Source organism: Sphaerospermopsis reniformis, from assembly GCF_005402885.1.
Lineage (GTDB): Bacteria > Cyanobacteriota > Cyanobacteriia > Cyanobacteriales > Nostocaceae > Sphaerospermopsis > Sphaerospermopsis kisseleviana.
Window position 1 is genome coordinate 1 of record NZ_BJCE01000002.1, and the last position, 57,671, is coordinate 57,671.

At 37.4% G+C, this 57,671-nt stretch carries 40 protein-coding genes (1 of these 40 running past the window's edge); 18 read left to right on the forward strand and 22 right to left on the reverse strand.

Annotation, left to right across the window (positions count from 1 at the left end):
* Nucleotides 1-785: 785 nt before the first annotated feature.
* From FFR48_RS00535 to ychF, 3 genes are all read left to right on the forward strand, one after another.
* On the forward strand, nt 786-1,103 hold the full coding sequence (locus tag FFR48_RS00535; protein ID WP_096571749.1) for a hypothetical protein: 318 nt from the start codon (nt 786-788) through the stop codon (nt 1,101-1,103).
* Between the two features lie 83 nt (nt 1,104-1,186).
* Nucleotides 1,187-1,387: a hypothetical protein gene (locus FFR48_RS29205; protein WP_137666009.1), complete on the forward strand. Its 201-nt coding sequence runs from the start codon at nt 1,187-1,189 to the stop codon at nt 1,385-1,387.
* A 39-nt stretch (nt 1,388-1,426) separates the two neighbouring features.
* Nucleotides 1,427-2,518 (forward strand): redox-regulated ATPase YchF, encoded by a 1,092-nt coding sequence (ychF, locus tag FFR48_RS00545; RefSeq protein ID WP_096571751.1) that lies wholly within the window; start codon nt 1,427-1,429, stop codon nt 2,516-2,518.
* Nucleotides 2,519-2,700: 182 nt separating this feature from the next.
* On the opposite strand, the gene FFR48_RS00550 is transcribed toward ychF, so the two are convergent.
* Genes FFR48_RS00550 through FFR48_RS00555 form a run of 3 tightly spaced genes read right to left on the reverse strand, consistent with a single transcriptional unit; the run spans nt 2,701 to nt 4,807 of the window.
* Nucleotides 2,701-3,876 carry a DNA double-strand break repair nuclease NurA gene (locus tag FFR48_RS00550; RefSeq protein WP_096571752.1) on the reverse strand — a complete coding sequence of 392 codons (1,176 nt, stop codon included), beginning with the start codon at nt 3,874-3,876 and terminating at the stop codon, nt 2,701-2,703.
* Nucleotides 3,864-3,992: a hypothetical protein gene (locus FFR48_RS29945; protein ID WP_268932383.1), complete on the reverse strand. Its 129-nt coding sequence runs from the start codon at nt 3,990-3,992 to the stop codon at nt 3,864-3,866. The genes FFR48_RS00550 and FFR48_RS29945 overlap by 13 nt, the downstream gene beginning before the upstream one ends.
* A gap of 32 nt (nt 3,993-4,024) precedes the next feature.
* Nucleotides 4,025-4,807: an HAD family hydrolase gene (locus tag FFR48_RS00555; protein ID WP_137666010.1), complete on the reverse strand. Its 783-nt coding sequence runs from the start codon at nt 4,805-4,807 to the stop codon at nt 4,025-4,027.
* 331 nt (nt 4,808-5,138) lie between these two features.
* Between FFR48_RS00555 and FFR48_RS00560 the strand changes: the two genes are divergently transcribed.
* The 3 genes from FFR48_RS00560 to FFR48_RS00570 all read left to right on the forward strand — a co-directional run bounded on the left by FFR48_RS00560 (nt 5,139) and on the right by FFR48_RS00570 (nt 8,431).
* Nucleotides 5,139-5,660, forward strand: a complete 522-nt coding sequence (locus FFR48_RS00560) for a Ycf51 family protein (protein WP_096571754.1) — start codon at nt 5,139-5,141, stop codon at nt 5,658-5,660.
* Nucleotides 5,661-5,889: 229 nt separating this feature from the next.
* Nucleotides 5,890-7,041 carry an iron-containing alcohol dehydrogenase family protein gene (locus FFR48_RS00565; RefSeq protein WP_190346726.1) on the forward strand — a complete coding sequence of 384 codons (1,152 nt, stop codon included), beginning with the start codon at nt 5,890-5,892 and terminating at the stop codon, nt 7,039-7,041.
* Nucleotides 7,042-7,225: 184 nt separating this feature from the next.
* Entirely contained in the window at nt 7,226-8,431 is a 1,206-nt protein-coding gene (locus FFR48_RS00570) for an aspartate aminotransferase (protein WP_137666011.1), read from the forward strand.
* A gap of 45 nt (nt 8,432-8,476) precedes the next feature.
* Here FFR48_RS00570 and FFR48_RS00575 read toward each other — a convergent pair whose 3' ends face one another.
* Both FFR48_RS00575 and FFR48_RS00580 read right to left on the reverse strand, forming a co-directional pair.
* A complete protein-coding gene (locus FFR48_RS00575; RefSeq protein ID WP_137666012.1) occupies nt 8,477-9,322 on the reverse strand; it encodes a Uma2 family endonuclease in 846 nt (281 codons plus the stop codon).
* Between the two features lie 606 nt (nt 9,323-9,928).
* Nucleotides 9,929-11,758, reverse strand: a complete 1,830-nt coding sequence (locus FFR48_RS00580) for a bifunctional serine/threonine-protein kinase/formylglycine-generating enzyme family protein (protein ID WP_137666013.1) — start codon at nt 11,756-11,758, stop codon at nt 9,929-9,931.
* A gap of 100 nt (nt 11,759-11,858) precedes the next feature.
* Between FFR48_RS00580 and FFR48_RS00585 the strand changes: the two genes are divergently transcribed.
* The 6 genes from FFR48_RS00585 to arsC all read left to right on the forward strand — a co-directional run bounded on the left by FFR48_RS00585 (nt 11,859) and on the right by arsC (nt 17,663).
* Nucleotides 11,859-12,182: an ArsR/SmtB family transcription factor gene (locus FFR48_RS00585; RefSeq protein ID WP_137666014.1), complete on the forward strand. Its 324-nt coding sequence runs from the start codon at nt 11,859-11,861 to the stop codon at nt 12,180-12,182.
* Between the two features lie 156 nt (nt 12,183-12,338).
* Nucleotides 12,339-13,397 (forward strand): PstS family phosphate ABC transporter substrate-binding protein, encoded by a 1,059-nt coding sequence (locus FFR48_RS00590; protein ID WP_137666015.1) that lies wholly within the window; start codon nt 12,339-12,341, stop codon nt 13,395-13,397.
* Between the two features lies 1 nt (nt 13,398).
* Entirely contained in the window at nt 13,399-14,415 is a 1,017-nt protein-coding gene (locus tag FFR48_RS00595; protein ID WP_137666016.1) for an ArsJ-associated glyceraldehyde-3-phosphate dehydrogenase, read from the forward strand.
* A 94-nt stretch (nt 14,416-14,509) separates the two neighbouring features.
* Entirely contained in the window at nt 14,510-15,772 is a 1,263-nt protein-coding gene (gene arsJ / locus FFR48_RS00600; protein ID WP_137666017.1) for an organoarsenical effux MFS transporter ArsJ, read from the forward strand.
* A 102-nt stretch (nt 15,773-15,874) separates the two neighbouring features.
* Nucleotides 15,875-17,035 carry an ACR3 family arsenite efflux transporter gene (gene arsB, locus FFR48_RS00605; RefSeq protein WP_137666018.1) on the forward strand — a complete coding sequence of 387 codons (1,161 nt, stop codon included), beginning with the start codon at nt 15,875-15,877 and terminating at the stop codon, nt 17,033-17,035.
* A gap of 232 nt (nt 17,036-17,267) precedes the next feature.
* Nucleotides 17,268-17,663, forward strand: coding sequence for an arsenate reductase, glutathione/glutaredoxin type (arsC, locus tag FFR48_RS00610; protein ID WP_236103952.1), 396 nt, complete (start codon nt 17,268-17,270; stop codon nt 17,661-17,663).
* 83 nt (nt 17,664-17,746) lie between these two features.
* On the opposite strand, the gene FFR48_RS00615 is transcribed toward arsC, so the two are convergent.
* Nucleotides 17,747-18,553 (reverse strand): Rpn family recombination-promoting nuclease/putative transposase, encoded by an 807-nt coding sequence (locus FFR48_RS00615; RefSeq protein WP_096572837.1) that lies wholly within the window; start codon nt 18,551-18,553, stop codon nt 17,747-17,749.
* 114 nt (nt 18,554-18,667) lie between these two features.
* Here FFR48_RS00615 and FFR48_RS29950 point away from each other — a divergent pair, with 114 nt between their 5' ends.
* Both FFR48_RS29950 and dnaK read left to right on the forward strand, forming a co-directional pair.
* The gene (locus FFR48_RS29950; RefSeq protein ID WP_265586209.1) at nt 18,668-18,802 is read left to right on the forward strand and encodes a hypothetical protein; all 135 of its coding nucleotides are present in this window, start codon (nt 18,668-18,670) and stop codon (nt 18,800-18,802) included.
* Between the two features lie 364 nt (nt 18,803-19,166).
* On the forward strand, nt 19,167-21,077 hold the full coding sequence (gene dnaK / locus FFR48_RS00620) for a molecular chaperone DnaK (protein ID WP_096571762.1): 1,911 nt from the start codon (nt 19,167-19,169) through the stop codon (nt 21,075-21,077).
* A gap of 113 nt (nt 21,078-21,190) precedes the next feature.
* Here dnaK and dusB read toward each other — a convergent pair whose 3' ends face one another.
* The 3 genes from dusB to rppA all read right to left on the reverse strand — a co-directional run bounded on the left by dusB (nt 21,191) and on the right by rppA (nt 23,762).
* On the reverse strand, nt 21,191-22,243 hold the full coding sequence (gene dusB / locus FFR48_RS00625; RefSeq protein ID WP_137666019.1) for a tRNA dihydrouridine synthase DusB: 1,053 nt from the start codon (nt 22,241-22,243) through the stop codon (nt 21,191-21,193).
* A gap of 118 nt (nt 22,244-22,361) precedes the next feature.
* Entirely contained in the window at nt 22,362-22,937 is a 576-nt protein-coding gene (locus FFR48_RS00630; RefSeq protein WP_137666020.1) for an Hpt domain-containing protein, read from the reverse strand.
* Between the two features lie 132 nt (nt 22,938-23,069).
* On the reverse strand, nt 23,070-23,762 hold the full coding sequence (rppA, locus tag FFR48_RS00635; RefSeq protein WP_096572838.1) for a two-component system response regulator RppA: 693 nt from the start codon (nt 23,760-23,762) through the stop codon (nt 23,070-23,072).
* A 51-nt stretch (nt 23,763-23,813) separates the two neighbouring features.
* On the opposite strand from rppA, the gene hisG reads away from it, so the two are divergent.
* Nucleotides 23,814-24,446, forward strand: coding sequence for an ATP phosphoribosyltransferase (gene hisG, locus FFR48_RS00640; RefSeq protein WP_096571765.1), 633 nt, complete (start codon nt 23,814-23,816; stop codon nt 24,444-24,446).
* A gap of 303 nt (nt 24,447-24,749) precedes the next feature.
* Here hisG and FFR48_RS00645 read toward each other — a convergent pair whose 3' ends face one another.
* The gene (locus FFR48_RS00645; RefSeq protein ID WP_137666021.1) at nt 24,750-25,184 is read right to left on the reverse strand and encodes a Fur family transcriptional regulator; all 435 of its coding nucleotides are present in this window, start codon (nt 25,182-25,184) and stop codon (nt 24,750-24,752) included.
* A gap of 188 nt (nt 25,185-25,372) precedes the next feature.
* On the opposite strand from FFR48_RS00645, the gene FFR48_RS00650 reads away from it, so the two are divergent.
* The 3 genes from FFR48_RS00650 (at nt 25,373) to FFR48_RS00660 (ending at nt 29,314) form a co-directional block, all read left to right on the forward strand.
* Nucleotides 25,373-25,906, forward strand: a complete 534-nt coding sequence (locus FFR48_RS00650) for a peroxiredoxin (RefSeq protein WP_096571767.1) — start codon at nt 25,373-25,375, stop codon at nt 25,904-25,906.
* Between the two features lie 112 nt (nt 25,907-26,018).
* Complete coding sequence (gene gor / locus FFR48_RS00655) at nt 26,019-27,371, forward strand: glutathione-disulfide reductase (RefSeq protein WP_137666022.1); 1,353 nt, start codon at nt 26,019-26,021, stop codon at nt 27,369-27,371.
* Between the two features lie 62 nt (nt 27,372-27,433).
* A complete protein-coding gene (locus tag FFR48_RS00660) occupies nt 27,434-29,314 on the forward strand; it encodes an ABC transporter ATP-binding protein (RefSeq protein WP_137666023.1) in 1,881 nt (626 codons plus the stop codon).
* Nucleotides 29,315-29,397: 83 nt separating this feature from the next.
* Here the strand turns inward: FFR48_RS00660 and FFR48_RS00665 are convergent, their stop codons facing one another.
* The 12 genes from FFR48_RS00665 to FFR48_RS00720 form a co-directional block, all read right to left on the reverse strand.
* A complete protein-coding gene (locus FFR48_RS00665; protein WP_137666024.1) occupies nt 29,398-29,907 on the reverse strand; it encodes an ureidoglycolate lyase in 510 nt (169 codons plus the stop codon).
* A gap of 194 nt (nt 29,908-30,101) precedes the next feature.
* Nucleotides 30,102-31,766 carry a GUN4 domain-containing protein gene (locus tag FFR48_RS00670; RefSeq protein ID WP_137666025.1) on the reverse strand — a complete coding sequence of 555 codons (1,665 nt, stop codon included), beginning with the start codon at nt 31,764-31,766 and terminating at the stop codon, nt 30,102-30,104.
* Between the two features lie 115 nt (nt 31,767-31,881).
* A complete protein-coding gene (locus tag FFR48_RS00675; protein WP_137666026.1) occupies nt 31,882-33,681 on the reverse strand; it encodes an ABC transporter ATP-binding protein/permease in 1,800 nt (599 codons plus the stop codon).
* A gap of 24 nt (nt 33,682-33,705) precedes the next feature.
* Nucleotides 33,706-34,698: an MvdD family ATP-grasp ribosomal peptide maturase gene (locus FFR48_RS00680; protein WP_137666027.1), complete on the reverse strand. Its 993-nt coding sequence runs from the start codon at nt 34,696-34,698 to the stop codon at nt 33,706-33,708.
* A gap of 171 nt (nt 34,699-34,869) precedes the next feature.
* Complete coding sequence (locus FFR48_RS00685) at nt 34,870-35,847, reverse strand: MvdC family ATP-grasp ribosomal peptide maturase (protein WP_137666028.1); 978 nt, start codon at nt 35,845-35,847, stop codon at nt 34,870-34,872.
* A gap of 446 nt (nt 35,848-36,293) precedes the next feature.
* The gene (locus tag FFR48_RS00690; RefSeq protein WP_096571775.1) at nt 36,294-36,458 is read right to left on the reverse strand and encodes a microviridin/marinostatin family tricyclic proteinase inhibitor; all 165 of its coding nucleotides are present in this window, start codon (nt 36,456-36,458) and stop codon (nt 36,294-36,296) included.
* A 213-nt stretch (nt 36,459-36,671) separates the two neighbouring features.
* A complete protein-coding gene (locus FFR48_RS00695; RefSeq protein ID WP_137666029.1) occupies nt 36,672-39,035 on the reverse strand; it encodes an ABC transporter ATP-binding protein/permease in 2,364 nt (787 codons plus the stop codon).
* Nucleotides 39,036-39,335: 300 nt separating this feature from the next.
* Nucleotides 39,336-40,514: a hydroxymethylglutaryl-CoA lyase-like TIM-barrel protein gene (locus FFR48_RS00700; RefSeq protein ID WP_137666030.1), complete on the reverse strand. Its 1,179-nt coding sequence runs from the start codon at nt 40,512-40,514 to the stop codon at nt 39,336-39,338.
* Between the two features lie 66 nt (nt 40,515-40,580).
* Nucleotides 40,581-44,840 (reverse strand): non-ribosomal peptide synthetase, encoded by a 4,260-nt coding sequence (locus FFR48_RS00705; RefSeq protein ID WP_137666031.1) that lies wholly within the window; start codon nt 44,838-44,840, stop codon nt 40,581-40,583.
* A complete protein-coding gene (locus tag FFR48_RS00710) occupies nt 44,837-52,549 on the reverse strand; it encodes a non-ribosomal peptide synthetase (protein WP_137666032.1) in 7,713 nt (2,570 codons plus the stop codon). The genes FFR48_RS00705 and FFR48_RS00710 overlap by 4 nt, the downstream gene beginning before the upstream one ends.
* Nucleotides 52,550-52,647: 98 nt before the next feature.
* Nucleotides 52,648-55,914, reverse strand: a complete 3,267-nt coding sequence (locus FFR48_RS00715; protein WP_137666039.1) for a non-ribosomal peptide synthetase — start codon at nt 55,912-55,914, stop codon at nt 52,648-52,650.
* Nucleotides 55,915-56,042: 128 nt separating this feature from the next.
* Nucleotides 56,043-57,671, reverse strand: the final stretch of a protein-coding gene (locus FFR48_RS00720; RefSeq protein ID WP_137666033.1) for a non-ribosomal peptide synthetase. It continues 5,046 nt past the right edge of the window; 1,629 of the gene's 6,675 nt are visible here — the last part of the coding sequence; its start codon lies off the right edge, out of view; the stop codon is at nt 56,043-56,045.

A 57,671-nucleotide genomic window follows, 5' to 3' on the forward strand; every position in this document is an offset into this window, starting at 1 on the left:
CTACTGTTGTATATGCTATGTTTAAAAAATCACTTATTTCCTGGTAAGTTTTCCCATCATTCATCAACAATAATATTAGTATTTTCTCTCTTACATAAGGATTATCTTGCTCTTTTAGGTGTTTTAACAGCTTTTCTCTCTGTTCTTGAGACAGATGGTTTTTTGCTGGCATAATTCAGAAGCGATCGCTTAGTTACTTAATTCCCTATTATACAATCTAGCTGCACAACAGCTTAGTTTTGCTGACAACTCTGCTTGAGTAAGATTAGCAACTTTGCGAGCATCTATAAGCATCTTGCGAAACTGATTGTATTCGTCACTGAAAACTGATTTAGACACTTAATATTGATAATCTTGATTAAAGTCAGAACATATTGTTGAACTTTTTCCTATCTTAAAACCTAATCTGGGATAAACCCAAAACAGGTTTTTTGAAATAAGCGGAGAAATTTAAAATAGTAGTATCTTGTTGAATCGTTTTGCAATACAAAGTCTCCATTTTAGATATGATTCAGGTGCTTTAACGAAGCTCACCGTAGGTATCACTGTTTTTAGGGATAATGGAAGTGCGTTGGCGGTAGCTTACCGAAGGTATCGCTTTGTTTCTATTTTCAATTCACTAATATGGTATTTTGTCAAGATAATTTAGATGCGTTTCCCCTGATCCGGCAACTGAACTAAATACGGTACAGCAAATTACTCAGGAGCTTTTAAGAATTGATGAATTAATAAATAATTTAATGAGATAAAATGTAGAATATTCTTAGTTGAAAAAATCAAACAACATGAACTTTAAAGACATCAAATCTAGCAAACAAAAACTATTCACCATCATCAAATTTATCTCCATCCCCTTAATTACTGCGGGAATGGGATTAGAAATATGGAACATCGAAACAATCACAACTAGCCACCAATTACCAACTGTATTAAATCCCGTTTTAATCCTTGCTCACATTGCCCTAGCAGCGCATTTTATTGAAGGAATCATCGCCGCTATTTATGCACCTGCTAAAAATCACAACCCCATCAAATATGCAGTTTATACATTTTTTGTAGGAACAGTTGGGTTGTTAGAATTGTGGGAAAATCGTGATCCTTAAAATTTGAGTATAACCATTTGGGAAGATGCCAATAAATTAAGGTATCATCTAGCTTGGGAAAGTCGCATCATGCCAAAATGACCATGACTTATCCCTGTGCCATTTCCATACCCGAACCCCAACCCCTACCAAAACCCGAACCACCCCCGCAACCAAACATTCCTCCTGCGTTCCCAGAACTAGTACCAGAACCCGTTCCCGGACCTATTCCCCAAACCATACCCCAACCCATACCGCAAACAGTACCCAGACCCATTCCCCAAACCATCCCGAAACCTGTTTGAATTATCCTATAATTGCAGTTCAACATCTAAAAATCTAAAATGCTAAGAGCCGGAATAGTCGGACTTCCCAACGTCGGAAAATCAACCTTATTTAACGCTGTAGTCGCTAACGCTAAAGCTGAAGCTGCTAACTTTCCTTTTTGTACCATTGAACCGAATGTTGGCATTGTCTCAGTACCAGATGACCGGTTAAATGTTCTCGCCAAACTTGCCAATTCTGAACAAATTATACCTGCGCGTGTGGAATTTGTGGATATTGCTGGTTTGGTAAAAGGTGCAAGTCAAGGTGAAGGTTTGGGAAATCAATTTTTATCCCACATCCGCGAAGTTGATGCCATAGTTCATGTGGTGCGTTGTTTTGAAAATGATGATATCATTCATGTTGCCGGTTCTGTGGACCCAGTGCGAGATATTGAAACTATTAATTTAGAACTGGGTTTATCAGATTTAGCGCAAATTGAAAGACGCATTGAACGCACTCGTAAACAAGCACGCACCAGTAAAGATGCACAATTTGAAATTACTGTTTTGGAAAAATTAGCAGCAGCTTTAAATGAAGGTAAATCAGTCCGTCAAGTAAGTTTAAATGAAGAAGAATCCGCCATTATTAAAGGGTTAGGACTACTGACAAATAAACCCATTATTTACGCTGCTAATGTTTCTGAAGATGACTTAGCAACGGGTAATGAATTTGTAGAAAAAGTCCGAGAAGTTGCATCTACAGAAAATGCTCAAGTTGTCATAGTTTCTGCTCAAGTGGAAGCAGAATTAGTAGAATTACCAGAGGAAGATAAAGCCGATTTTCTCGAATCTTTAGGTGTAAAAGAAGGCGGTTTAAAATCTTTAATTCGTGCTACTTATACTCTGTTAGGTTTGCGGACATATTTCACTTCTGGTCCTAAAGAAACCCGCGCTTGGACTATTAATGCTGGAATGTCTGCACCTCAAGCAGCAGGTGTGATTCACTCTGATTTTGAACGGGGTTTTATTCGTGCAGAAACCGTTGCTTATGATGATTTAGTCACTCATGGTTCAATGAATGCTGCAAAGGAAAAAGGTTTAGTGAGAAGTGAAGGAAAGGAATATATTGTTAAAGAAGGGGATGTAATGTTATTCCGATTTAATGTGTAGATAAAGAGGTGATAGGTGATAGGTGATAGGTGATAGGCGATAGGTGATAGATGAAATTCAGATCCCTGACTTCTCAAAATAGAATAATAAGAGAAGTCGGGGATCTCAATCTTCAAAATTAATAGGACTTACGCATTATCAATTATCAATTATCAATTATCAATTATCAATTATCAATTATTTTACGCGATACTTCCCCGTTTTCTGGCTTCTTTGTAAGAAATACCAACATTTTTTATACCAGCTTTAATCATTTCCCTTTCTAAAAGCGCAAAGAAATGATTTTTATCGCCACCTCTGACTACAGCTTGATTATGCGCTTCCGCAATTGCTACAGGATAACCGTATCCTTTTTGTACTTGTGCTAACATTAAGCCTAATGCTTGATCTAACATTTGAGAACTATTTGCTACCCAAGCAGGAAACTCGATCCGGGAAATTTCCGTACCTACGTGAACATAACAAAAATAAATTGTTTGTTCTTCATAAAGTTGTAAAATCCTGTTATTACTGCGCCATAAGGGTCCCCTTTGTCCTGGTTTTAGCTGGGTTGTCCATAAAGTCGTATCTCTCAGGTTTTCAAATTTTCTACATGGTACATGATCTAGTTGATCTGGGCAATAACTGATACAGTCAGGGACGGGGTAGGGACAAGCTAACAACCGTAAAAAGTTTGTAGATTCAAGATTACGGGCGGCGCTAAGATAACCAATGATGGGAATTTCGGCTTTTTGTAATTGTTGCCAAGCTGCTAAAATCGGGGGTAAAATGCGATCGCGTGCATCCATCGGTAATTGATCTAAAAACCAGTATATTAACGAACCATCCACCATTGCTAAAGCTGGAACTTCGGTTTTTACACTACAAGCTAATTCAGATAATACCGTAATTTCCGAAGCTGTACGGCGGTTACTCATCCATTCTTCGGTTCTTAAACCCCATTGACGAGCGATATATAAATCTTCTGGCTTATAAAATACTTCCGGTAAACTATCGAGAAGTGGGTGTTTATTTTGACCGTAATGTAAAACGACTCTGCCAATATTTAATAAGTAACAATAAGCAATTTCATGATGGTTAGGGGCAATTTGTGAACCATCGGTAGCGATGACAGTATGAACTTTAGGAGGAACAGGAATATCAATACAAGTTTCTAAAGGTTCGATGGGTGTAGCATTAGCAAAAAGAATGCGATCGCGCCATTTTTCTTGACGTTCCATTAACTCTTGTTGACATTTACAAGCTTGTTTTAAGTGTTCCTTCGCTAACTCTAAACGGCGGTTACTTTCAGCAACTTCTGCGGAAAGATGCTGACTTAAACCTTGCATTTGTCCCGCTAATTTTGTTAAATCAAGCATAATTGGTGATTGGTGATTGGTGATTGGTGATTGGTGATTGGTGATTGGTGATTGGTAAGATTTATTTTTACTCCTGACTTCTGAACTACTATTATCTTCTTACTGTCACCTGTCACCTGTCACCTGATAATTAATATTTACCAATTATTTACCAATGAGAAAAATCTTGAGAAAAATCAGAAAGTGAAATTACCCGAATACGAGAATCATTTTGTCCTGCTTCCCGTTCTGGTTGAGTATTATAACCCCAATCTGCTAAAAATAGTTGCACATCCTTTAAATCAGATTGCTGTTTAACTAACTCTAAGGTTTTGAGTCTATCTTCCACAAACCATAAATTTTCATATTTAATTTTTTCCTGTGAAATTAATTCTCGTAAAGTCTCGTATTTTGGGCGTTTTACTTCCTTACCGAAAATCGCTGTATCTGGTAAATTAACCCCTTCTTGTTGTAACAACTGCTTAACAAAACGCCCTTCTTTTGTGGTGACAATAAATAATTGTACTCCACTTGCAAGAGTTAATTTTAATCTTTCTATCACCCCTGGATAGAACTTATGCAAACTTAACCAACCCTCTAGATCTGTTGCTATCCATTCATCCCGTAAACCATCTAGTTTTTTCATGATTTCTTTAGCTTCTAGATGATCTGCTGTTAAAATTGCTGGGGTAATTTTTAACCAATCTTGTAAAATTTCCTCATCAGTAAAACCATTAATTAAAGCTTTAATTAAAACAGGCATTTCCCAACCAGTTTCAATTACAGGACGTAAACGATAAAATCTTTGAGCTAAATTTTCTGATGATGTCTTCTTACTAGAAGACCAAATTTGACAATAAGTACGCCAAGCTACTTCAAAATATTCAATTAGTCCATCGCAAATCACTCCATCAAAGTCTAAGGCTAAAATTGCGGGATGTTTGACTGTCATGGTTTTAAGGATGAAAACTGCTGTTTTCAGCTTACCTGAATTGGCAATAATTTTTTGTATCAGTTATCAACAGGGAACAGCTATCCGTCAGCTTGTTACATGAAAACTTTGTACCTCCTGCTAACTAGACCTAATGCCCATTTAACCAATCTTAATTAATCAAACTGCATTTGTTTTTTCTTCCGTTTTACCATAAGCTTCGCCCCTACAACTTATGACAAATTAATACATTCTATTTTGGAGAGGTCTATTGACATACCCCCCACCTTAGAAGGGCAAGGCTTTCAACCCATTTTTTTAGTAAAATGGGTATATCCGTAATTAAAACCTTATGCCTACAACAGCTGATTTTCTCCAATACACCCAATGGTCAGGAATTGCTACCATAGCATTTGCAGTCCTGACAATTTTGGCTTTTATCCTCAAATGGGGTATACGCTTTCGGCTGGTGGGTACAACCGGCTTTATGATCGTGTTAACCGCAGGTTTATTTTCCCTGTCTTTAGTACCTCTGAGTCGGACAGTCATTCCCGGTGCTGTTAAATACACCCTAGTTTATGATAACGGTTCTAACCAGGCGGTAATTGCCACAACACCAGAAATTACCCCAGAAGAATTAGAAGCAACTTTACGCCAAGCTGCCAGTAATCTTTATTCCTATGGGCGCTTAGGTGCTGGCGGAAACAACCAACTGACAATTCGCGCCCGTACCATTATCCACCCAGAACCAGGAATATCTATACCAGTTTACTTGGGTAAGGTAGAACGAACTTTGGTAACTCGTGCAGATCCTGAAATGTCCGTAGAAGTTTACTTAGATAAATTTGCACAATTGCCAGAAGCTAAAGCTTAAAATGGTGATTGGTGATTGGTGATTAGGTGTGATCCTGACTGCACCCGCCTTTCACCAAACCAGAGATTTTTTTGTGACTTACAATACAATCAAGATTAATTTTATATTAAGATATTAAAACTTAGGAATTTTCCCTATTAGTAATAGCTTTCTATGGATGTCGCTACCAGAAACCTGAATCATTAGTCTGATTGTATGAAGAATATCAAGTTTTGACATATTATTTATGATACCTAATCAATCTTTTACTCCAGCCTTGTCTACTCAAACCGCTAGTACATTATTGACATTGACCATCGCTCCGGCTAAAGTCATTCGGGGTGGGGGTGTACTCCCTTCCGCAGTGGTGGAAATTACCCGTTTGGGAACTCGTCCTTTAATTGTCGCCGGAAATCGCACTCTCAGTATTTTTCAGGAAAGTTTACAACCGATTTTCCAAGCTGAAAATTTAGATACGGTTGCTAGTTCTTATGGTGCAGACTGCTGTGAAGCAACTTTAAAGGCTTTACGCAAAGCTGCAAAGGAACATAAAGCAGATATCATTATTGGTGTAGGTGGTGGTAAGGCTTTAGATACAGCTAAGTTAGTCGCCCATCAATTACAATTACCAATTGTCACAATTCCTACTTCGGCGGCTACCTGTGCAGCGTGGACGGCTTTATCTAATGTATATTCTGAATCAGGGGCGTTTTTGTATGATGTGGGTTTATGCCGTTGTCCTGATTTACTGATTTTGGATTATGATTTGATTCAAACTGCACCTCAAAGGACATTAGTTGCAGGTATTGGAGATGCGATCGCCAAATGGTATGAAGCATCGGTAAGTAGTGGACATTTACAAGACACTTTAATCATTGCCGCAGTCCAACAAGCAAGAGTTTTAAGAGATATTTTACTGCAAAAATCCGCAGCAGCTTTACAATCTCCTGGTAGTGAAGTATGGAGAGAAGTTGTAGATGCTACCGTATTATTAGCCGGTGTCATCGGTGGTTTAGGTGGCGCACAATGTCGTACAGTAGCTGCCCATGCAGTACATAATGGTTTAACTCATATCTGCGGACATGGTAGCATTCACGGCGAAAAAGTAGCTTATGGGATTTTAGTACAACTGCGATTAGAAGAAATGCTACAAAGTAATCAACTTGCAGATGCAGCAAGACAACAGTTATTAAAGTTTTATGCAGAGATTGGATTACCCAAAACATTAGCAGATTTGGGATTAGGAAATATTACCTTAACTGAATTGCAAACAGCCGCAGAAATTACTTTAGCACCAAATTCTGATATTCACAGATTACCTTTTCCCGTTGCTTTAGAACAGTTAATGGCCGCAATGGTTTCTACTACTGCACCAAATCAATTAAAAGTGAAAAATGGGTGATTGTTGACTGGTGACTGGTGACTGGTGACTGGGGGAAAAATTTTAGATTTTAGATTCTGGATAGTTAATGAAATATAATCGAAAATCCACAATCCTCTCATTGCATCACCAATCCCCAATCACCAATCCCCAATCACCAATCCCCAATCCCCAATCACCAATCACCTATTCCGAGGTTTTTAGAATGAGTTTAAGTTGGATTACTCCCGCAGAAAGAATACAGAAATTACCGCCTTATGTTTTTGCTAGATTGGATGAACTCAAAGCAAAAGCAAGAGAACAAGGTTTAGATTTGATTGATTTGGGAATGGGAAACCCTGATGGTGCAACACCTCAACCGGTGATAGAAGCAGCGATGCAAGCTTTACAAAATCCTGCTAATCATGGTTATCCACCCTTTGAAGGTACTGCTAATTTCCGCAAGGCAATTACTAAATGGTACAATCGCCGTTACAATGTGGTTTTAGATCCTGATAGTGAAGCTTTGCCTTTGTTGGGTTCTAAGGAAGGTTTAGGACATTTGGCGATCGCCTATATCAATCCTGGTGATATTGTCTTAGTACCATCCCCATCTTACCCCGTCCATTTTCGTGGTCCAATTATCGCTGGTGGTGTCATTCACAATATCACTTTAAAGGAAGAAAATAACTGGTTAATTGATTTAAGTTCTATTCCCGAAGAAGTAGCACAAAAAGCCAAAATTCTTTATTTCAATTATCCCAGTAATCCCACCGCAGCCACCGCACCCCGTGAATTTTTTGAAGAAATTGTTGCTTTTGCTAAAAAGTATGAAATTCTGTTAGTGCATGATTTATGTTATGCAGAATTAGCTTTTGATGGTTATCAACCTACAAGTTTATTAGAAATTCCTGGTGCAAAAGATATTGGTGTGGAATTTCACACCTTATCAAAAACTTATAACATGGCAGGTTGGCGGGTTGGTTTTGTAGTCGGAAATCGTCACATTATTCAAGGTTTAAGAACCTTAAAAACTAACTTAGATTATGGCATTTTTTCCGCATTACAAACAGCAGCAGAAACCGCTTTAGAATTACCAGATTCTTATTTACAAGAAGTGCAAACTCGTTACCGCACCCGTCGAGATTTCTTGATAGATGGTTTAGGAAAATTAGGTTGGAATATTCCTAAAAGTAAAGCTACCATGTATTTGTGGGTAAGATGTCCTGTCGGTATGGGTTCTACAGATTTTGCTTTAGATGTACTGCAAAAAACAGGTGTAGTAGTTACTCCTGGAAATGCTTTTGGTCCAGGTGGTGAAGGATATGTAAGAATTAGTTTAATTGCAGATTGCGATCGCTTGGGTGAAGCTTTACAAAGATTTAAACAAGCAGGAATTTGTTATCAACAAGAAGCAGTCGTTTCTGTATAATTAACGTAGGGGTAGCGCCCCCGTGTCTACCCCTTATCCTATCTTTTAAATATCATCAGGATTAACACCTAAAGACCTTAAATAAGCTGCTAACTTCTCCTTTTGTTGTCGTTCTTGTTGGGCAATTTCTTCTGCTTGTTGCTGTGCTAATTTTGCTTGTTGGGCAATTTCTTCAGCTTCTAAACGAGCTTGTTTTTCAACAATAGCTCTTTCATCACCAGTTAACAACAAATTCCCCCCATCATCCCACCAACGTACCCAAGGTACACCGTCATCTTCTATTAAACCTAATTCCACACCCATAGGAGGAATCGAAAAATGTCCTCTTTCATTAAGTTGGATCTTTTGATAACTTCCATCTACTAAACGATAAACTTCTAGTAACGCTTTTCTCGCTTCAAAAATTCCATAGAAAGGAATGCGAATTGCTTGTTCATAAACCCAAAATTTCCCAGCTTTTGCTGTTTTACTGGGAGGAGTTTTATCCCTTTCTTCTTCCCCGTTCCCAGAAACAAATTCAATAGCTATTAATGGTGCTACAAATTCTTTCCATAACACATAGGAGCGCCGATAGTCTCCATTCAGTTTTGGTGGTACATTAGGTACATAAAACCAATCTGGAGCTTCTGCACCTTTTTCTGGTGGATCTGTTAACCGCCAATAAATACCGCTATCCTGTCCAATACAATAGTTACCATCAGGATGTATTTTTTGTAAAATTGGTTCAATGGAACTCGTTAAAACAATACTTTGGGGATGTTCCTGGAAGTTTTTCACGAAAGTACCATCTGAATCAGGTAGTTGTGTATGATCTGGTAATGTAAATTTAGGTGTATGAATATCTTGATTTGTGGGAGTAGTGGGGTTAATCACTGCTTGAGTGCTTTCCATAGTAACTCCAGAATATACATTGAATTAATTTTAACATAAGAGTAGGATTTGATAATTGGTAAATGTAGATGATTTTTGTCTGAATCAGTATATCTAAGATTTGATGATTTACAGGATGGAAAACGCAGATGAACGCAGATGAACGCAGATAATTTGAATTTTCTGAATCAGGATATCCAGGATTTTAGGATTTACAGGATGGGGAGTTATTTGTTATCGTTCAGATTTTAATTGTCTGTATCAAGATTTTTGATGATTGATTATAAATGAATATAATTTCATTCAATGAATCTGAATCAGTGAATATCATTAAATATCAAATTTTCAGAATTTTAATAACTAATTTATTAAATAATTGAAGAAAATAGATATGACAAAAATCCAGTAAATCCTTAAATCCTGGACATCCTGATTATGACAAATACAGTAATAAAAAATAAGACAGAAATGCAACTGTTTACTCAATACTTGTCGGTTAAGCTCAAAACCATGAGATTGGGTAGGTTGGGTTGAGGAACGAAACCCAACATTTACAGGTGTTTGTTGGGTTTCACTTTGTTCAACCCAACCTACAAAAATCCTTAACCGAACAGTATTGACTGTTTACTAAGTCTTAGAAATCAAAACCACACGAAAACCCAAGTCGCTAAACCTAATATCACGGAAGTATCTCCAACGTTCACCAGAACGACAGTTTCTAGCAATCAATAACCAAGAACCTCCACGAACCAGTTTATTTTTTTGAACGTTATTAATCAAATAACTACCATCTATAGGCGCATTCTTATAGTTATCTTGATAATCATCTAAACACCACTCCCATACATTACCGTGCATATCATACAAACCAAAAGCATTAGGGTAAAAACTTCCTACATCTGTGGTTTGTGTACGATATAGACCTTTAGGAGCAGAACCATAAGAATAATTACCATCATAGTTTACCAAATCTGGGGTAATACTTTCACCAAAATAAAAAGGTGTAATCGTTCTGGCTCGACAAGCATACTCCCATTGTGCTTCACTAGGTAAAGTGTATTTTTTTCCTGTTTTTTTGCTTAACTTTTCACAAAAAGCAACCGCATCATCCCAGGTTACTCTTTCAACAGGACGGTTTTCACCTTTGAAGTAAGAAGGATTACTTCCCATAATCGCTTGATATTGTTTTTGTGTCACTTCATATTTACCCATGAAAAAACCAGGAACAGTCACTTGATGTTGAGGACTTTCATTGGAATCTCGTTTTGCTTCAGTTTCCGGTGAACCCATCATAAATGTTCCTCCTGGTATTTCCACCATTTCCAAAGTGACATTATTTCCCAAGTCTTCTGTAAAATATCTTGCAGATGATTTGCGTTTATTGATGATTTTTCCCGATGCGTCGGTGGTGACAACTTCAAAATTAAAAGTATTGAGAGAATTTGAATTTGATTCTTTACCTGGAGTTACAGCAAATAACTTTGATGATATAAACCCTAAAGTAGTGATACTACCAATAGCTAAACCTGTATTTTTGAGAAAATCACGACGGGTTGCAAGTGTCTCTGGAACTTCTAAATCTTTAAGAACTTCATCCGCAGCTTGATAACGTTCATTAACATCAAATTTCAACAACTTATCTAAAACTATCCCCAGTTCCTTACTCACAGAATTAGATGAAGATTTCCGCCAATCATTCACCCATGCAAAACCATTTTTTGCCCAAAGTTCAAAAGGTGAATTTCCTGTGAATAGATGAAAACAAGTTACACCTAAAGCAAATAAATCACTAGCTGGATAAGCTTTACCTTCCTTAATTTGTTCATAAGGACTATAACCGTAAGAACCTATGGTTGTTCCAATTTGCGTGTGAACTGTAGATGTTAATTCTTTAGATGCTCCAAAATCAATTAACACCAATTTACCATCACTTTCTCGGCGCATGATATTCTGAGGTTTAATATCTCGATGAATTACATCACGCTCATGAATAAATTTTAAAATCGGTAATAAATCTAGTAATAATTCTTGAATTTGAGTTTCGTTATATGTTCCTTTTTGGGTTAATTCATTGAATAAATTTTCACCTTTAATAAACTGCTGCACTAAATACAGAAAACCGTTATCTTCAAAATAAGCAAACAGCGCAGGTATTTGGGGATGTTCACCTAAATCTTGTAAGAGTTTAGCTTCTGCGTTGAATAATTCAACCGCTTTTTTTAATGCGTAACTTCCTGATTGTTTGGGTGCAAATTGCTTGATAACACAAGTTTCATTCAGTTTCTGAGTATCTTCCGCTAAATAATTTCTACCAAAACCACCTTCAGTAGATAGCACCCGCAAAACCCGAAAGCGATTGATTAATAATGGTATTAAGGGAGTTCTGCAAGTTTGACAGAATTTGTTATCATCAGGGTTGATAGGTTGGGTACACTCTGGATTTAAGCAGCAGATCATAAACTGTGGCAAAAGACTGTATAACTTTTATAATATAACTTGATTGGTTATACTGTGTCCTATCTTTATATAGGAATCCTCTTTAGTATTTGAGAAATTAATGATCACCCCCACAACTACAACTCCTAGCTTCATTATCGCCGGCTTTCATGCCCTATCTGAACCTATTAGAATTAAAGTAATAGAATTACTGCGTCAGCGTGAACTATGTGTCTGTGATCTATGCGACATTTTAGATATTAGTCAATCAAAACTATCCTTTCACCTGAAAAATCTCAAAGAAGCAAATCTCGTTAATGCCCGTCAAGAAGGACGCTGGATTTATTATAGTCTCAACTTACCTCAATTTCAGGTTTTAGAACAGTATTTAGCCGATATTCACCGTAATCCTGTACTTTCTCCCCGTCGTTCTTGTTGTGAGTAAGCAACACTGGCAAAACCTCTTTCTAGTCTTCAGTAGCCAATCCATCAATTTTTTTTGATTAATTTTTGTGTATTATGCTATTCTCTTACTTGACATATCAAATTTTTTTGAAATGATGAATACAAAGATATATTATCAAGCAGACAGGTAAAGTCAGTGAAAACAACGGCACAAAGATTAGTCCTAGCGGTGGGAATGTTAGCATTAGCCAGCAGTTGTACCAGTACACCTGACACTTCCAGCAATATTCAGCAGTCACCACAAACTGCAACAGCCGCTACTTCCGGGACTGTATCAATCATTAAAATTGACGGTTCAAGTACAGTATATCCCATTACCCAGGCGATCGGCAAAGAATTTACAGCCAACACCAAAAACAACACCCAAGTACAAGTAAACATTTCCGGTACTGGGGGAGGGTTTGAAAAATTCTGTGATGGTAAAACAGATATAAATAATGCCTCTCGACCAATTTCTCAAGCGGAGATGGCAATGTGTAATAAGAATGGTATCAAATACATAGAATTACCCATTGCTTTCGATGCCTTAACCATTGCCGTACATCCGCAAAATGACTGGGCAAAAGATATTACCGTAGCAGAATTAAAAAAAATGTGGGAAGCTGCGGCCGAAGGAAAAATTACCAAATGGAATCAAATACGTAGTTCTTGGCCAGATCGTCCTCTGAATTTATACGGTGCTGGTAAAAAATCTGGTACATTTGACTACTTTACAGAAGCAATAATTGGTAAAGAAAAAGCCAGCCGTAACGACTACACAGCCAGCGAAGACGACGATGTTTTAGTAGAAGGCATCAACAAAGATCCCAACGCCTTGGGTTATTTTGGCTACGCATACTATGAAAAAAACCAAGATAAATTAAAAGTGGTAGCTGTTAATAACGGTAAAGGGGCAATTTTACCATCACAAGAAACAGTAGAAAAATCTAAATATCAACCACTGTCTAGACCTTTATTTATATATGTAAATATTTGGTCTAATCAAAACCAGGGAGATATTTATAAATTTGTAGATTTCTATTTACAAAAAGCACCAACAATAGTTAATTCTGTAGGTTCTGTACCTTTATCAGAGGAAGCCTACAAAATTGATTATGTGCATTTACATAACGGTAAAGCCGGAACAGTATTTGCTGGAAAATCACAATTTGATTTAAGTATTGGGGAATTATTGCGTAAACAAAAGGAATTTTAAAATGACAATTCGTGTAGGAATTAATGGCTTTGGCCGCATGGGACGTTTAGCAGTTCGCGCTGCTTGGAGTTGTCCAGAAATAGAATTTGTACATATAAATGAACTTAAAGGTGGTGCAGTAACAGCAGCGCATTTACTCAAATTTGATTCTGTACATGGAAAGTGGGAAAAAGAAGTTGAAGCTGTAGAAAACAGAGTATTTATTGATAATAAACCCTTAACTTTTAGTGAATATTCCCAACCTGGTGAAGTTCCTTGGGAAGAATTTGGAGTTGATATTGTTTTAGAATGTTCAGGAAAGTTTAGAAGTCCAGAAACTCTTAACCCTTATTTCAAAAGAGGTGTGCAAAAAGTAATTGTTGCAGCACCTGTAAAAGCAGGGGCGTTAAATATTGTTATGGGGGTAAATGATCATTTATATCAACCTGACGAACATCATCTTTTAACCGCCGCTTCTTGTACTACCAACTGTTTAGCACCTGTCGTCAAAGTAATTCATGAAGGCTTAGGAATTAAGCATGGAATTATTACCACAATTCATGATAATACTAATACTCAAACTATTGTTGATGCACCTCATAAAGATTTGCGTCGGGCTAGGGCAACAAGTCTTTCATTAATTCCTACATCTACTGGTTCAGCTACAGCTATTGGTTTAATTTATCCAGAATTAAATGGTAAATTGAATGGTTTAGCTGTGCGTGTTCCTTTGTTGAATGCTTCCTTAACAGATTGTGTTTTTGAAGTTGTGAGACCCACAACAATAGCAGAAATTAATGGTTTATTGAAAGCAGCTTCCGAACAAGAACCATTAAAGGGAATTTTGGGTTATGAAGAACGTCCTTTAGTGTCAATTGACTATAAAGATGATCCTCGTTCTTCCATTATTGATGCCCTTTCTACGATGGTTGTTGATGAAACTCAGGTGAAAATTTTAGCTTGGTATGATAATGAATGGGGTTATGCTAACCGGATGGCGGAATTAGCTAAAAAAGTAGCTTTAAGTTTGCAGAAATAATGGTTTTTAAAGGGTGGGTTTCCTACCCTAAATATTTTTTCTCACGCAGAGACGCAGAGTCGCAGAGAGACAAAGAAAATTAGAGATTTTAATCATGGCTTCTACTACTGGTTCGGGTGCAAATTTAAGAAATTATGCTTTAGTTACCCTGGCTTATTGGGGGTTTACTGTTACTGATGGTGCTTTGCGGATGTTGGTTTTATTGTATTTCAATAAAATCGGTTATACACCTTTACAAATTGCGTTTTTATTTCTGTTTTATGAGGTTTTTGGAATTGTTACTAATTTTTTGGGCGGTTGGATAGGTTCGCAATTTGGATTGAAAGTTACTCTTTATAGTGGTATCGGTTTACAGGTTTTTTCTTTGGTAATGTTGTCTTTTTTAAATCCTGAGTGGGTGCAGTGGTTTGCAGTTTTTTATGTAATGGTAGCCCAGGCATTTTCAGGCATTGCTAAAGATTTAACTAAGATGAGTTCTAAAAGTGCTATTCGTTTGGTTGTTCCTCAAGATGCCCAGTCTTCTTTGTTTAAATGGGTGGCTGTTTTAACGGGTTCTAAAAATGCTTTAAAAGGCGTTGGTTTTTTTGTTGGTAGTGCTTTGTTATCTGTATTTGGTTTTGTCAATGCTTTGTTAATTATGGCAGGTGGACTATTTTTAATTATGTTCACTGGTTTATTATTACCCCAGGGTATGGGCAAAATTAAGAAGAAGGTTAAATTTAGTCAACTGTTTTCTAAAAGTCAGGAAATTAATATTTTATCTGCGGCTAGGTTCTTTCTATTTGGTTCGCGGGATGTGTGGTTTGTAGTGGGTTTACCTGTATTTTTACGTGAGGTTTTAGGTTGGTCTTTTTATCAAGTGGGTGGGTTTTTAGCTTGTTGGGTAATTGGCTATGGAATTGTGCAATTTTTAGCACCTAATTTATTACAAAAATTCGGTTCTGGTCGTCCACCGGAATCTCAAACTATCCAGTTTTGGACATTTACTTTAACTGCTGTTCCTTGTGCGATCGCTCTTGCTCTCCAAATCAATTTACCTGCTAATATAGTTATTATTAGTGGACTACTTTTATTTGGTGTGGTATTTGCCTTTAATTCCGCAGTTCATTCTTACCTGGTTTTGGCATTTACTGATGATGATAAAGTAGCCTTAAACGTTGGTTTCTATTATATGGCTAACTCCGGTGGTCGTCTTGCAGGTACAGTATTATCCGGTTTAGTTTATCAATTATTTGGTTTAGTTGGTTGTCTGTGGACATCAATGGTTTTTGTCTTAGCAGCAGCTTTAGTTTCTCTCAAGTTACCTAACCCCCAACCTAGTAAAAATATTGCTTGGAAAGGTGGAGATGGAGAATAGAAATTAAGTGACAGTTGACAGGTGACAGTTGACAGGTGACAGATGTTAATTTCCTTGAGTGTGTAATGTTGCTGTGAATTTATTAGAGTTTTGGAGGACTATATGAATCTACATCACGGAGACAATATAACTCCAATCAAGGCTAAAAGCAATCTCAGCTTTTTTGAAAAATACCTCACTGTTTGGGTGTTTATTTGTATCTTAGTAGGAATTGGTTTAGGTCGTTTATTTCCAGGTATTGCTGTCACACTTGACGCTATTAGTATTTATCAAGTTTCCATTCCTATTGCTATCTGTCTGTTTTTCATGATGTACCCGATCATGGTGAAAATAGACTTTACCCAAGCTGTAAATGCCCTGCGTGCGCCAAAACCTGTAATTCTCACTTTAGTCATGAATTGGTTAATTAAACCATTCACAATGGTAGTATTTTCTCAGTTCTTTTTAGGTTGGTTATTTAAACCATTAATTACAGGTACAGAAATAATTAGAGGTAGTGAAATTAGTTTAGCTAATTCCTACATAGCTGGTACGATTTTATTAGGAATTGCGCCTTGTACCGCAATGGTTTTAATGTGGGGATATCTTGCCTATGGAAATCAAGGTCATACATTAGTAATGGTAGCAGTTAATTCTTTAACTATGCTATTTTTGTATGCACCGTTGGGGCGATGGTTACTAGCAGCAAATGATTTAACAGTACCTTGGCAAACTATTGTTTTATCGGTGTTAATTTATGTTGGTTTGCCTTTAGCAGCAGGAATGTATAGCCGTTATTGGATTTTTAAATATAAAGGTAGACAATGGTTTGAAAGACAATTTTTAAAATATCTTTCTCCTGTGGCAATTTCAGCTTTGTTAATTACTTTAGTTTTGCTATTTGCTTTCAAAGGAGAATTAATTGTTAAAAATCCTTTGCATATTTTATTAATAGCTGTTCCTTTGTTTATCCAAACTAATTTCATTTTTTTAATTAGTTATGTAGCCGCATTAAAATTAAATATATCCTATGAAGATGCAGCCCCAGCAGCTTTAATTGGTGCTAGTAATCATTTTGAAGTTGCGATCGCCACAGCAGTCATGTTATTTGGTTTAAATTCTGGTGCAGCACTAGCAACGGTGGTAGGGGTTTTAATTGAAGTTCCGGTAATGTTGATGTTGGTGGAATTTTGTAAACGCACAGCAGCATGGTTTCCCAGAGAACCGGAAAAAGCGACATTACCAGATCCGCGTTGTATTAATGTTTTTAGTGCTAATAATTAGTTGATCAAGATTTAGGAGAAAACAGGAGCATACCAATGAAAGAAAAAATAAACTTAGCCACTCCAAAAACTCTCTAAAACTCTCTTCACTTTGTGTCCTTTGCGTTCTTTGCGGTTCGTTATATAATTTTGTGCATCTTCATACAGAATTGGTATTAGATGTTATCAAACATATCAGGTTTGATTTTTCCAGTCTGTGTCTTCTGTGTTGGTTGTTTATCAATTAAAAAACCATGAAAAAAGTAATGTTTGTGTGTAATAAAAATTCCCGTCGTTCCCAAATGGCGGAAGGTTTTGCTAAAACTTTGGGACAGGGAAAAATAGAAGTTTATAGTTCTGGTTTAGCAGCCAGTGAAGTAGATCCAATTACTGTACAAGTTATGTTAGAAGTGGGCATTGATATTAGTAGTCAAACTTCTAAACCTTTCACAAACTTTAACCCAGAAGATTTTGATACTGTGATTTCTTTATGTGGTTGTGGGGTAAATTTACCCCAGGAATGGTTATTAAGAGAAGTGTTTGCAGATTGGCAATTAGATGATCCTCAAGGTGAGAATATTGACACATTTCGGCGTATCAGAGATGAGGTAAAGGAAAGAGTTATTAAATTAATTGCCGATTTATCCTAGCATTCAGCTATCAGCAGTCAGCAATCAGCTAAAATTCCTCATCAATCCCAAATAATAGCTGATTACTGATGACTGATTACTTACTAATTTTGCATCCCTTCAGCAATTTTCTGCACAGTTTCAACTGTTAAATTCAAAGCCTGGGCAATTTGTTCCACAGTTAAATTTAAAGCTAATAATCTAGGAACAGCTTCTAATTTTGCTTCCAAGCTTCCTTCTTCACGTCCTTCTTCACGTCCTTCTTCACGTCCTTCTTGATAAACCTTTGTTTGTTTCAAATCACTTAGACTAAACATAGCTTCCATCTCCTTTCTACTCATTCTAGGAAACTTGTAAACCAAGATAGTTTCTACCAATTCTAATAACTGTCGTTGTTTGTCATGATTGATTTCCTGCTTGGTTCTGTTGATTAACTCTTTAGCTGTGGTAATTGTTTTGTTTTCATCTTCGATGATTAATTTTATCGTAGCAATACCAATGGGTAAAGATGCACTTTCACCCAGTTCATCTAGATAAATTCGGCTGACACGCTGACTGGTGAAAAATTCACTGTAATGTTGAGTATCTGCTGTATCTAAATTGCGACTGGGATAAATAACAACCCCCCTCCAAGGATTTTGAGGTTGATATTGACGTAGGTATAAAAAAACTTCCGAGAATAAACGGTAATAAATTCGCGCATCGTCTTGAAACTGCACTTCCACGAAATAAATCGGGTTTTGTACATCTTGTTTTGGTAGAAAAACCCCATCTATGCGAAAAGCGGTTTGTTTAATTTCCACAGATGAGAATTTATAGGCCGCTGCGGTTTGTGTTTTCTGACCAATTAATTCAAAAAATATACTCGGAAACTCTTGAAAAAGTCGGTAAAATATGCTGTCAGTTTTCACTATGGATAATTGAGATTTGGGAAATTGCCACTGGGAAAATTTTACTTTTGCTAAGTAACTCAACCTGAAAAAACGTAATATCCATATCCCCAACTTCTTTAAGAAATCAGGGATATGTCCACTTTATACACTTCTATTTTACTTTTAATTATGTTGACCTACTTGTTGCTGATTTACCATCATTATTTATTCTCTCCCCAATCACCAATCACCAATCACCAGTCACCAATCACCATTATCCCACTTTGACGGCAAATACGACTTAGAAATTACGGTTCACCCCAATTCCTGAACGTATTAATTCTCATACATTATTCAGAGTAACAGCAGTTCAATCCATGAACCAACTAAAAACAACCTTTAAAATAAACCGTCCCATCCAAGGTTCGGGAGGTTCGGGAAACCACCCTTCATGGACTGGCTACATAAGTTCAGTATATATATCAGCGTAATTTGTGGTTTTCACCCCAGACTAGCGCAACCATGCTGGACTGACTGCTTATTTTCAATCAGTTGGTTCAAAAGGTTCAAACATAAGGTTCAAATATAAGGTTCAAACATTTAGTCCTTTATAATCCCATTCATTTGTAGTTATACGGAAGCAGCACCCAAAATGGCAAAAGTAGTAGGAATTGACTTAGGTACAACTAACTCTTGCGTAGCAGTGATGGAAGGTGGTAAACCCACTGTAATTGCTAACGCTGAAGGTTTTAGAACCACACCATCTGTTGTGGCGTTTGCGAAAAATGGTGATAATTTAGTAGGTCAAATCGCTAAACGTCAAGCGGTGATGAACCCCGAAAATACTTTTTATTCTGTAAAACGTTTCATCGGTCGCCGTTTTGACGAAGTTACCAACGAAGCTACAGAAGTTTCTTATAAAGTTCTCAGCAGCAGTGGTAACGTTAAACTAGATTCTCCCGGTGCTGGTAAGCAATTTGCACCAGAAGAAATTTCCGCTAAAGTTCTCCGCAAACTGGTAGAAGACGCTAGTAAATATCTGGGTGAAACCGTTACCCAAGCAGTTATCACCGTTCCTGCTTATTTCAACGACTCCCAACGTCAAGCAACCAAAGACGCTGGTAAAATCGCTGGTATTGAAGTATTACGGATTATCAACGAACCTACCGCCGCTTCTCTAGCTTACGGTTTTGATAAAAAGAGCAACGAAACCATCCTGGTATTTGACTTAGGTGGTGGTACATTCGACGTATCTGTATTAGAAGTTGGTGATGGTGTATTTGAAGTATTAGCAACCTCTGGTGATACCCACTTGGGTGGTGACGACTTCGATAAAAAAATAGTTGACTTCTTAGCAGAACAATTCAAAAAAGCAGAAGGTATTGACCTCCGCAAAGATAAACAAGCTTTACAACGTCTGACTGAAGCTGCGGAAAAAGCCAAAATTGAACTATCCAGCGTTACCCAAGCGGAAATTAACCTTCCCTTCATTACCGCTACCCAGGATGGTCCAAAACACCTGGATACTACTTTAACTCGTGCAACTTTTGAAGAACTTTGTTCCGATTTAATTGACCGTTGTCGCATTCCTGTAGAAAATGCTCTCAGAGATGCTAAGTTAAACAAGAGCAATATTGATGAAGTTGTTTTAGTTGGTGGTTCTACTCGTATTCCCGCAGTTCAGGAAGTAGTAAAACGGGTGTTGGGTAAAGACCCTAACCAAAGCGTTAACCCTGATGAAGTGGTAGCTGTGGGTGCTGCTATTCAAGCGGGTGTGCTTGCTGGTGACGTTACAGGTATCTTGTTGTTAGACGTAACTCCTCTATCCTTGGGTGTGGAAACCTTGGGTGGAGTGATGACCAAGATTATTCCTCGTAACACAACTATTCCTACCAAAAAATCTGAGGTATTCTCCACTGCGGTTGATGGTCAAACCAACGTAGAAATTCATGTTCTGCAAGGTGAACGGGAGTTTGCTAACGATAACAAGAGTTTGGGAACTTTCCGCTTAGATGGTATTCCTCCTGCTCCCCGTGGTGTACCTCAAATTGAAGTTACCTTTGACATTGATGCTAACGGTATCCTCAACGTTACTGCAAAAGATAAGGGAACTGGTAAGGAACAATCTATCAGCATTACTGGTGCTTCCACCTTGGATAAAAATGATGTGGAACGCATGGTACAGGAAGCTGAACGCAACGCATCTGCGGACAAAGAACGTCGTGAGAAAATTGAACGCAAGAACCAAGCTGACTCTTTAGCTTACCAAGCTGAGAAGCAATTGGAAGAATTAGGTGATAAGGTTCCAGAAGCTGATAAAACCAAGGTTCAAGCTTTGGTGAAAGATTTGCGGGAAGCAGTAGCTAAGGAAGATGATGAGCAAATCAAGAAACTCACACCAGAATTGCAACAAGCGTTGTTTGCAGTAGGTAGCAATATCTATCAACAAGCTGGTGGTGGTGCTGCTCCTGGTGCTGAAGGTCCCGGTGCTGGTGGTGGTTCTACTCCTCCTTCCGGTGGTGGTGATGATGTGATTGATGCTGATTTTACTGAGAGTAAGTAAGCGGTGATTGGTGATTGGTGATTGGTGATTGGTGATTGGTGATTGGTGATTGGGAAGAATACAAATAACTCCAATCTAAAATCTAAAATCTAAAATCTAAAATTTTTTCCCAGTCACCAGTCACCAGTCCCCAGTCCCCAATCTTCTGGTTCATAACCGGAGGATATTTTTTCTATTGCTTTATCAATTAAATCTAAACCTTGTTGCACGGTTTCTACTAAACTTAATTGTCCGCGCAGGTCTGCTGCACCCGTGAAACCTTTAGCATACCAGGTGAGATGTTTACGGGCTTGACGAACTCCGCGATCGCCTTTATACTCCCATAAAGCATAAAGATGTTCTCTGGCACATTGTAAACGTTCTATGGGTGTGGGCGCTGGTAATAATTCCCCAGTCTTTAAGAAATGGTCAACTTCACCGACTAAAAACGGATAACCCAAAGTTCCACGGGAACACATCACCCCATCTGCACCGGTTTCTTCTAAACATCTTACCGCCGCTTCAACTGAGAAAATATCCCCATTTCCAATTACAGGAATAGATAAGATTTCTTTTACCTTGGCTATCCATTCCCAACGAGCGTTACCATTGTAACCTTGAGCGCGGGTTCTACCATGCACGGTAATCATTTTTGCACCCGCATCTTCCATTCTTTTAGCAAAGTCAAGAATGGTAATTTCTTTATCATTCCAACCAATGCGGGTTTTCACGGTTACGGGAACATCAACAGCTTTCACAACTTCCCGCACAATAGCTTCAGCTACTTCCGGTTGTCTTAATAAGGAAGAACCACCACCATTTTTAGTGATTTTATTAACTGGACAACCCATATTAATATCAACAGTATCCGCACCTTCTGCTACTGCTTTAACTGCTGCTTCGGCTAAAAAATCAGGACGACAATCAAATAACTGAATACTAATAGGGCGTTCGTTGGGGTCTACCTCCATAATTTTTGGTAGTTGTTTGACATAATGCAACCCCGTGGCGTTTACCATTTCCGTATACATCATTGAATCTGGTGCATAACGCCGCACTAAACGCCGAAATACCAAATCTGTCACCCCGGATAATGGTGATTGTAACACCCGGCTTTTGACTTCAAATGAGCCGATTTTTAAAGGTTGGGAAAGTCGAGCTTGAAGAGTGGGGGACAGTGAAAGCATAAGAATAATTCAATAAATTCAATCAATTAAATGAAGTATAATGACTAGAAACAAAGTACATACAGAAAAGTCAAGTACCTTCAAAACGTCTTCGATCCTGCCTTTTGCCTCTTGCCTATTACTTACATTCTAGCTGTAAAGCTGCTTCAACTCTTTGATATTCTGTCATTGCTTTGGATAATTTTGATGGGGCTTCTGCTAAGTTTTTATTACGACCAGAATCTTCTAAATCTTTACAAAATTCAGATAAAGTCTTAGCACCGACAATAGCACTACTAGATTTGAGAGCATGAGCTTCTAATTGTAGTGTTTTTGCGTCTCCTTGAGTAATAGCATCCTGAATCGACTGCAAACGCTGAGGCGTATCCTCCAAATAACATTGTATTATTTCTATAAATTGTTCTGCGTCATTATTGCAAATAATGTCTTTCAGTTCTTTTAAAGCCGAAGCATCAAGTATATTATTAGGCATATTTTCAACAATTTCAATATTACTCACACCTTGTTTTTGACAATTACGTAAAGCGTTTGTTAAATCATCAATTCTAATTGGTTTTGTAGTGTAGTCATTCATCCCCGCTGCCAGGCATTTTTCCCGATCTCCTTGCATAGCATTAGCAGTTATCATACCCAGAGACTGACATTGTAACATCAAGGCTTGGCGATTGATGATATTATCGTCAACTATTAGCACTCGTTTATTAGCAATTAATTCTTGGTTATAAAGATAAGTTTGTACATTAATTTATCCAAACTATTTATTTTTATATAGAAAAATATACCAAATCAGTAATTCTTACAAGAAAAATTATGGTTAAGTTTTGTATTATTCGATCACCGTAGATCCGAAACGATACCCTTTACCGTAAACGGTGTGAATTAGTGCAGATTCTCCACCTATCTCAATCTTACGACGTAACAGGCGAATTAAGGCAGCAATGACATTACTTTCTGGTTGTTCGTCATCGGTCCACAAATGTTGCATAATTTGGCTGTGTGTAAGTAACTGTCCTGCATTTTCCATAAAATATTTGAGTAGATGGCTTTCTTTTTGCGATAGCTCAATTATTCTCCCTTGACGATAGGCTATCTGATTTTCTACATCCAGTTCTAAATCAGCTACTACTAAGCGTCCGACTGTGGTACTGTAAGCATCAAAACTAGAACGACGTAACAAAGCACGGACTCTTGCTAGTAACTCCCGCAGTTCAAAAGGTTTAACTAAATAATCATCTGCACCTGCATCTAAACCTTGCACCCGATCATCTAAGGTATCTTTAGCGGTGAGAAATAGTACAGGGGTAGTTTTACCTTGAGTGCGTAATTCTTGACAAATTTCTAAGCCTGTTTTTCCTGGCAACATCCAATCTAAAATTAATAAGTCATAGGTTTTAGTTTGTGCCAGTTGTCTGCCGCTTATTCCTTCATAAGCAGCATCCACAGTATAACCTTCACGAGTTAAGACACGACTCAAGGGATCTGTGAGTTCGATTTCATCATCAACTAATAAAATTCTCATGTTGCTTGTGGTGAGATAATAAACCGCAAAGACAAAGATATCAAAAAAATAATGCTGACTGTCGCACTACCAAAAGGGGAATTACTTAAAAATAGCATCCGCTTGCTGCAATCTGCGGGATTGGACTTTAGTGGTTTTTTAGATGCTGGAAACCGCCAACTACAAATTCCTGATGCTAGTGGACAAGCTAAAGGTCTGTTAGTACGAGCGCAAGATGTACCTGTTTATGTGGAATATGGTCAGGCGCAATTGGGTATTGTGGGTTATGATGTGCTACGAGAGAAAAAACCGCAGGTTGGACAATTAGTTGATTTGCAATTTGGTTATTGTCGGATGTCTGTGGCGGTAAAAGCTTCTAGTTCTTACAAATCTCCTTTAGACTTACCTGCTCATGGTCGAGTTGCTTCTAAATATGTTAATTGTGCGCGGGAGTATTTTCAAAGTTTAGATTTACCGATTGAAATAGTTCCTTTGTATGGTTCGGTGGAATTAGGACCGATTACGGGTATGTCTGAAGCTATTGTCGATATAGTTTCTACAGGACGAACTTTGCGGGAAAATGGTTTAGTGGAAATTGCGACTTTGTATGAAAGTACGGCGAGGTTAATTGTTCATCCTTTGAGCTATCGTTTGAATATGGGTAATTTACACAAAGTGGTGGAACAGCTAAGAGTTAATAATTGATAATTGATAATTGACAATTGACAATTGTTTTATTCAAGGTTTAAAACCTCCCCTTGAAAGGTGTAAAAACCCAAAATTCTGCTTTTTCAATCCTCTTCCTTTCAGGGAGAGGTGATTGTCATATCATGTCGTGAGGATAGTTGACAGGTGACAGTTTTAGACAGTGGGTAAGTTTTAATTTTTAAGCTGTTGTGCAAGATTTTTTAATTTTTACCCTCAAAACTCTTGCATTGTTTGAAAGTCAAAATAGCTCAAATTCTTTAACTGTAATGTTTTCCCATTTATTCAGCAAACCCTATTTTACTAACAGCGATCGCTACTTTCCTCGCAAGCATCACATACTCCCTGAACTGTAACCTCGTAGGTTTTTCCCTGCAAACCAGGACGGAGATTTTTTAACTCAATACATTGAAATGTATCCCAAGCTATATCTTCAATAGCACCGCAAGACTGACAGCAAAAGTGATGATGGGGTTGAACATTAGCATCATAACGAGATACCCCCTCTTGCAATAATACTTCCCTCACCAGTCCCACTTCTCTGAGTGCTTGTAGAGAACTATATATAGTGGCCTGGGATGAAACAGGAAAATCTTTATTTAAATCAGTCAGTATTTGCTCAACAGTTGGGTGATCTGTGCGAGATAACAAATTTGCATAGACCGCAAAGCGCTGAGGTGTCACCCGCAAACCCTTGGATTTTAAGGTTTGAATAATTGCGTTTGCTTTTTCCTGCATAACTATTGCCGTATTTATAGAGATTTAACCCTAATTATAGTTTAGCACATTAATGAATTAATAGTATATGTTACTTTTTATAAAAATTAAGTATTTATAACTATTGAATTTTTATTAAATCAGAATTATTCTGAGATAGAGACAAAAAGCAAACACAATTTCACACATCAAAACATCAAGAGGTCAACATGGCTGTAATCGAAACCGTTCCTAACGTTGTCTTTAAAACCCGTGTTCGTGATGAGTCCATTGGTGGACCCAACCCCTTCCGTTGGCAAGATCGCACCACTGAAGAACTGTTTGCTGGTAAGCGTGTAGTAGTATTTTCATTACCTGGTGCGTTTACTCCCACTTGTTCCACCTCCCACCTACCTCGCTACGAAGCACTCTATAACGAATTTAAAGCTTTGGGAGTTGATGAAATAATTTGTATATCTGTAAATGATGCCTTTGTGATGTTCCAATGGGGTAAACAACAAGGTGCGAACAATGTCTTCTTGTTACCCGATGGCAATGGCGAATTTACCCGGAAAATGGGAATGTTAGTAGATAAAGCTAACTTGGGCTTTGGAATGCGGTCTTGGCGCTACTCAATGGTAGTTAATAACTGCAAAATTGAAAAAATGTTTATTGAGCCTGGTTTTGATGATAATTGTCCCACCGATCCTTTTGAAGTGTCAGATGCAGACACCATGTTAAATTACCTCAAAAGTGTGAAATAGTTGATTGGTAATTGGTGATTGGTAATTGGTGATTGGGAAAAATAACTAATGACTAATAACTAATCACTAATGATTAATCAATAAAATCCCAAATCTAAAATCTAAAATTGTTATGACCTACGAATTTGACTTATTTGTAATTGGTGCTGGTTCTGGTGGTATTGCGACTGCAAGAAGGGCGGCGGAATATGGTGCGAAAGTAGGAATTGCCGAGTTTGATAGACTGGGTGGAACTTGTGTAAACCGTGGTTGTGTGCCTAAAAAACTCATGGTTTATGCTTCTCATTTTCCCGAATTATTTACTGATGCTGTAGGCTATGGTTGGAGTGCTGTTAAAAGTTCTCTAGATTGGGAAAAGATGATTACCGCAGTTAATAATGAGGTAGATCGTCTGAATGGAATTTATCAAAAAATGTTGGATAATTCCCAAGTTGAGATTTTACAAGGATATGGAAAATTAATTGATAACCATACAATTGTAGTAGGTGAAAGAACAGTTACAGCAGATAAAATATTAATTGCTGTGGGTGGAAAGCCAACAAAACCGGATATTCCTGGAATTGAAAATGCTATTACATCTGATGAGATCTTTCACCTGAAAACACAACCAAAAAGGATGGTGATTTTAGGTGGTGGTTATATTGGTTCAGAATTTGCTTGTATCATGAATGGACTGGGAACAGAAGTTACCCAGATCACTCGTGCGGATATGATTTTGCGTGGGTTTGATGATGATTTGCGAAGTGAAATTCAACAAGGAATGACAAACCACGGGGTAAAAATTCTCAATCACACTCAAATAATTGGCTTTGAAAAAGACGCAGAAGGAATCAAAGTCAAAGTTCGCAAAGATGGCGAGTCTGAGGATACTGTGGTTGTGGATGCGGTGAGTTTAGCGGCGTTAGGAAGGAAACCAAATACTCAAAACTTGGGTTTAGAAAATACCAAAATTCAACTCAAAAATGGAGCAATTGTAGTTGATAAATATAGCCGTACAGACGAAGAAAATATCTATGCAGTGGGGGATTGTACGGATAATATTAACTTAACACCCGTAGCAATTAATGAAGGTAGAGCTTTTGCTGATACGGTATTTGGTGGCAAATCTCGCACCATGAGTTATGAAAACGTTCCCACAGCGATTTTTACCACACCAGAAGCGGCTACAGTGGGTTTAACTGAAGCAGAAGCGCGAGAAAAATATGGTGATGCAGTGAAAATTTATCGCTCTCGTTTCCGTCCCATGTATTATACTTTAGCGGGTAAAGAAGAAAAAACCATGATGAAATTAGTGGTTGATCAAAATACTGATCAAGTATTGGGGGCGCAGATGGTAGGTACAAATGCGGCAGAAATTATTCAAGGAGTGGCGATCGCCATTAAAATGGGTGCAACCAAAGCTAACTTTGATGCTACAGTCGGTATTCATCCGAGTTCAGCGGAAGAGTTTGTTACCATGAGATAATGTCAGTTGTCAGTTATCACTGATAACTGATAACTGATAATTGATAGCTGATAATTGATAACATGAGCATCTATCCAAATAAAAAGAAATCTCCAGAAAAATCCCGCCAAAATCAAAATGACTGGCGGTTATTTTTGCGTTTATTACCCTATGCTCGCCGTAGCGTGGGTTTATTAGTAGTATCAATGTTTTTGCTCATACCTCTTGGTATTGCTAACTCTGTTCAACCGTTATTAATTGGACAAGCAATATCTTTAATTCGTCAAGAACCCAGTGTTTATGAATTTATCAAAAATCGTTCTTTATATGAAGGTTTAACTATCATTCAAGGATTATTCTTGATAACAATTATTATCAAGTTATTGCTTACAGGATATCAGGGTTATTTAGTACAGAAATTAGGACAGAAAATAACAGCAGAAATTCGTAAAGACTTATTTCATCATGTGACATCATTAGCAGTTAAATATTTTGATCGCACACCTGTAGGTAAACTAATTACTAGACTAACCAGCGATGTTGAAAGTTTAGGAGATGTCTTTGCTACTGGTGCTGTCGGAATTTTTGCTGATTTATTTTCTATGTTGCTAATTATTGGTTTTATGTTTTCTATCCAATGGCAACTAGCGATTCTATTACTACTTATATTGCTACCAATTTCCTGCTTAATTATTTACTTTCAAAAACAATATCGTCAAGCCAACTATAAAACTAGAGAAGAACTATCAAAACTCAATTCACAACTACAAGAAAATATTGTTGGTGTAAATGTAGTACAGTTATTTCGCCGAGAAAAATTTAACGCAGAATTATTTAGAGAGACTAATAAAAAATATGTTGCAGAAGTTGATACTAGCATTTGGTATGATTCTGCTGTTTCCTCTACTTTAGAATGGGTTAGTTTAATTGCTATTGCTGGTGTATTGTGGGTAGGCAGTTTACTAATTTTAAGGGATAATCTCAGCTTTGGTATTTTATCTGCATTTGTTTTATATGGGCAAAAATTATTTTTTCCTCTGCAAAACTTTGCTGAGAAATTTACAACTATTCAAGCTGGTTTTACTGCTATTGAAAGAGTTATTGGTATTTTAGATGAACCAGTAGAAATCAAAGATAAAAGTAACCCTCGGTTATCAATTTTAGATAATCAATTTGGTTATATAGATGAGATAATTAGAGATTTAGAAGCACAGAATTTTAACACTGCACCAGAATTAGGAGAAATTAGATTTGAAAACGTCTGGTTTGCTTACAAAGATGATGATTATGTCATTAAAAATCTAGACTTTATCATTCATCCAGGGGAAAAAATAGCTTTAGTCGGACCTACTGGGGCGGGTAAAAGTTCAATTATCAGGCTGTTATGTCGGCTTTATGAACCAACAAAAGGACGTATTTTGATTGATGGTATTGATATTCGGGAAATACCACAAGCAGAACTGCGGCGTTATATGGCGGTAATTTTGCAAGAGGCTTTTTTGTTTGCTGGTGATGTGAAAAGTAATATTACTTTAGGGGATAGTTACACCTTGGAAGAAATTGAACAAGCAGCACAAAAAACGAATGTTGCTGATTTTATTCAGCAATTACCTCAAGGATATGATACCCAATTAAGAGAAAGAGGAACAAATATTTCTAGTGGAGAAAAACAGCTTTTAGCCTTTGCGCGGGCTGCTATTCGTAACCCGCAAATTTTGGTATTAGATGAAGCTACAGCTAATTTAGATGTGGGAACAGAAGCGTTAATTCAACAAGCATTAAATCAACTTTTAATCAAACGCACGGCAATTATTATTGCTCACCGTTTGTCAACTATTAGGAATGTAGACCGAATTTTTGTATTGAAGCGGGGAGAATTAATTGAACAAGGAAGTCACGAACAATTAATAGCACAAGGTGGACTTTATTCAACTTTGCATAATTTACAAATGTTGGGAACTTAGACGGTAATTGATAATTGATAATTGACAATTTAAGAAGACAAGAGAAAAATTTTTCTACTGAGAAAATTGTCAATTATCCATTGTTAATTGTCCATTGTTGAAACCATTTCAAATTCTAACTGATGACTTTTGAGAAAATCATGAGTGAAATGATCTACCACATTTGTATCACTTAACTCTAAATTATAAAAGTCTACAAAATCATGATCAAAATATGGTCCTGCGTGCCAAGTTCCAACTTCTAATTTAATAAAACAATTTCCAGGAATACGAAAAGCAGCAAGTTTTTCTAATACAGGTTTGTTAATGTCGTTTTTAGGTGGACAAACTGCCATAAACCAATTTTTTCCTTCTAAAGAACCTAAACATTGAGTACATTGGGTATGACGGGTAATTTTATGAAACTTTGTTCCTTTATTGTGCAAACGCATAATATAAAAACGAGGAATACCGTTTTGTAAATTTAATTGTGCGTCTTCTGAATCAAAAGATTTCCCATCTTTGCTGGCAAATATTACTTGTCCATAGGGTTGAAAGTTTTCTGGTGTGATCAATTCTGATTTTAATTGTTTTAATGTTGAATATGTAGTCATAAAAAATCCTGCAACAATCCTATTTATCCTATATCCTATATAAATTATAGTTTATTTTATGTGAGTGAAGTACACAAGGGCGGGCAGGATGCCCACCCCACAAGATTGATAATATATTGGTAAATAATATTAACAGTTACCAGTCTAGTTCATGAGGAATTATTGATTTAGGAATAATCTAACCTTGTTTTTCTTTAACAAATTTTGACACGAGAAAAGAATAAGTGCATCTGCCAAATTAACCAAGATTTTACCCGCCAAGCTGCCATTGACTGGTTTTCTGTAGATGATGATGAGGATAATTTGAGGTTGTTTGGTTCATAGTGTAACCATTTAGCTGGTAGGTGTCCCATCGGTGTCATTGGAGATAATTGAAAAGTTAAATCTTCATAATCTAACCATTTTCCATCTTTGCGCCAACCCAGGCGATCGCCTAATTTCTTTTCTGTTTCATAGTCTATTTGACCACCCATTTCACTCCAGATTGTTTGTTGAATTTTAAACCCAAAATAACCATAACTGTATTGTTCCCAAAGTCGGTCAATAATATGCAGGTCTTGACAAGGAAAGTTCTCAATATCTTCTTGATAAACTTCATTCCAGTAATTTTTTTGCATAACTTTAAGCATTAATTTAGCAGTTTCAATATCTGCTTCTTGCCATTTATTTTCTGCCAGCAGATCCCGCAATTTTGTATAGTCAATATTTTGATTTATCAAAAATTCTGGTTGGGAACTAATCTGATTATTAGCTACTTCCATTAATTCTGTCTTTTGAGTCGTAACTAGAGATGATGTAGAGACAAGATTTACTTCTGCTTTGTCTAGAGTTTGGATTTGTTGAGATATTTGTTGAGATATATAATTTGAGATTAAATCAATACCTTGACCCAAGAATAAGCCATTTTCACTGGTATCAAAATTTGGGCTTTGCCAATTTAATAATTGAGATTGAATTAAAACATCTTTTAATCGAGAATTTTTCTCATAACTTTTTACCATAAAATCAAGAAAAGTTTGAGAAAAGGCTTCATTGTCTTCGGTTGTAAATAAATTGGACTGATAATTTAAAATATTTTCCCCTAGATTTTTAATATCTCCCACAGTTGCATAAAAATATTCATCTACTTTCATCACTTCATCTATTAAAGATTGAAAAGGACTAAAATAATCTTGAATAGAATCTTCAAAATTAATGGCATTATGGGCAAGTTTAGCTATTTCTTGACGAATTTTATAAGCTTTTTGTTGATACTCGTAGATTTCTTGATATACTGCTAAATCTTTAACTATTTGTTGTACAATTTTTCTTTGATTCTTAGTGTCTTCTGCCAGTTTACTAATACCTTCACTAATTAATTTAATTTTCTCTAAAGTTAATAAATAAGCATTACTCAAGATGATAACAGCTTTAAAATTTTCTTTTTTCTCCCATCTGAGTTCATTTAAGATCCGCGGATTTTGTTGATTTTTTAGTTCTAATTTACTTCGGGCATCTTCGAGATTTCTGATTTCTAAATATTTTGCTTGAAATAATTTCTTTAAATTATCCATCAACGTTAACAAAAAACCCTGATAACTTTCCTGATAATTTTCCAGAAAATCAATAATCTGATTATAATCTATGATAAATAATTGAATTTCTGCTAAAATTTCCCCTTGAGTAATTGCTGTTTTACGTTTAATTATTCCAGCAATATAATGATAACGAACACCTTCTTTAATTAATTTTTGACGGTCACGAATTTTCTTTTGTAGTGTTTTTACAGCAGGATTTTTTAGAACTGGTAATTGATAGGTTCTTTCATAAATTTTGATGCTTTTATAATTAATAAATTGTTTTGGCTTTTGGGTGAGCATAAGTTTTATTTTCAGTTATTTTCCAAATTTACAGCAGTTTCCAAAGAGATAAATTAGACATTTAGCGGGCAAGATGCCTGTTCCACTTACTTATACAAATTAAATGCACAACAGCTTATCTTGATGAAGTAGTTAGAGAAATTGATTTTTGGCGCTTATAATCTGCAATTGGTAAGAGTTGCCAATGATTATTTTCTGTAAGTTCTAGTACCCATTGATGATAAGCAAATAAACTTTCTCGATGTCCCACACTAATAAAAGTTGTGTTTGTAGCTTGTAATTGAGAATATAAATTTTCTTCGTTTTTTAAATCTAAAGCACTGGTCGCTTCATCTAAAATAGTAAAGCTAGGCAAAGAAATTAATAATCTAGCAAAAGCTAAACGTTGCTGTTCTCCTAATGATAAAATATTCTCCCAAGCCACTTCTGTATCAAAACTCTTGACGCGGGTGAGCAGGTTTTGTAAATTCACTTGATGCAGAATTTCTTCTAGTTGGCGATCGCTCATTTCCCGATCTGGATGCGGATAAAGTAGTTGTTGACGTAGAGTTCCTAAAATTATATAAGGACGTTGGGGAAGAAATAACATTTCCTTTAATGCAGGTCTAACTAACCTACCACTTCCTGCATTCCATAAACCTGCGATCGCTCTCAACAAAGAACTTTTACCCCTACCACTAGCACCAACTATTAATAACCCTTCTCCTGGGGGAACAGATAATGATAAATCTTCAACTATCACTTGTTCATAATTGGGTGTTTTTAAAGTAAAATCCTCAAACCCTAAACGGGGTTCTTCTAGGACTTTAATAGTACCAAAAGTACCCAAATTCTCAGGTTTTTTGCTTACCGATGCTAACGCATCTGAAAATTCCGCTAACCTTTGGACATAACTAGAAAATCTGCCTGAGTTACCAAATTCAGCTATTAATACACCTAAAGCATTGGAAAACATAAAACTACAAAATGTAGCTTGGCTAATTTCTCCATAATTAATCTGATCTTGAATAAATAAAGGTGTCAGCGTAAACATAGAAAATAAACTAATTGCTGACTGATAAGCACTGTTAAAAATATCTTGCCCTCTTTCCCAATTTAGCCTCCGTTCTGAATTTTTCAGCACATTCTCAAATCTACGTTTAATAATATTTAATTCTTCGGTTTCTCCTTGGAAAAAAGCAATTGATTCCGCATGATTTCTCACATGAGTTAGACAATAATTAAAATCGGCTTTAAATGCTAGTTCTTCTCGATTAATTTTCGCTAATTCTTGACTTAAAAAAATCGCCAATATATTACCGACAATTGTATAAACGATGAGATAAATTGCCACTTGTGAAGAAATAGTCCAAAGAATGATTACAGCAGCAATCATATCCATGAATTTTTCTATAAAAGTAGTGGAAAATCTCAACGCATTGATGGTAATAGGTTCAATTTCTTGGGCTATGCGTTGATCTGGATTAGTAATTTTAGACTTAAAATTGATTTTATAATAGGCTTGATTGCTCAAATATTTAGTTAAAATATGATTATTCAACCACTTGTACCAATCCATAGCTATTTTCTTTCTAATATATTTAGAAAATGCTACTAAAAGTACAGTGACAACGATAAATAGAACAGATATCCATAATGTACCTAGATACTTTTCTAGGTTTTTCTCTTCAATGACGATATCAAAAACGTAACGATTCCAGAAGCTACTAAGACTATTGATACCCACAACGGAAGTGATTAATATCAGCAACAGAATAAACATTCCCCATGAATAAATCACTTCAGAAAATGCTCTTGTTCCTAACTCTGTTGGATACCAATAAGGACCAGCGACTAATTTCAAATCCCGCCAAAGTTGTATAGCAGTGGCAAAAGGATTAAATGGTGTTTGATCAGTAACGCTACGAGTTTGCATAATTTCGATATTTATATCTATTACTTATCTATTACTTTGATTTTTACCAGTTAGAAGAATTTCTGCGATCGCCTGAGAAATTAAAAAATGTGGTGCAAATATTTCTAACCAGAAAAATTCCCCAACTGGATTAATTTCCAGAAAAACATAATCTCCATCAGGTGTGACAATCATATCAATTGCTCCATAGTTTAAACCAAATTCAGCCATCAATTGCAGTAGTTTTTTCTCAATATCTGGCGGTAAATCATAAGCTTGCCAAGCGTCTTTTAATGCTCTCCCTTGTTTACGCCAATCATAGGTAGCTCCTGCACAACTTTGAGAATTTACTGCTGCTGTAAATACGCGCTGTCCCACAATAGTTATCCGCAACTCTAGCGCCTTGGGTACGTTTTCTTGAAACGTCATCGGACAAAAACGCAGTCCTTCCAGATTTTCTAAATCCTCATCTTTAACTGGACTTGTAAACACAAAAAACTGTTCTCCCTGTTCGCCAAAAATTGCAAAGGAAGAAAGCATTTTTGTTACTATACCTTGTTGATGACATTCAGCGGCAAATTGTTTAACTGCTTCTGGGTTGTTAGTCGTCAGAGTGCGTGGGGTAAGCAGTCCTATTTTTCGTGCTATTTGTAGCTGTAGTTGTTTATGATGAGTTCTTTCTACATTGAACATCAAATCAAAATGAAAGCCAGGAAGACTAGCAATCATAGCTCGAACAGTAGCGCGAGATTCGTTAATTGATGCTTCTCTATATTGCTTGTCCATCGCGTTAGGGATTTTTGCCCCATAGCGCATCCTGCGATACCAAACTGCAGAAACTTCACTTACATCCAGTTGCTTTTCCCCATCAGTGATCATTACCCGTTCTATATCACCTTGATAAATATCTAATTTGATTTCTGTAGGATATCTGTCAGTATCAAACCGAAATGCTGTTTCTCCTTGATCTTCAATTGCTTTGATCACTAAAGGAATACTTTCATTGTCGTTGCTATATGTGACTATTAAAATTGTCATAAATAAAATATATGTTTTTAATTAAACTTGGTATGAGTTGCTAGTTAGGCTAACTGTCTGAATCAGGATGTCCAGGATTAAAGGATGAACACGATGAAAACAGGGATTTCATCACCTATTACCAATTACCAATTACCAGCCTCAACTAGAGAACTATTGAGTTGTTAGTAATTATAAAACTAGAGTATCAGCGATCGCCTTAGCAATAGGCAAATCCAAATCTTTTTCTAGCATTCCCCATTCACCTATAGGATTAATCTCTAAAAATATATATTCTCCTGATGGTGTAACAATCAAATCTAACGCTCCAAACAACAGCCCCAATTTATCCATAAAGATTTGCAAATGACGCAGCACTTGTTCAGGAAGATCATAGTGTTGCCATACACCAACATCAACACCAGGTTTACGCCAATCTACTTTAGATGTGTCATAAACACTGGCATCTAACGCACCAACAAATACTTTACCATTGACATACACCACCCGCAATTCCCACTGTTTAGGAATTTGCTCTTGAAACACCATCGGACAGTAACGCAGTGACTCCGCATTTTCTAAGTCTGACTCTTTAACCACGCTGGTATAAAGAAAGAAAGAAGTAGATTCCATAGTCTGGGATAAAGGAGTTAATAACTTACTCACCATCTTACCTTTGACTTGATGGAAAAACTCTCTTGCAGCTTCAGCTTTGTTAGTAACGAGAGTCTGAGGAATGACAAAACCTACCTCAGTAGCAACCCGCAGTTGGTGCAACTTATCATTGGCAGCATTTATACATTCTAAATTATCTACCCAATGCGCTTTCCGCAAACTATCCCAGAAACCATTTAAGGTGGCTTGTGATTCTCTTATACAAGCTTCTCGAAACTTAGGAGCTAAGTCTGCACTTAGTTTTGGTTTCCATATTCGCCGCAACCACACCGCTTGTACTTGTTCTGTACTGATAGAATAGCCGCCATATTCTATAGTGTGATAGATTTTGTTGTTATCAAAATGTGCTGTTAATTGTACTTCTAGAGGAAACCTATCAGTATCTAAACGAAATGGTTGCACCCCTTTTTTTAACAATGCTTCAGCCACTCTATCTATTGTGAAAAAATCACCACTGTGAGTAATTAATAAAACAATGTCACGAGACAGGTGCATAAAAACTTTTTGAATTGAAGTTTGATTAACTATGGTTTGCTAAAAAATTCTTTCCATTAGGGCTTAGGAGTCAGGATTTACAGCATATTTCATACCAGTGAGGTACAAACTCAAATCATAAAACCCTTGTGGAACAGGCATCCTGCCTGTTAACCTTGTACCTCATTTACCTCGAAACTGCTGTAAGAGGTAGAAGGTAAATATTTCTCCCCATCTTCCCATCTCCCCATCTCTACTGTCACCTGTCACCTGTCACCTGTCACCTGCTATAAATCCCCGATTTCTTGTAGACACCTGTATGGTAGCTGTCCAACGGGTAGAATTCGGGGATATTCAACCAGCAGCGATCGCTTAAATATTTTTGATATCTGGCTATTTATTCAGAAACAAACAGAAGTTTTCAATTTTTTGATGCTGCTATTTCTGCAATTTCAGATTCACTATATTTAGCAATCTTCGCAATCAGAAGGCCACTTGAAAGTAAATATTGGAGGAGGTAATGGCTGTTCTTCTGGTTGTGGTGTTGGTGTTTCTGGTGGTTCTTCTTCTGCGGCCAAGAAGCGAGCGAAAAATGGCAAGGCTTCAATATTCGTTAATGTTGCTGTTGTCATAATATATTCCTGTTTTCCTCAGAGGAACTTTATGTTAGCTATCAAAGAAAGATATATCAGTAAATGAGTGTTAAAGCAAGGACATTTAAGATATTTAAGATATTTAAGTAAATGTCGTTATTAGTAAAGCAACGTAAAATCTAAATCTGGTCTATCCCCAACTTCTTCAAGAAGTAGGGGATCTGGATATTAAGTTTTTTAATGTTGATTTACTTAATTTTCAAGCCGTTCAACTCTTACCCATTTCAAAACTTTTGAGTCTTTATTATAGCGGTAGGTAGAACCATCCTTCGTAGTAATGGTTTGACCTTTGCTGGCCTTGCTTCTGACAGTACCCAGTGAATAGTCAGTTAGTTCCTGCATTTCTCGATGAGAAAGCCCTACAATTTCACCTGTATCTGCTGTTGATCTTTCTGATTGATTTATCGGTTCATCATCAGATACAGAATCTATGAGAATTTCTGTATTTTCATAAGCATCTGTTAATATTTCTGATTGATTTATCGGTTCATCATCAGATACAGAATCTATGAGAATTTCTGTATTTTCATAAGCATCTGTTAATATTTCTGATTGATTTATCGGTTCATCATCAGATACAAAATCTATGAGAATTTCTGTATTTTCATAAGCATCTGTTAATATTTCTGATTGATTTTCAGGTTCATCATCAGATACAAAATCTATGGTAATTTCTGAATTTTCAGAAGCATCTGTTAATATTTCTGGTTGAGTTGCGGGTTTACTATTGGGTACAACTTCTATGGTGATACCAGAATTTTCAGCATAATTATCAGTAGTAAGTTCTTGTGCTTTTTGCTGTCTATAATCCTCAACAGATAGCAGTCGCCAACTAGAATCTTGTGAAAGTTCTAAAACCCATTGATGATAACTAAATAGACTTTCTCGATGTCCTACACTGATATAGGTTGTGTTTGTTTCTTGTAATTGTTGATATAAATTACCTTCATTATTCAAATCTAAAGCACTTGTAGCTTCATCTAAAATAGTAAAGCTAGGACGAGTAACTAATAAACGTGCAAATGCTAAACGTTGTTGTTCTCCCAAAGAAAGGATATTTTCCCAAGGAAGTTCTGTATCAAAATTATCTATTCGACTTAATAAGTTTTGCAAATTAACTTGTTTTAAAATTGCTTCCAGTGCGCGATCGCTCATTCCCCGTGTTGTATGGGGATAGAGTAACTGTTCTCGCAAAGTTCCTAAAATAATATAAGGACGTTGAGGTAAAAATAATACATCTTCTAGGGGTGGTCTAATCACACGACCAGTCCCTGAGTTCCACAAACCAGCGATCGCCCTCAACAAAGAACTTTTACCCCTACCACTTGGACCGACAATTAATAAACCCTCACCAGGTTGAACACTCAGCGACAACTCTTCAACAATTACCTGTTCATAATTGGGAGTTTGTAAAGTAACATTCTCAAAAGCTAGTCGCTTTTCCTCTTTCGTCTTAATTATACTGACATTTTCCTGTTCTTTAGTGACAGATTTTAAAGCTTCCGAAAGTTCAAATAAACGGTCAATGTAACTAGAAAATTTTCCTGAAGTGGCAAATTCTTTGATTAATTCAGCCATTGCTGTGGCGAACAAATTACAAGCTAAAGCAGCTTGGGAAATTTCTCCAAAATCAATTTCTCCTCTAATTTGCATTGGTCCAAATACTATAAATGGAAATATTTGAATAACCGCCTGATATCCTCGATTAAAAATATCCTGACTTCTTTCCCAATCAATCTTGCGTTTAACACTTTGAACAATCCTATTAAATCTCCGATTAACAATGTTTAATTCCTGTGATTCTCCCTGGAAAAAAGCTATTGATTCTGCATGATTACGCACATGAGTTAAACTGTAAGTATAGTCTGCATTTGATTCAACTTCTTCTTGCTTAATTTTGTTTAATTCTTGTGCCAAGTAAATAGCAATTAAATTACCAACTACTGTATAACAAACTAAAGCAACTGCTACAAATTTAGAGAGCGTCCAGAGCAGTATTAAAAAAGCTGTCATTTCTAGGACTTTTTCTAGCAATGTAGCTGAAAAGCTGAGAAAATCTTTAGTTAAAGGCTCAATTTCTTGTGATATTTGTTGATCTGGATTGGTAACATCGGACTGAAAATTGATTTTATAATATGCCCGATTATTGAAATATTTTGATAAAATTTGACTATTCAGCCATTCATACCATTCAAGAGCTATTTTTTTTCTAACAAATTTAGAAATTCCTACTAAAATTGTTACCAAAACCAGCGCAAAACCATAAAGCAATAATAAATCACTAAATTTTTCTAAATCCTTTTCTTGTGTAATAACATCTATTAAATAGCGGTTAACAAAGCTGTTAAAAACTGTTGCACCTACCATAACAACAATTAATAATACTAGAAGAGCCAACATTCCATAAGTGCGAATCACCTCTGAAAATGCTCTACCATTTGCATCTGTAGGATACCAATATGGACCGACAACCGCTTGGAAATTTTTCCAAAATTGATTAGTACCTGAAGCAGAATTATCGTTGGCGGATTTATTAATAAAAGTTGTAGCTTGCATCTGTAAAAAATTATTTGAGTCTTATGGAGCAGATAACAGAGAACAAAAGGGCTAATAAACGTATAATTTATTTGTTAGTAAAAGCCCGGCTTATGACTAACACAAATAAAATAACATTACATTCCTATGTTAATGATCAGGATGAAGTCGAAATTATCCTGAGTCTTTAATGATTAGACCTGTCCGATAAATTAAATATGGGTGATTTTAAACCCTTCTAGAGACGTTCCATGAAACGTCTCTACATTCTTTTTCGGATGTGTCTAATGGTAAGTGTTAATGGTCAATTTACAAAATAGACTATTCAAAGATACCATCCTTCCAGAGTTTTAAGACTTCGCTGGCTGTAAAATAGCGTTCTTGTTCTGTCGCCATAGATTTGATGACGGCACGCATTTTCTCATACTTTTGTCTGGTTTGAGGGTTTTGCAGTTGTTTTTCAAAGAGATATTGAAAATTACTGACTCCGCTCCACTTACCAAAGACAATATTTACATCGTTGTGGGGAAATATAGCATAGCTCAGGGGATCACGAAACAGAGAGTTGACATGAATACCTGATTGGTGACTTTGTGCAGTTTGAGAATAGGGGTGTGCAGGACGAATCCCCATTTGCTCAATATAATTGGTGACTACCTCAACAGCATCATAGTTTATACCCTCCACTTCAATACCAAAACGGACACGCAACCCATTTAATACTTGCTCTAGAGCAACATTGCCGGCTCGCTCTCCTATACCACAAAATGTTCCTGATATTGTAGTCGCTCCCGCTATCACGGACTGGAGAGTATTTTCTAAAGCTAACCCTATGTCATTGTGGTAGTGTACCCCTAATTCTACCCCTGTAGTGGATTGCAATAAATCATTGATCCAGATATAGCTCTTTTCTGGACTCAGAACCCCCACCGTATCACACAGTAGGAAATGTTCAATATAAGGACCGCATGAACGGATACACTGTACTAAAAAGTCGAAATCTGCTCTAGAAGCATCCTCAGCCGCAAATTCTACTCTTAGTCCTGCAACTTGTGTGGCATAGCGCAGATTTTCCACAATCACATCAAGAGCATCTTGACGAATTTTATTGATGATGTGAGATGGGATATCGTCATCAATGGTTTTGTCTTGGTATTCGCTCATCAAACGCACATGGGGATTGCGTAAAAACAGCAAGCGATCAGAAACAGCATGGAAGAGAATGATCCGCTTAACTCCATATTTTTTTGCCTGATCAATGTACTCTTTTCCCATCATCGTAGAAGCAGTAATCAGATGAGTTAATCCATCTGATATTAATGTTTTGGCAAGCTCTGATTCTTGCTCACAAACACTCGGCATGATGGCAAATCCACTGACTCCTGTTTGTGCAATCAGATGAGCAAGTTTGTGTTTGGTTGGTAGAGAGAAAAAAATACCAACTTGTTGTTCTCCATCCCGCAAGGTTTCATCAGAAATTTTGATTGGCAGAGTTTTCATTTTTTTATCCCAATTTAAAATGCAAAATTAAAAAAGTCAGGTTGATGATTATGAGTGATTTATTGATTAAATCATCATCAGCCGTAAGTGTGAAGCTAAGGTTTTGACATGGGGTTCATAAAGCATCCGTCCGTGATTTCCAGGTACAGATATTACCTTCACAGGGTTTGGTGTGTAAGCTTGCCATCCCCAGTCCGGTAAATCGTAATTGGTCAGTGCTTGGAGTTCTCGCACTACTATTTCCGGCACGTCTTCAGCACGGAATAAAACAATCGGGGCAGAAATTCGATGAACAGGCTGATAATTTACGTAATTGAGCGTCTGCACTCTCATCACTTGCATATTAGTTTTGAGTAAAGCAAGGCTGGAGTGTTCCGGTAGGGCATTATGACGGTATAGATAACTTGCCGCCAAATCCCAACGGGATTCGTCATCGCTTTGAGCCGCTAAATTAGCGTATTCTAAACCGAGAGAAACTCCTTTTAAAGCTTCGATGCGTTGGATTATTTGCCAAATCCAATCAATATCTGCTCTATTTTTGAAATGTTCCGGATTAGAAACCAATCCCGCATCCAAGATAGCTAGTAAACTCACCTTTTCACCTTGCTGCTCCAGTTGGGAAGTTATTTCAAAAGCGACACTACAACCGGAAGAGTACCCCAGCAATATATAAGGTCCTTGAGGTTGCTGTTGACGTAATTGGGCAATTAGTTGACTTGCGTGGTCAGCTACTGAGTGAGGAAGTATGCTCAGTCCGTCTCTTCCTGGTGCATCGAGTCCATAGACAGGATGTTCAATGCCTAAATTGATTGCCAAATCTCGAAAATAGAAGCTGTGTCCGTTAGAGCCAGATACACAAAATAGGGGGGTTGCATCTCCTAGAGGCTGAATCGGTACTAAATCAGAATTTGATTGTTCCATCTCCCTATTACCTAATGTTTGTGCTAGTTGAGCAATAGTAGGATTCTGAAATAAACTGCTCAAAGCCAGTTGTTGTCCAAACTCTTGTTGTACAAGATTGAGTAATTTGACTGCTAATAAAGAATGGCCGCCCAAATCGAAAAAGTTATCATGAATGCCAATTTCTTGACGTTCCAGAATAGCAGACCAAATGTGCGCTAATTGTGCTTCGAATTTGTTGCGTGGTGGTGTGTATGAACCTTGAACCCCAATATTAGGAGTAGGTAAAGCTTGCCGGTTAATTTTGCCATTGGGGGTTAAGGGTAACTCGTCTAGAACCATGATCTGAGCAGGAATCATGTAATCAGGTAGACGAGTTTTCAGGTAATTTTTCAATTGGGGCGATAAATCAGGGGTAATTCCTGTTAGATATGCAATTAAACTCTGATTATTTTCAGTTTTATGTACAGTAACAATTGCTTCTTTGACAGTAGGGTATTGCAACAAGACTGATTCAATTTCACCCAATTCTATGCGGAAACCACGGAGTTTAATTTGGTTATCAATACGACCAATAAACTCGATATTGCCATCAGGTTTCCATCTTACTAAGTCCCCAGTTTTGTAAATGCGCTCAGTTTTGCCGAATAATTCAATTTCCATAAATTTTTCGGCAGTCAAATCGGGACGGTTGAGATAACCCCGCGCCAACCCTGCACCACTGATGTGTAATTCTCCTGGTAAACCAATGGGTACAGGTTGCAGATATTTGTCTAAGATGTAGAGTTGGGTGTTAGCGATCGCCCTACCGATGGGAATGGTAATCGCTTTTGCTGGTACATCCTCTATCAAGTACCAAGAGGAAAATGTGGTGTTTTCTGTCGGCCCATATACATGAAGGAATCTTTGGGGAGAACCTTGAGTAAGTACCTGCTCGACTGTTTTGGGATCAACGGCCTCCCCACCAAACAACAAACATCGCAGAGAATTAAATATCTGAGGGACAGCACTAACTAACTGATTAAATAAAGCTGTGGTCAAGAATAGGATGCTAATTTCTGTGTCTCGGATGTACGTAGCAAATTTCTGAGGTGAAAGCAGTACATCTTGATTAACTCCCACCAGCGTTGCTCCATTCAGGATCGCTCCCCAAATTTCAAAGGTAGCAGCATCAAAAGCAATGTTCGCAGCTTGAGCAACTCTGTCTGTAGGTTGGATCTGCACATAGTCAGTGTTCAACACCAAGCGATTAACAGCTTTTTGAGGAACTGTTACTCCTTTTGGTGTTCCTGTAGACCCAGAGGTATAAATTACATAAGCCAAATCATTCGGCTGACTGTGAGGACGCGGATTTGCTGTGGACTCCCCAGCAAAAATTTCCTCATCTAAACAAATTACTTGAGGTGGGTTTTGCAGTTGAGATAAAGGTAATCGGTCTAAGAGGAAACTTTGAGTCAGTAACACCAATGTCCCAGAATCTGCTAACATCAACCCTATCCGCTCTAGGGGATAATTAGGGTCAATTGGCACATAAGCACCACCAGCTTTGAGGATGGCAAGTAAACCAATCACCATCTCTGTAGACCGTTCAACGCAGATACCAATTAAAGTGTCCGGCTGAATTTGGTAATTTTGCCGTAAATAATGAGCTAATTGATTAGCTTTTTGATTCAATTGTTGATAGTTTAGGCTGTAGTCGTCAAAAACTACTGCAACCTGATCGGGGGTTTTTGCTGCTTGTTGTTCAAATAGTTGAGCTAAAGTTTTATCTTCAGGATAATCGGTTTGAGTTTGATTCCAGCGTTGTAGTTTTAGCAGTTCTTCTCCTGTCATCAAAGGTAAAGTATTGATTGATTGGTGGGGATGATCAATAATTCCTTGAAGCAGAACTGCAAACTGTTCCGCCATCCGTTGGATAGTAACCCTTGCTAATAGATCGGTGGCGTATTCCCAAGAGCAATTTAACTGATGATCATCTTCGATCACCATCAGGGTTAAGTCAAACTTAGCGATCGCACCCTTAACTCCCAACCATTCAATGTCTAACCCTGATAAATCCAAATCTGGACTTTCATTATTTTCCAGGGTAAACATGACCTGGAATAAAGGGTTATAGCTCATACTGCGTTCTGGTCGTAACTTTTCTACCAGCACATCAAAGGGAACGTCTTGATGAGCATAAGCATCTAAACAGGTTTGGCGAGTTTGTTGTAAAAACTCAATAAAACTTAGATCTAGTTTGATTTGCTGACGCATAACCAAAGTATTGACAAAAAAGCCAATTAACCCTTGAGTCTGGCTATGGGTGCGGTTAGCAATGGGAGAACCAATACATAAGTCTTCTTGCCGACTGTAACGAGATAGTAAAATACTCAAAGCAGCCAACAAAGTCATATATAAACTTACGCCTTGCTGTTGACTAAAAGCATTAACAGCAGTAGTTAATTGCGGTGAGAGAGAATAAATATAGCGATCGCCTCTGTAACTTTGTTGCGCTGGACGAGGATAATCAGTAGGTAATTCCAGTAATGGGGAAGCATCACCTAGTTGATGTTTCCAGTAATCAATTTGCTTTTCTAATACTTCTCCTTGTAACCAGTGGCGTTGCCAAGTTGCATAGTCACTGTATTGAATCGGTAAAGGAGCAAAAGTTGGGGTTTGACCTTGAGAATAAGCAATATAAGCCTGCCATAACTCCCGCAAAAATACTCCCATTGACCAGCCATCACTGATAATGTGGTGCATATTGATGGACAAGACAGATTTTTGCTCCCTTCGGCTTCGCTCAGGATAAACCTCCAATTGCAGCAGTTTAGCTTTAAACAAAGGGCCAGTATTTAAGTCAAAGTGTTCTTGTGCATGAGCGTCAATTAAATCTTGGATATTTGGGCATTGGGTATCTAAATCAAGCTCTCCCTTGTTCCCAGTCCCTAATTCCCGGCAATCTTGTACTGTTAAAACTGTGATTTCGTCTAAACTGCGGATGGCAACTTGTGGTTGTCCGGCAACTGTAGGAAAATACATCCTCAGACTCTCGTGCCGATTCAGCAGATAAGCCAAACTAGAATGTAGGGCATCAATATTCAGGTTGCCGTTCAGTTGTAAAGCGATCGGCATATTGTAAGTAGCTGATGACCCTTGGAGTTGTGCTAATAGCCAGAGACGTTGTTGAGCAAAGGACGGAAGCTTGGGAGAGTCAGCACTTAAAGCAGGAATTTCTGCGGTGATCACAGCTTGTGTTTTAGCAGCTTTCAAGAAGGTGAGAATCTCTGCTTTGTGGTTTTGAATTTCCTGCTTCAGTTCCGCAGTCAGGGCATTTTTGCTAGTCCGAATCCGTAACTTATCATCTTCAGCCCAAATTCGGCAGCCCATGTTCTGCAAACGAAGCATTAAAGAAACTATTTGCTGATTGTGTGTTATGGTCATAGTTCAATTTCCTCTTCGTCTGAGTTTAAAGGTTGTATATCTGTGGTTGTCGAATTAACCCAAAGGCAACTATCTATATAATTTGCCAAGTCTATGAGGGTGGGAGTCTCAAATACTTGACGCAGTGGCAGTTCTATATTGAAAGTGTCACGAATGCGATAACACAGTTGGGTAGCGAGTAATGAATGTCCTCCCAAGTTAAAGAAATTATCTTGTCGGGCTATGGCTTCATATTTGAGTAACCTTGCCCATATCTGCGCCAGGGATTTTTCTGTTTCTGTAACAGGTAATTCAATATTTTTTGTGGTGACAATTTGATCTGGTGCAGGTAAGGCTTTACGGTTTATTTTGCCATTTGGTGTCAGTGGCAGTTTTTCCAACACCACAAAATGGCTAGGAATCATATAATCAGGCAGAGTTTTGCCCAGAAAATCCCGCCATTCTGCTAATAAAGCTGGATCTAATTGACTGTTGCGATATTGTAAAGGTTGGTTGGCGTAATTTTGCCAAGGTTTCAGTCGCCAATTGCCTTTTGTCGCAAATTTTGGTGTTGTCACCTCTCCAGGAATGTGGCGTTGAAACACAACATCATAATCAGCAAATCCTGTGGAGCTATATTGAATAAACGCCTTATAGGGCAAATCTCGCGTTAAATTTCGGAAAGTTTCTGGTTCTATACCTGATTGGGCTTGGGAAATTACTGCTTTTAAGTCGGTGACAGTACCATCTAATTGAGGAATTTTTTCTAACAACGCCATTTCTGGAATTAGACGAGCATTAGGAATATTTTTAATCCCTAGTAAGTCTGGTTGCTGGGTGGTTAAAATTCTCTCGATTGTTTCCAGATTCAACTGTTGCTCTTGCCAATTTAACCATTCCGGTTGCTTCAGGGTAATATCTGCCCGATCTAAGTACAAAACAACGTCATAACGAAAACGGCTCATTTCCGTATGACTGTAACCCCATTTTAATTCAATTTGGACATGACTAATCCGAGGAAATCTTTGCTTGAGGGCGATAAAGAAATCAGGGTCAATTAATAATTCTTCTTCGGTGCGAATGCTGTTTTGAATTTGTTGGCGCAAGTCCTGAATTGATAAATCATCAGGGGCGCGATAAAAATCGGCTGCGGTGTGGAAAGCCTCTAATAAGTGGAGATTTCGCACATCTCCAATCAAGATTTTGCCTTGATTCTTGACAGTTTTAATTGCCCCTTCAATAACTGACAACAGGTAATTTAAAGAGGGGAAATATTGAATTACAGAATTGATGATTACTAAGTCAAAAGCATTGGTTTCAATACCATCAAACTGATGAGCAGCACCAGTTTTTAAGGTAACTTTTTCTTGGAGTGACTGCTGTTCTAGATATTGTGATATGTACTGCAATGCCTCTGGCGCAAAATCTGTACCAAAATAATGCTGACAATGGGGTGCGACTTTAAACAATAACATCCCTGAACCGCACCCGATTTCCCAAACTCTTTCGGGTTGAAGTTCAAGAATTTGCTCAACGGTTGTATCTCGCCATTCTTGCATCGCGCCTGGGGGAATGGGTTGGCCTGTGTAGCTATCATTCCAACCAACTATATTTAGGGTGGGGTCGTCAGTGGGCGTTGTTTGGTGAGCATAGTTAGTATTAAAAATGTCTTCCCACAATTCCACCAATTCATCTGGGTTTGTGTTGTCTTCTGTTGCTGTTGGTACAACATAAGCTACCAAGCGTTTATCGAGATCAGTTTCTTCTCGAACAGTGACAACTGCTTCCTGAATTTTGGGATGTTGAACTAATGTCGCTTCAATTTCACTTAATTCAATCCGAAAACCACGTATTTTTACCTGATGGTCAATGCGGCCTAAGTATTCTAAATTGCCGTCAGTTAGCCAACGGGCTAGATCACCAGTTTTATAAATCCTCTCAGTTTTACCGAATAATTCAACTTCAATAAATTTTTCGGCAGTTAATTCCGGGCGGTTGAGATAACCTCTGGCTAAACCCACACCAGCAATGCACAATTCCCCTGGTATTCCTGGGGGTAATGGTTGGTTGTGTGGATCTAATATATAGATGCGGAGATTAGATATTGGTTGACCGATAGGTGGTTTTTTGCCATTAGGTTGACAAGGAGCTAATGCCGCAGTCACAGTGGTTTCTGTCGGTCCGTAGCAATTATATAAACGTTGTTCTGTTCCCCATTGACTAACTAATTCAGCAGTACAAGCCTCTCCACCAACAGTCACACATTGTAAATCAGGGAAGCTCACCTTTGGTAAGACAGATAAGGCTGAAGGAGAAAGAAAACTGTGAGTAATTTTGTTTTCACTTAAAAAGTCAACTAAGCTTTGGCCAGGTAACAGAGTTTCTTTATCACTCAAATACAAGCAAGCACCACTGACTAAATTAGTGGCAATTTCACCAATAGACAAATCAAAACTAAAAGAACCAAATTGCAACAAGCGATTTTGGGGTTGAATTTGAAAAGTTTGCGCCCAAACCAAACTTAAATTGACAATTGCGCGATGCTCAATCATTACCCCTTTGGGCTGTCCTGTAGAACCAGAGGTGTAAATGACATAAGCTAAATCATTGGGTGTACTTTGAGACAGGGGATTTTCTTTTGACTCCTGAGCAAACGTTTCCTGATCTAAACAAATTACTTGAGGTGGGTTTTCTAGTTGATTAGTTGGTAATTGGTGTTTGAGGAAACTTTGGGTGAATAATACCGATGTCCCAGAATCTTCTAACATGAACTTAATTCGTTCTTGGGGATAATTGGGATCAATCGGTAGGTATGCGCCACCTGCTTTGAGTATACCGAGTACACCAATAATCATGTCCAAAGAGCGTTCAACACTAATACCAATTAAGGTGTCTGGCTGAATTTGGTGATTTTGAATTAGGTAATGAGCCACTTGATTGGCTTTTTGATTTAACTGATGATAGGTAAGGCTGCTATCTGCAAAAACTATTGCAGTTTGATCAGGGTTTTTTGCGGCTTGTTGTTCAAACAAAGTTACCAGTGTTTGGTCTTGCGGGTAATCGCTATCTGTTTGATTCCACGCTTGCAATTGTTGAATTTCTGCTGTGGTAATGAGTGGTAGCTTACTGATAGGCTGCTGGGGATTTGCTATAATTGCTGTTAGCAAAACTTCAAAGTGTCTCGCCATCTGCTTAATTGTGTCCGTCGCAAATAAATCGGTGGCATATTCCCAGACACAGTTGAGTTGTTGGTTATGTTCCCGCAGATCAAGTCCCAGGTCAAATTTAGCAAAAGGGAAACTTTGCTCGAATGTTTTAATATCTAACCCAGGTAAACTAACATTTTTCCCTACGCCTTCGGTGTTTTGTAAAGCTATCATCACTTGGCATAGGGGATTACGGCTGAGGCTGCGTTCTGGTTGTAGTTTTTCTACCAGATACTCAAAGGGAATGTCTTGATGAGCATAAGCATATAAGCAAGTTTGGCGAGTTTGTTGGAGTAATTCACTAAAACTTTGCTCTGGCTTGATTTTGCTTCGCAATACTAAGGTGTTGACAAAAAAGCCGATTAACCCTTCTGTATAGCTATGGGTGCGGTTAGCGATCGCACTACCAATACATAAATCTTCTTGGCGGCTGTAACGCGATAGTAAAATACTAAAAGCCGTTAACAGGGTCATAAACAAACTCACCCCGTGTTTTTGACTCAGGACTTTGAGTTGCTGTGTTAGTTCCCTGCTTAAACAATATTCCTCATGTTCACCCTGATAACTTTGTTGTGCTGGGCGAGGATAATCAGTTGGTAACTCCAGTACACGAGGTGCATCACCTAGTTGTTGTTGCCAATAATTTTCTTGACTGGCTAAAATTTCCCCCTGTAACCAATTGCGCTGCCAAGCTGCATAATCACTATATTGAATCGGTAATGGTGATAGGTTGGGAGTAGAACCCACAGCATAAGCAGCATAAGCTTGTTCCCATTCCCGTTTAAAGACACCCATTGACCAGCCATCACTGATAATGTGGTGCATATTAATCAGTAGGACATTTTTTTGCCGGCTTAGTTGCAGTAGTTTGGCTTTGAACAGGGGTCCAGTGTTTAAGTTCAAGGGTGCTTGTGCATGGCTATCTGCTAACCGTTGTACAGTTTCCGCTTGTGTCTGAGGATCGAGTGTTTGTAAGTCCGCAATTTCTAATACTTCTATATCTTCAATATTTTGAACTACTACTTGGGGTTCTCCCTCTAAGGCTGGGAAATAAGAGCGTAAACTTGTATGCCGTTCTAGCAAATAAGTTAAACTTTGCCGGAGAGCCTCTACATTTAATTTACCGTCTAGTTGGAGTGCGATCGGCATATTATAGGTGGAAGAAGTTCCTTTTCCTTCCAGTTGAGCGATAAACCAAAGTCTTGATTGGGCAAAAGACAGAGTTTTTGGTTCATTTTCTGACTGGGGTGAAATAGGAGGTAAAGCCACACTCGCAGATGCTTGATCAATTTCCCTCGCCAACTCAGATAAAATGCTTTGCTCAAATATCTTACGAACAGGTACTTCTACCCTGAAAATATCACGAATGCGGGCAACTAATTGAGTTGCTAACAGGGAATTTCCACCTAATTCAAAGAAGTTATCAGAACGACCAACAGAGTTAACTTTTAATAAACTTTGCCATAAACTAGCGAGTAGTTCTTCTGTGGGAGTTACTGGTATTTCCAAATCAGCAGCAGTGGCTGTGTTTGGTGCTGGTAATGCACGACGGTTTATTTTTCCATTAGCAGTCAAGGGCAAGTTTTCCAAAACCATAATCTGGCTAGGAATCATATAATTTGGCAAGCGATTTTTGAGGTATTCTCTTACTTCAATTACCCCCTTAAACGCCAAGCCAGCGGTTTTTTCTGACTCTGTAACATAGGCAATTAACCTGGGATTGTTATCAGTTTCATATAAAATCACCACAGCTTCTTTAACTGATGGATGTTGTAATAATAGTGATTCTATTTCACCCAGTTCAATTCTAAAACCCCGTAATTTTACTTGTTCATCAATGCGACCCAAATATTCTAAATATCCTTCATTATTCCATTTAGCTAAATCACCGGTTTTATAAATCCGTTCAGATTTACCAAATAAGTTAATATCAATAAATTTTGTGGCTGTTAAATCAGGACGATGAAGATAACCCCGCGCTAAACCTATTCCTGCAATACACAATTCACCGGGGATACCAGGGGGTAATAGTTGATTATTGGCATCTAAAATATAAATACGGATATTAGGTAATGGTTTACCGATTGGTGGTTTTTTGCTGTTTATCTGACTATTAGGTTGACAAAGATAAATAGCAGCCGTCACAGTAGATTCTGTCGGACCATAACAATTGTATAAATGTTGTTCTGTTCCCCACTGACTTACCAATTCAGCCGAACAAGCCTCTCCACCAACAGCCAGATATTGTAAATCTGGGAAACTCACTTTTGGTAAAACAGATAAAGCCGAAGGAGATAAAAACCCATGAGTAATTTTGTGTTTAGTTAAAAAATCAACTAAACTTTCACCAGGTAATAAAGTATCTTTATTGCCTAAATATAAACAAGCACCTGCTAGTAAAGCAGTCGCAATTTCACCAATGGATAAATCAAAACTAAAAGAACCAAATTGTAGTAAACGACTTTCATTTTTTACTTGGAATTTTTCACTCCAAGCTAAAGCTAAATTAACAATTCCTTGATGTTCAATCATTACTCCTTTGGGTTTACCTGTAGAACCAGAGGTATAAATTACATAAGCTAAATTATTGTAATTGACAGTTGACAATGGACAATTGACAATTGACAATGGGTATTTGTCTCTTTCTTCATCTAAATAAACAACTTTAACAGTATTTTCTAAACTATCTAAAGGTAATTTATCTACTAAACAACTTTGAGTTAATAAAACCGATATTCCAGAATCTGCTAACATCAACTCAATTCGTTCTTGGGGATAGTTGGGATCAATGGGTACATAAGCACCACCAGCTTTCAGAATCCCTAAAATACCAACAATCATTTCCAAAGAACGTTCTACAGAAATACCGATTAAGGTATCTGGTTGTATTGGGTAATTTTCAATTAAGTAATTAGCTAGTTGATTCGCTTTTGCATTTAACTGTTGATAAGTTAGACTTTCAGATGCCAAAACTACAGCTAAATTATTAGGATTCTTAATAACTTGCTGTTCAAATAAGTCAACAAGAGTTTTATCTTGAGGATATTCTGTTTGTGTATGATTCCATGTTTTTAGTTGCTGAATTTCATCTGGAGTCAGCAAAGATAGAGTATTAATTGATTGATGGGGATTATCAATAATTTGCTGTACCAGAACCTCAAAATGGCGCACCATCCTTTGAATAGTTGTCTCTGCAAACAAATCCGTTGCATATTCCCATTCTCCAGTTAAACCTTGGGGAGTTTCCCGGAAAATTAAGGATAAATCAAAGAATGTTGTGGTGTTTTCCCACTCAAAGCGGGTGAGAGTTAAACCAGGAATTAAAAGTGTTTCGGGAGTTCCACTTTGTAAACCAAAAGCGACTTGAAATAGGGGATGATGAGCAAGCGATCGCTCTAATCCTAATTCATCAACTAATTTTTCAAATGGTAAATCTTGATGATCATAAGCATCTAAAGTTACTTGTTTTACCCGTTGCAGTAATTCTATAAAAGTAGGATTTCCTTGTAAGTTGGTACGCAAAGCTAAAGTATTGACAAAAAAGCCAATTAAGGGTTCTATTTCTCTGCGGTTACGATTGGCGATCGCAGAACCAACTACAATATCATTTTGATTACTATAACGAGACAATAACAGCGCAAATACTGCCAGTAAAGTCATAAACAAAGTAGTTCCTGACTCCTGACTTAACCGCTTTAATTTTTGTGTTAAATCTAAATTAATTTGGATAAATTCACTACGTCCGCGAAAACTTTGGACTGATGGACGTGGATAATCGGTAGGTAATTCTAATAATGGGGGAACCTCTGCTAATTGTTGTTGCCAGTAATTGAGTTGTTTATTTAAAGTTTCTCCTTGTAAATATGACCTTTGCCAGTGAGCAAAATCAGCATATTGTAAAGATAATGCAGGTAGAGAGGAAGATTCTCCATTACAAAAAGCGGTGTAAAGACTGAACAATTCTTTACGGAAAATATCCATTGACCAACCATCACAAACTATGTGATGAATGACCAATAAAAGCAAATGAGATTGATCAGCTAGTTGCAGTAATTTTACTCGTAATAAAGGAGCTTTCGATAAATCAAATGGCTGTTGTAATTCTGCTGTTGCTAAATGTTGCGCTTTGCTGAATTGGTCTTTTTCTGGTACTTGTCCCCAGTCTAGGACTTCTATTTTTAACGTAGGTTGGCTGTGAATTACCTGTATGGGTGATTCATTAACAACAGAGAAGCTAGTGCGTAAAATTTCATGACGTTGGACAATTTCTAGAATGGCTTTTTCCAAAGCATTAATATTTAAAATACCGCTAATTTGCCAGAAAAATGGCACGTTATAAACACCATTTTCTCCTTCTAGTTGGTCAATAAACCACAGTCTTTGTTGAGCAAAGGAGAGGGGAAGGGGGTTTTCCCGTGATACTGGTTTGAGGAGTGGGGTTTGTTGTTGCTTTTTTAGTTTTTGTAGAACTAATGCTCGTTTTTCTGGTGATAATTTTTCAAGTTGTTTTAGTAAGTCGCTCATAATATTTTTGTTGAAATTTATTTTTTATCGCACCACAGAGAAGCAAAGGACACGGAGAGAGTAGACAAAAGATGAATATTTAGAAGGTTATTTTTCTATTAATCTATAAGTAGTTGTTGTGTCACCTCCTCTTCTGATAATTGATCTACTTCTGCTAAAATCCTTGCCAGTTCATCATTTTCTGCTTGCTCAATTTGTTGTTCTATGACTTTTTGGGCAAGTTCGGCAATAGTGGGATTTTCAAATAAGTAACGCAAAGGAAAGTCAAGAGAAAAGACTTCTCTTAAACGAGAAATTGCTTGAGTAGCTAGTAAGGAATGTCCTCCTAATTCAAAGAAGTTATCGTTAATTCCCACTTGTTTTAATTTCAGAACTTCCTGCCAAATATCTGCTAATTCTTGTTCTGTATCAGTGCTAGGTGGAACAAAATCAACTTCTAGATTTCTTTGAGAAGTATCAGGAACTGGCAAAGCACGACGATTGATTTTACCATTAGGAGTTAAGGGTAAATTCTCTAAAATTACGAAAGCAGCAGGAATCATGTAATCTGGCAGTTTTGATTTGAGAAAGTTTCTCAAACTGCTGGGAGTTGGTACATTATCCTGTGCTACCAAATAAGCTACTAATAATTTCTTACCTGGTTCATCTTCCCGCGCCATTACTACAACTTGTTGAATGTCAGGATGTTGATTTAAAACTGCTTCAATTTCTGCTAATTCAATTCTAAAACCACGCAGTTTTACCTGTGTATCAATTCGTCCAATAAATTCTATATTCCCATCAGGTAAACGCCGGACTAAATCCCCTGTTTTGTAAAGGGTATCTCCTGCAATAAAAGGATTAGAAATAAATCTTTCTCTGGTTAATTTTGGTTGATTTAAGTAACCTCTAGCAACACTCGCACCACCTACATATAGTTCACCAGGAACACCAATAGGAACTCTATGTAAATGAGTATCTAATATATAAACTGTTCTGTCTCCAATGGGTTTACCAATGGGAATAGATTTGAAATTTTCAGTTAGTTTTTCAGGAATGGGATAACAACAGGTAAATACTGTACATTCTGAAGGACCATAACCGTTGATGATTTTAGTTTCTGGTAATAGTTCTAAAGCAAGACGCACATGATTTATAGACAAAGATTCTCCACCAATAAGCAGTTGTTTAATGCCTAATAAACCTTGTGGCATTGTATCAATCATCATATTGAATAAAGCGGAAGTTAACCAAAGAGTGTTAACTTTTTGTTCTTGAATAATTTGGGTTAATTTTTCTGCTGTAGGAATTTTTTCTGGATAAAGTACACAACGTCCACCATAAAGCAATGGTGGCCACATTTCTAGGGTGAGTCCATCCCAAGAAACAGATGAATGTTGTAGCCAAATCTGGTTTTCATCAAGGTGAATATAATCAACACCAAACATAAAACCGATAAAGCTACGATGGGGAACTTCTGTTCCTTTTGGTGTTCCTGTTGAACCTGATGTATAAATGATATAAGCTAAATTGTCTGGAGTAACTTCACAGGGTAAATTATCTGCTGAATATTGGGCGATAATTTCCCTATCTGTATCAAGATTCACCACTGTTTGCTGATTTCGTGGGAGTCTATTTTGTAGATGAGTTTGTGTTAGTAAGATGGGTGTTTGTACATCTTCCAGCATTAAAGCTAATCTTTCTATAGGATAAGCTGGATCTAATGGTACATAAGCACCTCCAGCTTTGAGAATGGCGAGTATTCCGATTACCATTTCTGGGGAACGTTCAACACAAATTCCTACCCTAGTTTCTGGTTTAACTCCTAATGATTTTAAATGATGGGCTAATTGATTAGCACGGTTATTTAATTCTCGATAAGTTAAATTTTCTTGTTTATAAACAACTGCAATATTATCAGGTGTTTTTTCAACCTGTTCTTCAAATAAAACATGAACACATTGATAATTAATATTTTCTTGATTTTGATGATTCTCTAGATGATTTTCTAAAATTATTAATTCTTGTTCTTCTGCTGCACTGAGTAAAGATATTTGTGAAATATTTTGTTGTAAGTTTTCTGCAAACCTTGTTAGCAATGTTTGGAAATGTCCAATCATGCGGACTAATGTTGTTTCATCAAAGGATCTAGTATCATAAACAAATCTACCTCCTAAATGTGAACCAGGGTTAATGACTATTGTTAATGGGTAGTTTGTTCTTTCAAAACAACTCAGATGACTAATATCTAAGGTTTCTTCCTTGTCTTGTTTACTGGAATCTACGGGATAATTTTCAAAGACTAACAGACTTTCAAATAATGGCATCCTTGGGAGAATATCACTTACTTTTTGAATTTCTGCTAGGGAAAAATAACTATATTGTTCTTGTTCTATTGCTTGAGTTTGTAATTCTTGCAGCCAAGATAATATTTGTTTTTGATGATCAATTTTTACACGGGTGGGAATGGTGTTAATTAATAATCCCACCATTGATTCTATGTTGTCTATTACAGGTTGACGACCGGATACAGTTGCTCCAAAAACTACATCTTTTTCGCCACTGTTTATAGTGAGCGAAGTCGAACTATAGCAGGAAATTAATAAACCCCATGCTCCCTGTACTAAATTATTTAATGTTAAATGATGTTGTCGTGCTGCATTTTGCAATTTTTCAGTTACCGTTTGAGATAATTGAAAACGTTTTTCTTGATATATTCCTTTGCTTCTGTTCCCTGTTAAGAGTTCCCTGTTCCCTATTAAGGTAGGTGTTTCAAAACCTGTTAATGTTTGTTGCCAAAATTGTTTAGCTTTTTCAAGATCCTGTTGTTGTAACCATTCAATATATTCTTTATAAGGTCGAACTGGTGACAATCTTAAATATTCACCCCGTTGATTTGCTTCATAAAAAGCTAAAACTTCTTTGATGATAATTTGCATTGACCAACCATCAAATAATATATGGTGATGACTCCAAATAAATTGATAGGTGTTCTCAGTTAATTGAATGATGGTAAACCGCATTAAAGGAGCTTGATTGAGGTCAAATCCCTTATGGCGATCGCTCTTGAGAAACTCCTCTAACTTCTCTTGTTGTTCATCAGTTGTTAAATGTCGCCAATCTAATTTTTCCCAGGGAAGATCCACTTGCTTACTCACCATTTGCAAGGGTTTTTCTATTTCTTCCCAAAAGAAAGAACTGCGTAATATTGAATGTCTGGCTACAACCTGTTCCCAAGCTTTTTGGAATGCAGCAAAATTCAATTCCCCAGAAAGTATACAAAGTAACTGCTCAAAATAAACTTCTGATTCTGGTGCATAAAGGGTATGAAACAACATCCCTTGTTGCATGGGTGAAAGTTCATAAAGGTCTTCGATACTTTGCATACATTTCCTCTGAGTTGGTGATTGGGGACTGGGGACTGGGGACACTTCGACAAGCTCAGTGCATCGCTGGGGACTGGGGACTTGGAAAGAATTAACCAATTACCCATTACCCATTACCCATTACCTATTTATTTCTTCTTGTTGAGTTTGGCTAGGAATTTATCTAGCTGTTTTTGATTGAGTTTAGCAGCAGAGAAATCAGATGGGGTATAGCTTTGCTCGTCTTTTGATTGACAGTGATGTATGAGGTTTGTTAATGCTTCCATGAATCCTGAAGCTAACCTTTCAATAGTCTCCCGCTTGTGAATTTTATCACTATACGCCCAAGTCATTTCTAGTTTTCCAGCCCGAATAAAACCGCTAATTCCTAATAGGTGACTACGACGATTTAATCCACTTTGTTCTGATTTAAATTCTTTAGCTTCACCTAACACTGATGATGCTTTCAGAACTTGATCAAATTGTCCAAGGTAGTTAAAACTAACTTGCGCTGATGGGAGGGAAGCTAATTTTTTGCGGATGCTGGTGTCTGTGTTTAAATATCGCAATACACCATAACCTATCCCCCGGTTGGGAATGCTTCTCAGTTGTTCTTTGACTGATTTTAATGCTTCCCTTGGTTGATTTTCTGTGATTTCTAAACCCACAGGAAATAATGTGGTAAACCAACCTACAGTTCTAGAAAGGTCTACATCTTCAAATAAGTCTTCCCTTCCATGTCCTTCTAAATCAATTAGTAAAGAATTTTCTCCTGTCCAATTGGCAAAACTCTGTACTAAAGCTGTTAATAAAACATCATTAATTTGGGTATTGTAAGCAGCAGGTACATCTTGTAATAGGGCGCGGGTTTGTTCTTCATTTAAGGCCAATGACACAGATGCAGTTGAGGCTAGAGTATTATTTTCTTCAGATGCAGCATAGTCTATTGGTAAAGGTTTGGTGGAAATATTAGATTGATTTACCCAGTAATCTAACTCTTTGACAGCTTGGTTTTGAGCGTATTCTGTTAAGCGATCGCTCCAATATTTCCAAGATGTTGTTTTCTCTGGTAATTTTATCATCTGACCCCGGCTCATTTGTTGGTAAGCTGTGGCTAAATCTTCCAATAAAATCCTCCAAGACACACCATCAACAGCTAAGTGATGAATGACGAAAAGTAAACAACTGGGGCGATCCTTGCCTAATTGAAATAATGCAACTTTGGCAATTTCTCCCTTCGCTAAATCCAAACTAGCTTGCAGTTCTGCATCCTTAGCTTTCATCGCTGTTTCCTGTTCTGCTGCTGACAGGTGCGATAAATCAAAGATACTTAATGGTACTGTTTCTTTGACATCGGTGTGGATTTGCTGCCAGTTTTCGCTTTCCTGGACAAATTGCGATAGCGAAGCGCTGCTGTAAGCAGTTCGCAAAGCATCATGATGTACCAAAAGTTTTTGTACCACTTCCTGCAATAATTCAGGTTGCAAATCAGCAGGAACTTCTAACAAGGCTGACTGGTTAAAGTAATTGATTTCTGGTAATTTCTGCTCAAAAAACCATTTTTGAATCGGTGTTAACCCAACTTTACCAGTTACTAAACCTTGTTCGGCGTTGATTTGGCGAGTCATACCCGCTACAGTCGCTAACTCCGCAATGGTTTGATACCTAAATAACTGTTTAGCGGCAATTTGAATACCCGCCTGATTCGCTTTAGAAACTAGCTGAATACTGAGAATTGAATCTCCACCCAATTCAAAATAATTATCGTGAATGCCAAC

Coding starts and splice junctions, on each gene's coding strand:
- FFR48_RS00535 (WP_096571749.1), top strand. CDS start 786: ATGAACTTTAAAGACATCAAATCTAGCAAACAAAAACTATTCACCATC.
- FFR48_RS29205 (WP_137666009.1), top strand. CDS start 1,187: ATGACTTATCCCTGTGCCATTTCCATACCCGAACCCCAACCCCTACCA.
- ychF (WP_096571751.1), top strand. CDS start 1,427: ATGCTAAGAGCCGGAATAGTCGGACTTCCCAACGTCGGAAAATCAACC.
- FFR48_RS00550 (WP_096571752.1), bottom strand. CDS start 3,876: ATGCTTGATTTAACAAAATTAGCGGGACAAATGCAAGGTTTAAGTCAG.
- FFR48_RS00555 (WP_137666010.1), bottom strand. CDS start 4,807: ATGACAGTCAAACATCCCGCAATTTTAGCCTTAGACTTTGATGGAGTG.
- FFR48_RS00560 (WP_096571754.1), top strand. CDS start 5,139: ATGCCTACAACAGCTGATTTTCTCCAATACACCCAATGGTCAGGAATT.
- FFR48_RS00570 (WP_137666011.1), top strand. CDS start 7,226: ATGAGTTTAAGTTGGATTACTCCCGCAGAAAGAATACAGAAATTACCG.
- FFR48_RS00575 (WP_137666012.1), bottom strand. CDS start 9,322: ATGGAAAGCACTCAAGCAGTGATTAACCCCACTACTCCCACAAATCAA.
- FFR48_RS00580 (WP_137666013.1), bottom strand. CDS start 11,758: ATGATCTGCTGCTTAAATCCAGAGTGTACCCAACCTATCAACCCTGAT.
- FFR48_RS00585 (WP_137666014.1), top strand. CDS start 11,859: ATGATCACCCCCACAACTACAACTCCTAGCTTCATTATCGCCGGCTTT.
- FFR48_RS00595 (WP_137666016.1), top strand. CDS start 13,399: ATGACAATTCGTGTAGGAATTAATGGCTTTGGCCGCATGGGACGTTTA.
- arsJ (WP_137666017.1), top strand. CDS start 14,510: ATGGCTTCTACTACTGGTTCGGGTGCAAATTTAAGAAATTATGCTTTA.
- arsB (WP_137666018.1), top strand. CDS start 15,875: ATGAATCTACATCACGGAGACAATATAACTCCAATCAAGGCTAAAAGC.
- arsC (WP_236103952.1), top strand. CDS start 17,268: ATGAAAAAAGTAATGTTTGTGTGTAATAAAAATTCCCGTCGTTCCCAA.
- FFR48_RS29950 (WP_265586209.1), top strand. CDS start 18,668: ATGTCCACTTTATACACTTCTATTTTACTTTTAATTATGTTGACCTAC.
- dnaK (WP_096571762.1), top strand. CDS start 19,167: ATGGCAAAAGTAGTAGGAATTGACTTAGGTACAACTAACTCTTGCGTA.
- dusB (WP_137666019.1), bottom strand. CDS start 22,243: ATGCTTTCACTGTCCCCCACTCTTCAAGCTCGACTTTCCCAACCTTTA.
- rppA (WP_096572838.1), bottom strand. CDS start 23,762: ATGAGAATTTTATTAGTTGATGATGAAATCGAACTCACAGATCCCTTG.
- hisG (WP_096571765.1), top strand. CDS start 23,814: ATGCTGACTGTCGCACTACCAAAAGGGGAATTACTTAAAAATAGCATC.
- FFR48_RS00645 (WP_137666021.1), bottom strand. CDS start 25,184: ATGCAGGAAAAAGCAAACGCAATTATTCAAACCTTAAAATCCAAGGGT.
- FFR48_RS00650 (WP_096571767.1), top strand. CDS start 25,373: ATGGCTGTAATCGAAACCGTTCCTAACGTTGTCTTTAAAACCCGTGTT.
- gor (WP_137666022.1), top strand. CDS start 26,019: ATGACCTACGAATTTGACTTATTTGTAATTGGTGCTGGTTCTGGTGGT.
- FFR48_RS00660 (WP_137666023.1), top strand. CDS start 27,434: ATGAGCATCTATCCAAATAAAAAGAAATCTCCAGAAAAATCCCGCCAA.
- FFR48_RS00665 (WP_137666024.1), bottom strand. CDS start 29,907: ATGACTACATATTCAACATTAAAACAATTAAAATCAGAATTGATCACA.
- FFR48_RS00670 (WP_137666025.1), bottom strand. CDS start 31,766: ATGCTCACCCAAAAGCCAAAACAATTTATTAATTATAAAAGCATCAAA.
- FFR48_RS00675 (WP_137666026.1), bottom strand. CDS start 33,681: ATGCAAACTCGTAGCGTTACTGATCAAACACCATTTAATCCTTTTGCC.
- FFR48_RS00680 (WP_137666027.1), bottom strand. CDS start 34,698: ATGACAATTTTAATAGTCACATATAGCAACGACAATGAAAGTATTCCT.
- FFR48_RS00685 (WP_137666028.1), bottom strand. CDS start 35,847: ATGCACCTGTCTCGTGACATTGTTTTATTAATTACTCACAGTGGTGAT.
- FFR48_RS00690 (WP_096571775.1), bottom strand. CDS start 36,458: ATGACAACAGCAACATTAACGAATATTGAAGCCTTGCCATTTTTCGCT.
- FFR48_RS00695 (WP_137666029.1), bottom strand. CDS start 39,035: ATGCAAGCTACAACTTTTATTAATAAATCCGCCAACGATAATTCTGCT.
- FFR48_RS00700 (WP_137666030.1), bottom strand. CDS start 40,514: ATGAAAACTCTGCCAATCAAAATTTCTGATGAAACCTTGCGGGATGGA.
- FFR48_RS00705 (WP_137666031.1), bottom strand. CDS start 44,840: ATGACCATAACACACAATCAGCAAATAGTTTCTTTAATGCTTCGTTTG.
- FFR48_RS00710 (WP_137666032.1), bottom strand. CDS start 52,549: ATGAGCGACTTACTAAAACAACTTGAAAAATTATCACCAGAAAAACGA.
- FFR48_RS00715 (WP_137666039.1), bottom strand. CDS start 55,914: ATGCAAAGTATCGAAGACCTTTATGAACTTTCACCCATGCAACAAGGG.